This is a genomic window from Streptomyces sp. DT224 (assembly GCF_049844595.1).
In the GTDB taxonomy this organism is placed as follows: domain Bacteria; phylum Actinomycetota; class Actinomycetes; order Streptomycetales; family Streptomycetaceae; genus Streptomyces.
Window position 1 is genome coordinate 229,800 of the sequence record NZ_JBNCLI010000002.1, and the last position, 56,718, is coordinate 286,517.

49 protein-coding genes (2 of these 49 running past the window's edge) are annotated in these 56,718 nt (G+C 71.9%); 29 read left to right on the forward strand and 20 right to left on the reverse strand.

Translation table 11 applies throughout. The features are described 5' to 3' along the window. Positions 1-105, reverse strand: partial view of an SRPBCC family protein gene (locus tag ACLQ2N_RS04760; RefSeq protein WP_018100341.1) — the beginning only. It extends 339 nt beyond the left edge of the window; 105 of the gene's 444 nt are visible here — the first part of the coding sequence; the start codon lies at positions 103-105; its stop codon lies off the left edge, out of view. A gap of 148 nt (positions 106-253) precedes the next feature. On the opposite strand from ACLQ2N_RS04760, the gene ACLQ2N_RS04765 reads away from it, so the two are divergent. Next, on the forward strand, positions 254-1,300 hold the full coding sequence (locus ACLQ2N_RS04765) for an Rv2578c family radical SAM protein (protein ID WP_425809335.1): 1,047 nt from the start codon (positions 254-256) through the stop codon (positions 1,298-1,300). Between the two features lie 117 nt (positions 1,301-1,417). Beyond that, complete coding sequence (locus tag ACLQ2N_RS04770) at positions 1,418-3,001, forward strand: alpha/beta hydrolase (RefSeq protein WP_425809337.1); 1,584 nt, start codon at positions 1,418-1,420, stop codon at positions 2,999-3,001. A gap of 62 nt (positions 3,002-3,063) precedes the next feature. Here ACLQ2N_RS04770 and ACLQ2N_RS04775 read toward each other — a convergent pair whose 3' ends face one another. Further along, positions 3,064-3,636, reverse strand: a complete 573-nt coding sequence (locus tag ACLQ2N_RS04775; protein ID WP_425809339.1) for a HEAT repeat domain-containing protein — start codon at positions 3,634-3,636, stop codon at positions 3,064-3,066. A gap of 341 nt (positions 3,637-3,977) precedes the next feature. On the opposite strand from ACLQ2N_RS04775, the gene ACLQ2N_RS04780 reads away from it, so the two are divergent. The 11 genes from ACLQ2N_RS04780 (at position 3,978) to ACLQ2N_RS04830 (ending at position 18,312) form a co-directional block, all read left to right on the forward strand. Then, positions 3,978-5,759 (forward strand): 3-hydroxyacyl-CoA dehydrogenase family protein, encoded by a 1,782-nt coding sequence (locus tag ACLQ2N_RS04780; RefSeq protein WP_425809341.1) that lies wholly within the window; start codon positions 3,978-3,980, stop codon positions 5,757-5,759. Positions 5,760-5,850: 91 nt separating this feature from the next. Further along, complete coding sequence (locus tag ACLQ2N_RS04785; RefSeq protein WP_425809343.1) at positions 5,851-6,666, forward strand: TetR family transcriptional regulator; 816 nt, start codon at positions 5,851-5,853, stop codon at positions 6,664-6,666. 54 nt (positions 6,667-6,720) lie between these two features. Continuing rightward, on the forward strand, positions 6,721-7,533 hold the full coding sequence (locus ACLQ2N_RS04790) for a GNAT family N-acetyltransferase (RefSeq protein ID WP_425809345.1): 813 nt from the start codon (positions 6,721-6,723) through the stop codon (positions 7,531-7,533). Between the two features lie 387 nt (positions 7,534-7,920). Further along, positions 7,921-9,318 carry a crotonyl-CoA carboxylase/reductase gene (gene ccrA / locus ACLQ2N_RS04795; protein WP_425809347.1) on the forward strand — a complete coding sequence of 466 codons (1,398 nt, stop codon included), beginning with the start codon at positions 7,921-7,923 and terminating at the stop codon, positions 9,316-9,318. Positions 9,319-9,327: 9 nt separating this feature from the next. Then, positions 9,328-11,340 (forward strand): protein meaA, encoded by a 2,013-nt coding sequence (locus ACLQ2N_RS04800; RefSeq protein ID WP_425809349.1) that lies wholly within the window; start codon positions 9,328-9,330, stop codon positions 11,338-11,340. Beyond that, positions 11,337-12,302 (forward strand): HpcH/HpaI aldolase/citrate lyase family protein, encoded by a 966-nt coding sequence (locus ACLQ2N_RS04805; RefSeq protein ID WP_425809351.1) that lies wholly within the window; start codon positions 11,337-11,339, stop codon positions 12,300-12,302. Before ACLQ2N_RS04800 ends, ACLQ2N_RS04805 begins: the two co-directional genes overlap by 4 nt. Before the next feature lies 1 nt (position 12,303). Next, positions 12,304-12,837, forward strand: a complete 534-nt coding sequence (locus tag ACLQ2N_RS04810) for a MaoC family dehydratase (protein ID WP_425809353.1) — start codon at positions 12,304-12,306, stop codon at positions 12,835-12,837. Beyond that, on the forward strand, positions 12,834-14,039 hold the full coding sequence (locus ACLQ2N_RS04815; RefSeq protein ID WP_425809355.1) for an acyl-CoA dehydrogenase family protein: 1,206 nt from the start codon (positions 12,834-12,836) through the stop codon (positions 14,037-14,039). Before ACLQ2N_RS04810 ends, ACLQ2N_RS04815 begins: the two co-directional genes overlap by 4 nt. 181 nt (positions 14,040-14,220) lie before the next feature. Then, positions 14,221-14,868, forward strand: a complete 648-nt coding sequence (locus tag ACLQ2N_RS04820; RefSeq protein ID WP_383304889.1) for a phosphatidylserine decarboxylase — start codon at positions 14,221-14,223, stop codon at positions 14,866-14,868. Continuing rightward, the gene (pssA, locus tag ACLQ2N_RS04825) at positions 14,861-15,709 is read left to right on the forward strand and encodes a CDP-diacylglycerol--serine O-phosphatidyltransferase (protein ID WP_425810205.1); all 849 of its coding nucleotides are present in this window, start codon (positions 14,861-14,863) and stop codon (positions 15,707-15,709) included. Before ACLQ2N_RS04820 ends, pssA begins: the two co-directional genes overlap by 8 nt. A gap of 233 nt (positions 15,710-15,942) precedes the next feature. Next, positions 15,943-18,312 carry a discoidin domain-containing protein gene (locus tag ACLQ2N_RS04830; protein WP_425809357.1) on the forward strand — a complete coding sequence of 790 codons (2,370 nt, stop codon included), beginning with the start codon at positions 15,943-15,945 and terminating at the stop codon, positions 18,310-18,312. 74 nt (positions 18,313-18,386) lie between these two features. Here ACLQ2N_RS04830 and ACLQ2N_RS04835 read toward each other — a convergent pair whose 3' ends face one another. The 6 genes from ACLQ2N_RS04835 to ACLQ2N_RS04860 all read right to left on the reverse strand — a co-directional run bounded on the left by ACLQ2N_RS04835 (position 18,387) and on the right by ACLQ2N_RS04860 (position 24,577). Next, a complete protein-coding gene (locus ACLQ2N_RS04835) occupies positions 18,387-19,637 on the reverse strand; it encodes an ABC transporter substrate-binding protein (RefSeq protein ID WP_425809359.1) in 1,251 nt (416 codons plus the stop codon). Further along, on the reverse strand, positions 19,634-20,725 hold the full coding sequence (locus ACLQ2N_RS04840; protein ID WP_425809361.1) for a branched-chain amino acid ABC transporter permease: 1,092 nt from the start codon (positions 20,723-20,725) through the stop codon (positions 19,634-19,636). Before ACLQ2N_RS04840 ends, ACLQ2N_RS04835 begins: the two co-directional genes overlap by 4 nt. Then, positions 20,718-21,608, reverse strand: a complete 891-nt coding sequence (locus tag ACLQ2N_RS04845; RefSeq protein WP_425809363.1) for a branched-chain amino acid ABC transporter permease — start codon at positions 21,606-21,608, stop codon at positions 20,718-20,720. The genes ACLQ2N_RS04840 and ACLQ2N_RS04845 overlap by 8 nt, the downstream gene beginning before the upstream one ends. Further along, a complete protein-coding gene (locus tag ACLQ2N_RS04850) occupies positions 21,605-22,387 on the reverse strand; it encodes an ABC transporter ATP-binding protein (RefSeq protein ID WP_425809365.1) in 783 nt (260 codons plus the stop codon). The genes ACLQ2N_RS04845 and ACLQ2N_RS04850 overlap by 4 nt, the downstream gene beginning before the upstream one ends. Further along, positions 22,375-23,175, reverse strand: a complete 801-nt coding sequence (locus ACLQ2N_RS04855; protein WP_425809367.1) for an ABC transporter ATP-binding protein — start codon at positions 23,173-23,175, stop codon at positions 22,375-22,377. The genes ACLQ2N_RS04850 and ACLQ2N_RS04855 overlap by 13 nt, the downstream gene beginning before the upstream one ends. A 286-nt stretch (positions 23,176-23,461) precedes the next feature. Next, positions 23,462-24,577: a glycerate kinase gene (locus ACLQ2N_RS04860; RefSeq protein WP_425809369.1), complete on the reverse strand. Its 1,116-nt coding sequence runs from the start codon at positions 24,575-24,577 to the stop codon at positions 23,462-23,464. A gap of 126 nt (positions 24,578-24,703) precedes the next feature. Between ACLQ2N_RS04860 and ACLQ2N_RS04865 the strand changes: the two genes are divergently transcribed. Continuing rightward, complete coding sequence (locus ACLQ2N_RS04865) at positions 24,704-25,195, forward strand: NUDIX domain-containing protein (protein ID WP_425809371.1); 492 nt, start codon at positions 24,704-24,706, stop codon at positions 25,193-25,195. Between the two features lie 17 nt (positions 25,196-25,212). Here ACLQ2N_RS04865 and ACLQ2N_RS04870 read toward each other — a convergent pair whose 3' ends face one another. Then, a complete protein-coding gene (locus ACLQ2N_RS04870; RefSeq protein WP_164398721.1) occupies positions 25,213-25,413 on the reverse strand; it encodes a type II toxin-antitoxin system VapB family antitoxin in 201 nt (66 codons plus the stop codon). 242 nt (positions 25,414-25,655) lie between these two features. Next, the gene (locus ACLQ2N_RS04875) at positions 25,656-26,732 is read right to left on the reverse strand and encodes a LacI family DNA-binding transcriptional regulator (protein ID WP_425809373.1); all 1,077 of its coding nucleotides are present in this window, start codon (positions 26,730-26,732) and stop codon (positions 25,656-25,658) included. Positions 26,733-26,902: 170 nt separating this feature from the next. On the opposite strand from ACLQ2N_RS04875, the gene ACLQ2N_RS04880 reads away from it, so the two are divergent. The 4 genes from ACLQ2N_RS04880 (at position 26,903) to ACLQ2N_RS04895 (ending at position 31,897) form a co-directional block, all read left to right on the forward strand. Then, positions 26,903-28,231 carry an extracellular solute-binding protein gene (locus tag ACLQ2N_RS04880; RefSeq protein ID WP_425809375.1) on the forward strand — a complete coding sequence of 443 codons (1,329 nt, stop codon included), beginning with the start codon at positions 26,903-26,905 and terminating at the stop codon, positions 28,229-28,231. Beyond that, positions 28,228-29,226 (forward strand): carbohydrate ABC transporter permease, encoded by a 999-nt coding sequence (locus ACLQ2N_RS04885; RefSeq protein ID WP_425809377.1) that lies wholly within the window; start codon positions 28,228-28,230, stop codon positions 29,224-29,226. Before ACLQ2N_RS04880 ends, ACLQ2N_RS04885 begins: the two co-directional genes overlap by 4 nt. Further along, entirely contained in the window at positions 29,223-30,071 is an 849-nt protein-coding gene (locus ACLQ2N_RS04890) for a carbohydrate ABC transporter permease (RefSeq protein WP_425809379.1), read from the forward strand. Before ACLQ2N_RS04885 ends, ACLQ2N_RS04890 begins: the two co-directional genes overlap by 4 nt. A 134-nt stretch (positions 30,072-30,205) precedes the next feature. Next, the gene (locus ACLQ2N_RS04895; RefSeq protein ID WP_425809381.1) at positions 30,206-31,897 is read left to right on the forward strand and encodes an alpha-amylase family glycosyl hydrolase; all 1,692 of its coding nucleotides are present in this window, start codon (positions 30,206-30,208) and stop codon (positions 31,895-31,897) included. Between the two features lie 70 nt (positions 31,898-31,967). Here the strand turns inward: ACLQ2N_RS04895 and ACLQ2N_RS04900 are convergent, their stop codons facing one another. After that, the gene (locus ACLQ2N_RS04900) at positions 31,968-32,843 is read right to left on the reverse strand and encodes a carbon-nitrogen hydrolase family protein (RefSeq protein WP_425809383.1); all 876 of its coding nucleotides are present in this window, start codon (positions 32,841-32,843) and stop codon (positions 31,968-31,970) included. A gap of 236 nt (positions 32,844-33,079) precedes the next feature. On the opposite strand from ACLQ2N_RS04900, the gene ACLQ2N_RS04905 reads away from it, so the two are divergent. Both ACLQ2N_RS04905 and hisD (ACLQ2N_RS04910) read left to right on the forward strand, forming a co-directional pair. Next, a complete protein-coding gene (locus tag ACLQ2N_RS04905) occupies positions 33,080-33,991 on the forward strand; it encodes a LysR family transcriptional regulator (RefSeq protein WP_425809384.1) in 912 nt (303 codons plus the stop codon). 89 nt (positions 33,992-34,080) lie between these two features. Further along, positions 34,081-35,442, forward strand: a complete 1,362-nt coding sequence (gene hisD / locus ACLQ2N_RS04910) for a histidinol dehydrogenase (protein WP_425809386.1) — start codon at positions 34,081-34,083, stop codon at positions 35,440-35,442. 79 nt (positions 35,443-35,521) lie between these two features. On the opposite strand, the gene ACLQ2N_RS04915 is transcribed toward hisD (ACLQ2N_RS04910), so the two are convergent. Beyond that, a complete protein-coding gene (locus ACLQ2N_RS04915; protein WP_425809388.1) occupies positions 35,522-36,520 on the reverse strand; it encodes a LacI family DNA-binding transcriptional regulator in 999 nt (332 codons plus the stop codon). Positions 36,521-36,760: 240 nt separating this feature from the next. Here ACLQ2N_RS04915 and ACLQ2N_RS04920 point away from each other — a divergent pair, with 240 nt between their 5' ends. The 7 genes from ACLQ2N_RS04920 to ACLQ2N_RS04950 all read left to right on the forward strand — a co-directional run bounded on the left by ACLQ2N_RS04920 (position 36,761) and on the right by ACLQ2N_RS04950 (position 43,782). After that, the gene (locus ACLQ2N_RS04920) at positions 36,761-37,900 is read left to right on the forward strand and encodes a cupin domain-containing protein (RefSeq protein ID WP_425809390.1); all 1,140 of its coding nucleotides are present in this window, start codon (positions 36,761-36,763) and stop codon (positions 37,898-37,900) included. 5 nt (positions 37,901-37,905) lie between these two features. Continuing rightward, positions 37,906-38,643: an alpha/beta fold hydrolase gene (locus ACLQ2N_RS04925; RefSeq protein WP_425809392.1), complete on the forward strand. Its 738-nt coding sequence runs from the start codon at positions 37,906-37,908 to the stop codon at positions 38,641-38,643. Positions 38,644-38,690: 47 nt separating this feature from the next. Continuing rightward, entirely contained in the window at positions 38,691-40,001 is a 1,311-nt protein-coding gene (gene hisD, locus ACLQ2N_RS04930) for a histidinol dehydrogenase (RefSeq protein ID WP_425809394.1), read from the forward strand. After that, complete coding sequence (locus ACLQ2N_RS04935) at positions 39,998-40,771, forward strand: SDR family NAD(P)-dependent oxidoreductase (RefSeq protein WP_425809396.1); 774 nt, start codon at positions 39,998-40,000, stop codon at positions 40,769-40,771. The genes hisD (ACLQ2N_RS04930) and ACLQ2N_RS04935 overlap by 4 nt, the downstream gene beginning before the upstream one ends. Beyond that, positions 40,768-41,553, forward strand: coding sequence for an HpcH/HpaI aldolase family protein (locus ACLQ2N_RS04940; RefSeq protein WP_425809398.1), 786 nt, complete (start codon positions 40,768-40,770; stop codon positions 41,551-41,553). The genes ACLQ2N_RS04935 and ACLQ2N_RS04940 overlap by 4 nt, the downstream gene beginning before the upstream one ends. A gap of 296 nt (positions 41,554-41,849) precedes the next feature. Continuing rightward, positions 41,850-42,848 carry an ester cyclase gene (locus ACLQ2N_RS04945; protein WP_425809400.1) on the forward strand — a complete coding sequence of 333 codons (999 nt, stop codon included), beginning with the start codon at positions 41,850-41,852 and terminating at the stop codon, positions 42,846-42,848. Between the two features lie 349 nt (positions 42,849-43,197). Continuing rightward, positions 43,198-43,782 (forward strand): TMEM165/GDT1 family protein, encoded by a 585-nt coding sequence (locus tag ACLQ2N_RS04950; protein ID WP_365683646.1) that lies wholly within the window; start codon positions 43,198-43,200, stop codon positions 43,780-43,782. A 68-nt stretch (positions 43,783-43,850) separates the two neighbouring features. Here the strand turns inward: ACLQ2N_RS04950 and ACLQ2N_RS04955 are convergent, their stop codons facing one another. From ACLQ2N_RS04955 to ACLQ2N_RS04985, 7 genes are all read right to left on the reverse strand, one after another. Next, positions 43,851-44,351 (reverse strand): methylated-DNA--[protein]-cysteine S-methyltransferase, encoded by a 501-nt coding sequence (locus ACLQ2N_RS04955; RefSeq protein ID WP_425809402.1) that lies wholly within the window; start codon positions 44,349-44,351, stop codon positions 43,851-43,853. Beyond that, complete coding sequence (locus ACLQ2N_RS04960) at positions 44,348-45,838, reverse strand: AlkA N-terminal domain-containing protein (RefSeq protein WP_425809404.1); 1,491 nt, start codon at positions 45,836-45,838, stop codon at positions 44,348-44,350. The genes ACLQ2N_RS04955 and ACLQ2N_RS04960 overlap by 4 nt, the downstream gene beginning before the upstream one ends. Before the next feature lie 96 nt (positions 45,839-45,934). Beyond that, on the reverse strand, positions 45,935-47,647 hold the full coding sequence (locus ACLQ2N_RS04965) for an aldehyde dehydrogenase family protein (protein ID WP_425809406.1): 1,713 nt from the start codon (positions 47,645-47,647) through the stop codon (positions 45,935-45,937). Then, positions 47,644-48,984, reverse strand: coding sequence for an MFS transporter (locus ACLQ2N_RS04970; protein ID WP_425809408.1), 1,341 nt, complete (start codon positions 48,982-48,984; stop codon positions 47,644-47,646). The genes ACLQ2N_RS04965 and ACLQ2N_RS04970 overlap by 4 nt, the downstream gene beginning before the upstream one ends. A 29-nt stretch (positions 48,985-49,013) precedes the next feature. After that, positions 49,014-49,937: a TauD/TfdA dioxygenase family protein gene (locus tag ACLQ2N_RS04975; protein WP_425809410.1), complete on the reverse strand. Its 924-nt coding sequence runs from the start codon at positions 49,935-49,937 to the stop codon at positions 49,014-49,016. 171 nt (positions 49,938-50,108) lie between these two features. Beyond that, positions 50,109-50,711 carry a TetR/AcrR family transcriptional regulator gene (locus tag ACLQ2N_RS04980; protein WP_425809412.1) on the reverse strand — a complete coding sequence of 201 codons (603 nt, stop codon included), beginning with the start codon at positions 50,709-50,711 and terminating at the stop codon, positions 50,109-50,111. A 62-nt stretch (positions 50,712-50,773) separates the two neighbouring features. Then, complete coding sequence (locus ACLQ2N_RS04985) at positions 50,774-52,294, reverse strand: class I adenylate-forming enzyme family protein (RefSeq protein ID WP_425809414.1); 1,521 nt, start codon at positions 52,292-52,294, stop codon at positions 50,774-50,776. A gap of 73 nt (positions 52,295-52,367) precedes the next feature. Between ACLQ2N_RS04985 and ACLQ2N_RS04990 the strand changes: the two genes are divergently transcribed. Both ACLQ2N_RS04990 and ACLQ2N_RS04995 read left to right on the forward strand, forming a co-directional pair. Then, positions 52,368-52,985, forward strand: a complete 618-nt coding sequence (locus ACLQ2N_RS04990; RefSeq protein WP_425809416.1) for a TetR/AcrR family transcriptional regulator — start codon at positions 52,368-52,370, stop codon at positions 52,983-52,985. Positions 52,986-53,009: 24 nt separating this feature from the next. Further along, the gene (locus ACLQ2N_RS04995) at positions 53,010-54,668 is read left to right on the forward strand and encodes an acyl-CoA dehydrogenase family protein (protein WP_425809418.1); all 1,659 of its coding nucleotides are present in this window, start codon (positions 53,010-53,012) and stop codon (positions 54,666-54,668) included. A gap of 27 nt (positions 54,669-54,695) precedes the next feature. Here ACLQ2N_RS04995 and ACLQ2N_RS05000 read toward each other — a convergent pair whose 3' ends face one another. Beyond that, on the reverse strand, positions 54,696-56,718 hold the 3' portion of the coding sequence (locus tag ACLQ2N_RS05000) for an ATP-binding protein (RefSeq protein ID WP_425809420.1). Its footprint extends 1,184 nt past the window's final position; 2,023 of the gene's 3,207 nt are visible here — the last part of the coding sequence; the start codon falls outside the window, past its right edge; its stop codon occupies positions 54,696-54,698.

The following is a 56,718-nucleotide window of genomic DNA, read 5'->3' on the forward strand; positions in this document are numbered from 1 at the left end:
GGGGAGCACCTTGCCGCGGACGTCCTTGTAGTCGGCCAGCGCGTCGAACACCGCCTCCGCGTCCGCCGCGATGATCCGCTCCGTCGTGGCTTCGACCTGCGCCATGCCTGCTCCTCCAGCACTCGGTTCTTCGGGGTGTGCTGAGCCAATCACCTCGGGTGTCCGGCTCAAAATCCGGGCCGGGACGAAGGGGAAAAAACGATCATGGGAACACGTGTTCTATTCTCGGTCCAGAACTACCGAGGAGGCGTCCATGCGCTGGGACAATCTGGCTGAAGACAACGCCAACCACCCCACGAGCGGTACGGGTGCGCTCTTCGCCGCCGACGCGGTGACCACCCGCACCTTCGACACCCCGGAATTCCGGGGCATCACCTTCCACGAGATCCGGGCCCGCTCGATCGTGAACCGGGTGCCCGGCGCCTCCCGAATGCCGTTCGAGTGGACCGTGAACCCGTACCGGGGCTGCACGCACGCCTGCGTCTACTGCTTCGCCCGCAAGACCCACAGCTATCTCGACCTCGACACCGGGCTCGGCTTCGACTCGCAGATCGTCGTCAAGGTCAACGCCCCGGAGCTGGTCCGCCGCGAGATCGCCTCGCCGCGCTGGCACGGCGCGCACATCGCGATGGGCACCAACGTCGACTGCTACCAGCGGGCGGAGGGCCGCTACCGGCTGATGCCCGGCATCCTGAGCGCCCTGCGCGACCACGCGAACCCCTTCTCGATCCTGACGAAGGGCACGCTGATCCTGCGCGACCTGGAACTGCTGCGGCAGGCCGCCGAGGTCACCGAGGTCGGCGTCTCGGTCTCGGTCGGATTCACCGACCCCGAGCTGTGGCGGACCGTGGAGCCCGGCACGCCCTCGCCCGAGCGCCGCCTCGATGTCGTACGGAGGCTGAGCGAGGCGGGCATCGGCTGCGGGGTGCTGATGGCACCGGTCATCCCGCACCTCGGCGACAGCCCCGAGCAGCTGCGGGAAACCGTCCGCGCGATCGCCGCCGCCGGCGCCACGTCGGTGACCCCGCTCGTCCTGCATCTGCGCCCCGGCGCCCGGGAGTGGTTCATGGAGTGGCTGGGCCACCACCACCCCCATCTCGTACGGCGTTACGAGCGGCTGTACGCGGACGGCGCCTACGCACCGACCTGGTACCAGCGGCGCATCACCCGGTACGTGCACGAGCTGGCGGCCGAGTACGGCATCGGGCCCGCGCACCGGGGGGCGGCCCGCAAACTCCCCCGGCGCGAGCCGCGTCCGCCGCTCGGCGGTTCCGAACCCACCCAGCTGACCCTGCTCTGAGCGGGCGCGCAAACGGGTCATCTCTCACCACAACGGGTCCTTCCGGCGCCGATTGCGGGGAACATGCGGCGGGGGCTGCGTCCCGCGCAGCCGTGTTCCCCCATCCCGGGAGGCCATATGACGAACCGTTCAGTACTGCTGTTCGCCGTCGGGGCGACGGTCGCCGGTCTGGTGACCGCCGCGCCGGCCACGGCGGACACCGCGACCCCGCGTGCCGCACCGCTCGCCTGGAAGGACTGCGGTACGAAGTCCTCCCCGACGCTCCAGTGCGCGACGGTACGCTCGCCGCTCGACCACGACGACCCGGCCGGCCGCCAGGTGACCCTGGCCCTGACGCGCGTGCCGCACACCTCGAAGACCTTCCAGGGCCCGCTGCTGGTGAACCCGGGCGGGCCCGGCGGCAGCGGACTGTCCATGGCCGCCTTCGTCGCCGCCTCGCTGCCGAAGGCGGTCGCCTCGCAGTACGACGTGATCGGTTTCGACCCGCGCGGCGTCGGGAAGAGCCGCCCGGCCCTGGACTGCCTGCCCGGGTACTTCGCCCCGGTCGGGCCCGACCCCGTACCGCAGTCCCTCGGCGGCGAGCGGGTCAACCGCAACCGGGCCCGCGACTTCGCGGCGGCCTGCGGCGAGAAGTACCCGGACCTGCTCCCGTACATGGACACGGTGAGCGCGGCCAAGGACCTGGACCTGATCCGCCGCGCAGCCGGGGCACGGCAGCTCAACTACTTCGGCTACTCCTACGGCACCTACCTCGGGGCGGTCTACGCGAAGCTCTTCCCGGACCGCGTCCGGCGCCTGGTCCTCGACTCGAACGTGGACCCGGAGGGCGTCTGGTACGAGGACAACCTCACCCAGGACTACGCGTTCGACACCCGGCACAAGGCGTTCGCCGCCTGGGTCGCGAAGTACGACGCCACCTACCGTCTGGGCGGTGACCCGGCGGAGGTCGAGGCCGCCTGGTACCGGATGCGGGACGCGGTGAAGAAGCGTCCGGCGGGCAAGAAGGTCGGCGCGGGCGAGCTGGACGACACCTTCCTGCCGGGCGGCTACTACAACGGCTACTGGCCGGTGCTGGCCGAGGCGTTCGCCGCGTACGTCAACGACAAGGACGAGAAGCCGCTCGTCGCGGCGTTCGAACGGTTCGGCGCGGTGGACGCGGAGGGCGACAACGGGTACTCGGTCTACACGGCCGTGCAGTGCCGGGACGCCTCCTGGCCGCGCGACTGGAACACCTGGCGCGGTGACACCTGGCGGGTGCACGCGAAGGCCCCGTTCATGGCCTGGGGCAACACCTGGTACAACGCGCCGTGCGCCGACTGGCCGGTGGAGCCGCTGAACCCGGTGCGGGTGTCCAACCACGCCCTGCCGCCGGCGCTCCTCTTCCAGGCGACGGACGACGCGGCCACCCCGTACGAGGGCGGAGTCACCCTGCACCGCAAGCTGCGCGGCTCCCGTCTGGTGGTCGAGCAGGGCGGCGGCAACCACGGGATCACGCTGAGCGGCAACGCCTGCCTGGACCGCTACCTGACGGACTACCTGGCGAAGGGCACCGTGCCCCGAGCCGGCCGGGGCGCCGCGGACGCGGTCTGCGCGAAGACGCCCGACCCGGAGCCGGAGACCGCCAAGTCGGCGCGCCCGGCGGTACGTCCGGACGCGGACCGGGGCAGCGTGCTGCACGGGCTGCTGGGGTTCCGGGGCTGAACAAGGGGCAACCAGGGTGCCGAGGGGCGCACGCGGAAGGACCGCGTGCGCCCCTTCGCTCATCACACCCCCAGCCGCCCCAGCGCCTCCCGGGCCGCCGCCGCCAGCCGGGGCCGGGGCAGCGCCGCCTCCAGGACCGGGCGGGCGCGGGCGTCCCCCAGGGAGCCCAGGCCCTCCACGCAGGCCAGCGCGACGCGCCAGTGCGGTTCGTCCGGGGTCAGCAGGCCGGACAGGGTCTCGATCAGGGCGGGTACGGATTCCGGGGCCCGGAGCGCGGTGAGCAGGCGGACCGGGTGGAGGGCGTAGGCGGTGCGCAGGGAGTTGGTGGCGAGGGCGGCGGCGGCGCGCGGGGTGCGGGGGTCGGCGAGGCGGGCCAGGGCGTGGGCGGCGCTGACGCAGCGGTCGGGGTCGCGGTGGTTGAGCAGGAGCACCAGGGGCTCGAAGGCACGGGGGTCGCCGGCGCAGCCCAGCCGGAACGCGGCGATCTCGCGCGCCCACAGCGGGCGTTCGTGCTCGACCAGCACCCGGGCCAGTTCCTCGTCGTCCTCGGTGGCGAGCAGGGCGCGGTAGGCCGCCGACTCCCCCGCCTCGTCGGCCAGCCGGTGCGCCAGTGACCGGAACTCCTCGTCATCCATGACCGTCAGCGTAACGACGGGCACGGTGCGTATCGACGGCCCTCGGGAATGTGGTGCGGGCCACAAACGACCGGGGCTGGCGCGCTCGTTACCCACTGGTTAAGCTCAGTTGAGCGGGACATGCTCCCGTCGCTCCGACGGCCTGGTGACGCAGCCGTCCGGAGTGTCGTCGGTTCGGCAGCTGTACGAGACGCGGCCCCGGGACAGGGTCCGTCGTTCCCTTCCGGTCCCGTGCGTGGATCACGCCCGGTGGTCGACCACCACGACAGGCACCTCCCGCGCGCCGTGCGCCGTGTGCGCCGTGCGTTCTCTCAGTCGTCACTCACCCCTGGAGTCCCGTGATGGACACCCCTCTCTCCACCATCGCCGTCGTCGGCCTCGGCACGATGGGCACCGGAATCGCCGAGGTCCTGGCCCGCTCCGGCCGCGAGGTCATCGGCATCGACACCGACGAGGCCGCCGCCCGCCGGGCCGTCGCCTCGCTGCAGGCGTCCACCGCCCGCGCCGTGGAGCGCGGGCGGATCACCGAGGAGGAGCGGCGCGACGCCCTCGCCCGCTTCCGTACGTTCTCCGACCTCCAGGCGGCCGCCGACGCGGAGCTGGTCATCGAGGTCGTGCCGGAGTCGTACGAGATCAAGCAGCAGGTCTTCCGGGAGCTCGACGCGATCGTCTCCCCCGCCACGATCCTCGCGACCGGCACCAACGCCCTGTCGGTGACCCGTCTCGCCGCCGAGTCGCAGCGCCCGGAGCGGGTGCTCGGGCTGCACTTCTTCAACCCGGCGCCGGCGATGAAGCTGGTCGAGGTGGTCTCCTCGGTGCTGACGGCCCCGCCCGCCGTGGAGGCGGTCACCGCGCTGGCCCGGCTGCTGGGCAAGGAGCCGGTGGCCATCGGCGACCGGCCCGGTTTCGTCGCGGACGGCCTGCTGTTCGGCTACCTCAACCAGGCCGCCGCGATGTACGAGGCGAACTACGCCACCCGCGAGGACATCGACGCCGCGATGAAGCTGGGCTGCGGCCTGCCCATGGGTCCGCTGGCGCTGCTGGACCTGATCGGCATCGACACGGCCCGCACGGTCCTGGAGGCGATGTACTCGTCCTCGCACGACCGTCTGCACGCCCCCGCGCCCATCCTGGGCCAGCTCGCCTCCGCCGGTCTGACCGGCCGCAAGGCGGGGCGCGGCTTCTACACCTACGCCGAGCCGGGCAGCCAGACCGTGGTGCCGGACGCGCTGACACCGGCTCCGCGCGGCGAGGCGGCCGCGGGGCGCACCGTGCGGTCGGTGGGCGTCGCGGGCTCCGGGACGATGGCCTCGGGCATCGCGGAGGTCTTCGCCAAGGCGGGTTACGACGTGGTGCTCGCCGCGCGCGGCCAGGAGAAGGCGGACCTCGCCAAGGCGCGGATCGCCACGTCGCTGGACCGGTCGGTCGCCAAGGGGCGGCTGAGCGAGGAGGCCCGGGACGAGGCGCTGGACAGGATCACGGCGGCGGCCTCGCTGGACGCGTTCGCGGAGGTGGACCTGGCCGTGGAGGCGGTCGCCGAGGACCTGCTGGTCAAGCAGGAGCTGTTCGCCACGCTGGACAAGGTGTGCCGGCCGGGCGCGGTGCTGGCCACGACGACCTCCTCGCTGCCGGTCGTGGCGATCGCCCGGGCCACCGGGCGGCCCGAGGACGTCGTCGGGATGCACTTCTTCAACCCGGCGCCCGCGATGAGGCTGGTCGAGGTCGTGCGGACGGTGCTCACCGCCGACGATGTGCACGCCACGGTCCACGAGGTGTGCCGCACGGTCCGCAAGCACCCGGTGGACTGCGGGGACCGGGCGGGCTTCATCGTGAACGCGCTGCTGTTCCCGTACCTCAACAACGCCATCAAGATGGTCGAGGAGCACTACGCGTCCCTCGATGACATCGACGCCGCGATGAGGCTCGGCGGCGGCTACCCGATGGGCCCGTTCGAGCTGCTGGACGTGGTCGGGCTCGATGTCTCGCTGGCCATCGAGAAGGTGCTCCACAACGAGTTCCGCGACCCGGGCCTGGCGCCCGCCCCGCTCCTGGAGCACCTGGTGGCCGCGGGCTGCCTCGGCCGCAAGACGGGGCGCGGATTCCGCGAGTATGCCCGGCGCTGACGCGGGCGCCGGCTGGGGAGGGCTGCTCGGGCCTCCGGGCGGCCCGCCCCCGCAGGCGCGCTCTCCCGCCCCCATGCAGTACGTTCACACCATGTCCCAGCCCGCCAGGTCCACCCGTGTGTCCGCCGCGCCCGACGTCCCGGAGAGTGCCGCAGGCACCCGTGCCGCCGCGCAGCGGCTCAAAATGCGCCGCGAGCTGGCCGCCGCGGCGATGGAACTCTTCGCGACGAAGGGATACGAGGCGACCACGGTCGATGAGATCGCGGGCGCGGCGGGCGTGGCCCGGCGGACCTTCTTCCGCCACTTCCGTTCCAAGGAAGAGGCGATCTTCCCGGACCACGACGACACCCTCGTACGGGCCGAGGCGGTTCTCAACGCGGCCCCCGCGCACGAGCACCCGCTCGACACGGTGTGCCGGGGCATCAAGGAGGTCATGCGGATGTACGCGGCCAAGCCCGCCGTCTCCGTGGCCCGTTACAAGCTGACCCGCGAGGTGCCGACCCTGCGCCAGGCGGAGATCGCCTCGGTGGCCCGCTACGAGCGGCTGTTCACGCGTTATCTGCTGGGCCACTTCGATGAGCGCGACCACCACCCCGGCAACGACGACCCGTTGCTGGCCGAGGTCGCCGCGTCCGCCGTCGTCACCGCGCACAACCATGTGCTGCGCCGCTGGCTGCGGGCGGACGGGCAGGGCGATGTGGAGGCGCAACTCGACCAGGCGTTCGCCATCGTGCGCGACACCTTCGGCACGGGCATCGGCGCGGGCCGCACGGCGGGCACCGAGCCCGCGAAGCCGCCGGCCGCGTCCGTGGAGACCCAGGGCGAGGTGCTGGTCGCGGTGGCGCGTACGGACGCGCCGCTGGACGAAGTCATGCGGACGATCCAGCAGGCCCTCAAGGAGCGCTGAGCCGCCCCGGGAAACCCTGTTGCCGAGGCGGGTCCCCGATGCTGGGGTGTGCGCATGAACGATCAAGTGACATCCGGCCCGGCCCGCCTCCTCGCCCATTTCGACCGGGTGATGCGCGAGCAGGCCCGCCCCGAGTCCCCCGGTGTCCGCGTGGAACGCGCCGGTGACGTCGTACGGCAGGTGGGCGTCGCGCACGCCTGGAACGGGGTGGTGTGGTCCGCGCCGGACCTGGACGCCGCCCGGGCGGACGCGGCGGTCGCGGAGCAGGTGGCGCACTGCGAGCGGACGGGCTGCGAGGAGTTCGAGTGGAAGCTCTACGGCCACGACCGGCCCGCCGACCTGGGGGCACGGCTGCTGGCGGCCGGGTTCGAGGCCGAGGAGCCGGAGACCCTGCTCGTGGCGCGGGTGGCCGAGCTGGCCACGGAGGTGCGGCTGCCGCAGGGCGTCCGGCTGGAAGAGGTGCGGGACGAGGCGGGCGCGGAGCTGATGGCGCGCGCCAATGAACGGGCCTTCGGCCGGGACGGGTCATGGCTGCGCCGACTGGTCCTGGACCGGCTCCGGGAGGACCCGGAGCATTTCGTGGCGCTGGTGGCCATGGCGGGCGACGAGCCGGTCAGCTCCGCCCGGATGGAGTTGTACCCGGGCACGGGGTTCGCGGGGCTGTGGGGGGGTGGCACGGACCCCGCCTGGCGCGGGCGGGGCGTCTACCGGGCGCTGGTGGCCTTCCGGGCGGGCGTGGCGGCGGAGCGGGGCTACGACCACCTCCAGGTCGACGCCACCGAGGACAGCCGTCCGATCCTGGAGCGGCTCGGCTTCACGGCACTGACCACCACGACTCCGTACGTCTACCGCCCCACGCGCACCTGACCATCTATACCGGGGCGAACCAGCGCATACCGCTGCCCGTGTTGCTCATGCGTGGGCGGCGGCTGACAATTGAGGGAAATTACTGGCACCGAGTGCCTTGTCAGCTGTCACGCAGTGCCATACGTTGAAGGCATCCGGGCGGCCGGCGTGCTGGCAACTCACGTACGCCGGCTGTCCCCGCAAGCCACGTGCCTGCGCGCCCGGGCGCCTGCGTCACCAGGCAACCCTTCTGCTCCACAGAGCAAGCAGCCGAGCACCACCCGCCGAACCGACGGCACACCTCCAGACCGTCCCCCTGTTCTCAGGGCCCCTCAGCGTTCCCTCAACGCCCTCCCCAAGCTCTCGGCTTCGCGTGAGCGGGGGAGACCCCATCCGCCGGAGGCACCCGTGAAGGAAATCCTGGACGCGATCCAGTCGCAGACCGAAGCGAAGGGCGGTTCCGCCGCGCCCACCGCCGCCGACTTCGCGGCGCTGCCGATCCCCGAGTCGTACCGCGCGGTCACCGTCCACAAGGACGAGGCCGAGATGTTCGCCGGGGTCGACAGCCGCGACAAGGACCCGCGCACGTCGCTCCACGTGGAGGACGTGCCGGTGCCGGAACTCGGTCCGGGCGAGGCCCTGGTCGCGGTCATGGCCAGCTCGGTGAACTACAACTCCGTCTGGACCTCGATCTTCGAACCGGTCTCCACCTTCGGCTTCCTGGAGCGCTACGGCCGGGTCAGCGAGCTCACCAGGCGCCACGACCTGCCGTACCACGTCATCGGTTCCGACCTGGCGGGCGTCGTCCTGCGCACCGGCCCCGGCGTCAACGCCTGGAAGCCCGGTGACGAGGTCGTCGCGCACTGCCTCTCCGTCGAACTGGAGTCCTCGGACGGCCACAACGACACGATGCTCGACCCGGAGCAGCGGATCTGGGGCTTCGAGACCAACTTCGGCGGTCTCGCCGAGATCGCGCTCGTCAAGTCGAACCAGCTGATGCCGAAACCCGGTCACCTCAGCTGGGAGGAGGCCGCGGCTCCCGGGCTCGTCAACTCCACCGCGTACCGCCAGCTCGTCTCGCGCAACGGCGCCGGCATGAAGCAGGGCGACAACGTGCTGATCTGGGGCGCCAGCGGCGGACTCGGCTCCTACGCCACGCAGTTCGCGCTGGCCGGCGGCGCCAATCCGATCTGTGTCGTCTCCAGCGAGCAGAAGGCGGAGATCTGCCGGAAGATGGGCGCCGAGGCGATCATCGACCGCAACGCCGAGGGCTACAGGTTCTGGCAGGACGAGCAGAACCAGGACCCGCGCGAGTGGAAGCGGTTCGGCAAGCGCATCCGTGAACTGACCGGCGGCGAGGACGTCGACATCGTCTTCGAGCACCCCGGCCGCGAGACGTTCGGCGCGAGCGTCTACGTGACCCGCAAGGGCGGCACCATCGTCACCTGTGCCTCGACCTCGGGCTACAACCACGAGTACGACAACCGCTACCTGTGGATGTCGCTCAAGCGCATCATCGGCTCCCACTTCGCCAACTACCGCGAAGCGTGGGAGGCCAACCGCCTGATCGCCAAGGGCAAGATCCACCCCACGCTCTCCAAGGTCTACTCGCTGGACGAGACCGGCCAGGCCGCCCACGACGTGCACCGCAACGCCCACCAGGGCAAGGTCGGCGTCCTGGCGCTGGCCCCGCGCGAGGGCATGGGCGTGCGCGACGAGGAGATGCGCGAGAAGCACCTGGACGCCATCAACCTGTTCCGTGACGCGTCAGCGGAGCGGACCATCCAGCCCAGCCGGAACGTCTGAGGCCCAGAGATGACCGAACGTCAGAAGGACCGCCCCTGGCTCATGCGGACGTACGCGGGCCACTCCACGGCCGAGGCGTCCAACGAGCTCTACCGGCGCAACCTCGCCAAGGGCCAGACGGGTCTGTCGGTCGCCTTCGACCTGCCGACCCAGACCGGTTACGACCCCGACCACGTCCTGGCGCGCGGCGAGGTCGGCCGGGTCGGTGTGCCCGTGTCGCACCTCGGTGACATGCGCCGGCTCTTCCAGGACATCCCCCTGGAGCAGATGAACACCTCCATGACGATCAACGCCACCGCCATGTGGCTGCTGGCGCTCTACCAGGTCGTCGCGGAGGAGCAGGGCGCCGACCCCGGCAAGCTCCAGGGCACCACGCAGAACGACATCGTCAAGGAGTACCTGTCGCGCGGGACGCACGTCTTCCCGCCCGGGCCCTCGCTGCGGCTGACCACCGACATGATCACGTACACGGTCAACCGCATCCCCAAGTGGAACCCGATCAACATCTGCAGCTACCACCTCCAGGAGGCGGGGGCCACCCCGGTCCAGGAGATCGCGTACGCGATGTCGACGGCCATCGCCGTCCTCGACGCCGTACGCGACTCCGGGCAGGTGCCCGAGGAGAAGTTCGGGGCCGTCGTCGCGCGGATCTCGTTCTTCGTGAACGCGGGCGTCCGCTTCATCGAGGAGATGTGCAAGATGCGCGCCTTCGGCCGCATCTGGGACCGGGTCACCCGCGAGCGCTACGGCATCACCGACGCCAAGCAGCGCCGCTTCCGCTACGGCGTCCAGGTCAACTCCCTCGGCCTGACCGAGGCGCAGCCGGAGAACAACGTCCAGCGCATCGTGCTCGAAATGCTGGCCGTGACCCTCTCCAAGGACGCCCGGGCCCGCGCGGTCCAGCTGCCCGCCTGGAACGAGGCGCTGGGACTCCCCCGGCCCTGGGACCAGCAGTGGTCGCTGCGCATCCAGCAGGTCCTGGCGCACGAGAGCGACCTGCTGGAGTACGAGGACATCTTCGCCGGTTCGCACGTCATCGAGGCCAAGGTGGACGAGCTGGTCGCCGACTCACTGGCCGAGATGGACCGGATCGAGCAGATGGGCGGCGCCATGGCCGCCGTCGAGTCCGGCTACCTCAAGTCCGAGCTGGTCTCCTCGCACGCGGAGCGGCGGGCCCGCATCGAGGCCGGCGACGAGAAGATCGTCGGCGTCAACGTCTACGAGACGACCGAGCCCAACCCGCTCACCGCCGACCTCGACGCGGCGATCATGACGGTCGACCCGGCGAACGAGGCCAAGGTCGTCGCCGCGCTCCACGAGTGGCGCGACAACCGCGACGAGCCCCGGGCCACCGAGGCGCTGGCCGCGCTGAAGAAGGCCGCCGCCGGCACGGAGAACCTGATGGAGGCGACCGTCGAGTGCGCCCGTGCCGGGGTCACCACCGGCGAGTGGTCCTGGGCGCTGCGCGACGTGTTCGGCGAGTTCCGGGCGCCGACCGGGGTGTCGTCCGCCCCGGTCGCGGTCACCGCCGAGGAGGGCTCGCCGCTCGCCCTCGTACGCGGGAAGACCGCGCGGACCGCCGAGGACCTGGGCGTCGGGCGGCTGCGGCTGCTGGTCGGCAAGCCCGGCCTGGACGGGCACTCCAACGGCGCCGAGCAGATCGCGGTGCGGGCCAGGGACGCCGGCTTCGAGGTCGTCTACCAGGGCATCCGTCTGACGCCCGAACAGATCGTCTCGGCGGCCGTCGCCGAGGACGTGCACTGCGTCGGCCTGTCCATCCTGTCCGGCTCGCACGCCGAGCTGGTGCCGGACGTGCTGGCCCGGCTGCGCCGCACCGGGGCCGGCGACATCCCGGTCATCGCCGGCGGCATCATTCCCCCGGCCGACGCCGAGGCCCTGATCAGGGCGGGTGTGGCCGCCGTGTTCACCCCGAAGGACTTCGGCATCACGGAGATCATCGGCCGTATCGTCGACGAGATCCGGAAAGCGAACCAGCTCGACCCTCTGGAGGTCCCCGCATGACCACCCCCGTCAACCGACTGCGCCCGCGCCGCTCCTGCCTGGCCGTGCCCGGCTCGAACCCGCGTTTCCTTGAGAAGGCCCAGGGCCTCCCCGCCGACCAGGTGTTCCTGGACCTGGAGGACGCCTGCGCGCCGCTCGCCAAGGAGGGCGCCCGCCATCACATCGTCGATGCCCTGAACAACGGCGACTGGACGGGCAAGACCCGGGTGGTCCGCGTCAACGACTGGACGACGCACTGGACGTACCGCGACGTCATCACGGTCGTCGAGGGCGCCGGGCCGAACCTGGACTGCATCATGCTCCCGAAGGTGCAGGACGCCCAGCAGGTCGTCGCCCTGGACCTGCTGCTGACCCAGATCGAGAAGACCATGGGCTTCGAGGTCGGCCGCATCGGCATCGAGGCGCAGATCGAGAACGCCAAGGGCCTCGTCAACATCGACGAGATCGGCGCCGCCTCGCCCCGCCTGGAGACGCTGATCTTCGGCCCGGCCGACTTCATGGCGTCGATCAACATGAAGACCCTGGTCGTCGGCCAGCAGCCGCCCGGCTACCCGGCGGACGCGTACCACTACATCCTGATGCGCATCCTGATGGCGGCCCGGACGCACGACCTCCAGGCGATCGACGGCCCCTTCCTGCAGATCCGCGACGTGGACGCCTACCGCGAGGTGGCGGGCCGGGCGGCGGCGCTCGGCTTCGACGGCAAGTGGGTGCTGCACCCCGGCCAGGTCGACGTGGCGAACGAGGTGTTCTCGCCCTCGCAGGAGGACTACGACCATGCCGAGCTGATCCTGGACGCCTACGACTGGTGCACCTCCGAGGAGGGCGGCAAGAAGGGCTCGGCGATGCTCGGAGACGAGATGATCGACGAGGCCAGCCGCAAGATGGCCCTGGTCATCGCGGGCAAGGGCCGGGCGGCCGGCATGCAGCGCACCTCCAAGTTCGAAGCGCCGGAGGTCTGACATGCAGTTCGGGCGCACTTACGAGGAATTCGAGATCGGTGCGGTCTACAAGCACTGGCCCGGAAAGACCGTCACCGAATACGACGACCACCTCTTCTGCCTGCTGACCATGAATCATCACCCGCTGCACATGGACAGCAACTATGCGGAGAGCACGACCGATTTCGGAAAGAACGTCGTCGTCGGCAACTACATCTACTCGCTGCTCCTCGGCATGTCGGTGCCGGACGTCTCCGGAAAGGCCATCGCCAACCTGGAGATCGAGTCGCTGAAGCACGTGGCGCCGACCTTCCACGGCGACACGGTCTACGGCGAGACGACGGTCCTGGCCAAGACGCCGTCGCGGTCCAAGAGCGACCGCGGAATCGTCTACGTGGAGACCAAGGGCTACAAGCAGGACGGCACGCTCGTCTGCGTGTTCCGCCGCAAGGTCATGGTCCCCACCGAGACGTACATCAAGGAGCGGGGCGGGGAACAGCCCGGCCGCCCGGAGCTCAGTCAGCCTTCGCAGAAGAACGTGGAGAAGCAGTCATGACGCGACTCGCCCAGACGGCCGGGCTCACCGAGGTCCAGCAGGAGATCCTTTCGACGGTCAGGGGCTTTGTCGACAAGGAGATCATTCCGGTCGCGACGCAGCTGGAGCATCGCGACGAGTACCCCACCGAGATCGTCGAGGGGCTCAAGGAACTCGGCCTGTTCGGGCTGATGATCCCCGAGGAGTACGGCGGTCTGGGCGAGTCACTGCTCACGTACGCGCTGTGCGTGGAGGAGATCGCCCGGGGCTGGATGAGCGTGTCGGGCATCATCAACACGCACTTCATCGTGGCGTACATGCTCAAGCAGCACGGTACGCAGGAGCAGAAGGACACCTTCCTGCCGCGCATGGCGCTGGGCGAGGTGCGGGGCGCGTTCTCGATGTCGGAGCCGGCGCTCGGCTCGGACGTCTCGGCGATCAGCTCGAAGGGCGTCAGGGACGGCGAGGAATACGTCCTGAACGGCCAGAAGATGTGGTTGACGAACGGCGGTACGGCGTCGCTCGTCGCCGTCCTGTGCCGGAGTGACGAAGGACACCCCGAGGGCACCGCGCCGCACAAGTCGATGACGACGTTCCTGGTGGAGAAGGAGCCGGGCTTCGGCGAGGTCCGGCCCGGGCTCACGATCCCCGGAAAGATCGACAAGATGGGTTACAAGGGGGTCGATACCACCGAGCTCATCATGGACGGACTGCGAATTCCGGCCAATCGGGTGCTGGGGGGCGTCACCGGCCGAGGGTTTTACCAAATGATGGACGGAGTCGAGGTCGGCCGGGTCAATGTGGCCGCCCGTGGCTGCGGCGTCGCGCAGCGTGCTTTCGAACTGGGCGTTTCCTACGCACAGCAGCGCCAGACCTTCGGAAAGCCCATCGCGCAGCACCAGGCGATCCAGTTCAAGCTGGCCGAAATGGCCACCAAAGTCGAGGCCGCCCATGCGATGATGGTAAACGCGGCACGCAAAAAGGACTCCGGGGAGCGAAACGACCTGGAGGCAGGGATGGCGAAGTACCTCGCCTCCGAGTACTGCAAGGAAGTCGTCGAGGACGCCTTCCGTATCCACGGCGGCTACGGCTTCTCCAAGGAGTACGAGATCGAGCGCCTCTACCGCGAGGCGCCGATGCTGCTGATCGGTGAAGGTACCGCCGAGATCCAGAAAATGATCATCGGGCGCCGGCTCCTCGAGGAGTACCGTTTCCAGGGTTGATTGTCCCTTTCGCGGCGATTTGGCCGCGAAGAAGATCACACCCTGTCATCCTCAACCGGTGCCTTCCAGACGTCCGACTCGGCTGCTGGCTTGCCCAGTTGCGGCCAGCAACCGATAACATCGCCGGAAAAGCCGCCGTCCCCCGTTGCCAGCGCGGCTCAATCCGCTACGAAGGTCATCCATGCCCGACAGCCATACCTCTGCCTCACGCGGCCGGGTCCGCATCGCACGCGGAGCTTCGCCGTGGCTCCTGCCGACCGTCGCCACCGCCGCCCTCAGCCTGACCCGCGCCCGCCGGTCCGGTCGCTGGGCGGCCGTGGCCGTGCCCACCACCGCGCTCGCGGCGGGCATGCTCTGGTTCTTCCGGGACCCGGAGCGCGAGATCACCCGGGGGCGCGTCATCTCACCGGCCGACGGAGTGGTGCAGAGCATCATGCCGTGGAAGGACGGGCGCACCCGCGTCGCGATCTTCATGAGCCCGCTGAACGTCCACGTCAACCGCGCGCCGCTGGCCGGCACGGTGACCTCGGTGGAGCACGTGCCCGGTGGCTTCGTGCCGGCGTTCAACAAGGAGAGCGAGAACAACGAGCGCGTTGTCTGGCACTTCGACACCGAACTGGGTGACATCGAGATGGTGCAGATCGCCGGCGCGGTCGCCCGGCGCATCGTCCCCTACATCCCGCAGGGCACGAAGGTGGAGCAGGGTGAGCGCATCGGGCTGATCCGCTTCGGCTCCCGCGTCGACATCTACCTCCCGGAAGGTGTGGACGTCGCGGTCGAGGTCGGCCAGACCACCACCGCGGGGGTGACTCGCATTGACCGTGATTGATCCCGAGACACAGGCCGGCTGGGTCCCGGAGGCCGAGGCGGAGGACGACGCCGACGACATGCCGCTCTCGCTGCGGCTCTCGATAGCGGACACCCTCACCCTCGGTAACGCCACGTGCGGGTTCATGGCGGTGTACTTCACCACCACGGGCATCCTGATCCCGCACCTCACGGGCAGCGACGAGAGCGGCATGGCGCGGCACTCCGCGGCCACCGCCGTGATCCTCATGCTCATGGCAGCGATCTTCGACCTGTTCGACGGGCTCGTGGCCCGCAAGCTGCGTTCCTCACCGATGGGTGCCGAGCTGGACAACCTCTCGGACCTCATCAGCTTCGGGCTCGCCCCGGCGTACTTCGTCCTCGTGTACGGCATGGTCGCGGACGACGCACACCAGCGGGTCTCGGCGCTCGCGGCGATCGTGGTGCTGCTCGCGGTGGTGCTCAGACTCGCGCGGTTCTCGTGCGTGACCTTGAAGGACGGCATGTTCCAGGGCATGCCGAGTCCCTTCGGAGCGCTCACGGTCATCTCGATCGTGCTCCTGGAGCTGCCCTTCGTCCCGACGCTGCTCGCGATCATCGGGGTGGCGTGGCTGATGGTCAGCCGGGTCGAGTACCCGAAGCCGCGGGGCGTCCTCGCGGTGGCGATGCTGGGTTGGATCGTGGCGGCGATGGGGCTTCTGGCGGCCTGGGCGCTGGACGCCCCCGGCGGTCAGCTGCTCCTCCAGACCGGCTGCGCGCTCCAGGTGGTCCTGGGGGCGGTCATCCCGCTCTTCGCGACCGCCCGCCGGGTGAACACCTTCCGCGGCAACCGTCGCGAGGCGCGTGCGGCGCAGCTGCCGTAGCGGACTGCACGAACGACACGAGGGCCCGGATGCCGGAAGGCATCCGGGCCCTCGTGCGTGTCCCGGCGCTTCCCCCTCAAGCCCCCGCACAGCGCACATCCTTCCCATGACAGCGTCGATTATTTGAGCTTGCACGACGAATTCTTGCGCAGCACCGTGGACTTCCTTGCGGCGATGCTCCTAGCCTGTGGGACGTCCGAAGAGCCCCCACGAGCCGCAAGGACGACTTCGACGTGACTTCCCCACCCCGCAGGCCGCTGCTCAGGCGGTCCGTATCCGCTTCCCTCTCGCTGGCACTCGCCGCGTTCGGCACCGCCGCCGCCGTGGTGCTGACCGGCGCACCGGCCGCCCAGGCGGCCGGTATCCCCGCCCCCTCGCCGCTCGCCGTTCCCGGCCGCGGCGCGACCGTCCCGTTCACGGAGCAGGAGGCCGAGTACGCGGCCACCAACGGCACCCTGATCGGCCCGAACCGCCTCTACGGCACGCTGCCCTCCGAGGCGTCGGGCCGGCAGGCGATGACCCTGGACGCGGTCGGTGAGTACGTGGAGTTCACGCTCACCGCCCCCGCCGACGCGATGTCCTTCCGGTACTCGCTGCCGGACAACGCCGCCGGGACGGGCCGGGACGCCTCGATCGACGTACGCGTGAACGGGGCCTCGCCCAAGGCGGTGCCGGTGACCTCCAGGTACGGCTGGTACTACGGGGGGTATCCGTTCAACAACAACCCGGGCGACACCAACCCGCACCACTTCTACGACGAGGCCCGGACCATGTTCGGGTCGACGCTGCCGGCCGGTACGAAGGTCCGGCTCCAGGTGTCGTCCACCGCCGCCTCACCGTCGTTCACCATCGACCTGGCGGACTTCGAGCAGGTGGGCGCGCCCATCGCCAAGCCCTCCGGCGCGCTGGACGTCGTCTCCGACTTCGGGGCCGACCCGACCGGGGCCGCCGACTCCACCGCCAGGATCCAGGCGGCCGTGGACGCGGGCCGGGCGCAGGGCAAGGAGGTGTACATACCGCGAGGCACGTTCCAGGTCCGCGACCACATCATCGTGGACAAGGTGACCCTCCGCGGCGCCGGGCCCTGGTACTCGGTGCTGACCGGGCGCGACCCCGCCAACCGGAGCAAGGCCGTCGGCGTCTACGGCAAGTACGCCGGTGACGGCGGCAGCAGCAACGTCACGCTGAAGGACTTCGCCATCATCGGTGACATCCGGGAGCGGGTGGACAACGACCAGGTGAACGCCATCGGCGGGGCGATGTCCCACTCGACCGTCGACAACGTCTGGATGCAGCACACCAAGTGCGGTGCCTGGATGGACGGCCCGATGGACGACTTCACCATCAAGAACAGCCGCATCCTGGACCAGACCGCCGACGGGGTGAACTTCCACTACGGCGTCACCAACTCGACGGTCACCAACACCTTCGTCCGCAACACCGGTGACGACGGGCTCGCCATGTGGGCGGAGAACGTCCCGAACGTGAAGAACAAGTTCACGTTCAACACGGTGATCCTGCCGATCCTGGCCAACAACATCGTCACGTACGGCGGCAAGGACATCACCCTGTCCGACAACGTCATGGCGGACACCATCACCAACGGCGGCGGCCTGCACATCGCCAACCGCTACCCCGGCGTCAACTCCGGGCAGGGAACGGCCGTCTCGGGCACCACCACGGCTGCCCGCAACACCCTGATCCGGACCGGGAACAGCGACTACAACTGGAACTTCGGGGTCGGCGCGATCTGGTTCAGCGGGCTCAACGAACCGATCAACGGCAACATCGACATCACCGACAGCGAAGTCCTGGACAGCTCCTACGCCGCGATCCACCTCATCGAGGGGGCGTCCAACGGGCTGCACTTCAAGAACATCAGGATCGACGGCGCCGGCACCTACGCGCTCCAGATCCAGGCACCCGGCACGGCCACCTTCGACAACGTCACGGCGACGCACATCGCGCAGTCGAACCCGATCCACAACTGCGTCGGCAGCGGCTTCCGGATCACCCGGGGCTCCGGGAACTCCGGCTGGTACGCCGACCCGCCGGCCTGCACCGGCGTCTGGCCCGCCCCGGTGTGGACGAACGGCGGCGTCCCGGGCGGCGGCACCGACCCGACCGACCCGCCGACCGATCCCACGGACCCGCCGACCGACCCGACCGACCCGCCCGAGGAGACCGGTAACCTCGCCCAGGGCCGCCCGGTCACCGAGTCCGGCCACGCCGACGTGTACGGCGCGTCCCACGCGGTCGACGGCGACGCGAACACGTACTGGGAGAGCACCAACCACGCCTTCCCGCAGACCATCACCGTGGACCTCGGGGCGGCCAAGTCCGTCAAACGGCTCGTCCTGAAGCTGCCGCCGTCGTCCGCCTGGGCGACCCGCACCCAGACCCTGAGCGTGTCGGGCAGCACGGACAACACCACGTACAACTCCCTGAAGGGTTCGGCGGGTTACACCTTCAACCCGTCGAGCGGCAACCAGGCGGAGGTCACCCTGCCGGGCACATCGGCCCGCTATCTGCGGCTGACGTTCACCGCCAACACCGGCTGGCCGGCCGCGCAGCTCTCGGAACTGGAGGCATACACCGGCTGACCGGCCGGAGGGACACCGGCGGGGGGGGGGCGCCCGGCGGGGGCCCCCCCGCCGGGCATTCCTCGCGGAGGGCGTTACTTGACGGTGAAGGTCTTGGCCGCTGCCGCCGCCTCGGCCGGCCTGACCACCTTCAGGCCGCCGGGGACCTTGTCGTCCGGCTTCATGATCACGCTCTCCCGGGTGGAGGGCGCCGCCGGGTCGGTGAAGTCGTGGGAGACCCCGAAGTCGGTGCCGAATCCGGTGATGGTCAGCAGCGCCTTGTCGATGCCCTCGCGGGTGAGGTCCTTCGCCGCGCACGCCTTCTTCAGGGCCTCGCCGTACAGGTCGGCGGCCGTGTAGCCGGCGATGACGCCGTTGTCGAGACCGTCCTTGGGGTAGGCGGCGGCGTACTCCTTCGCGAGTTTCGCCGGGCCGGTGCCCGGGTCGCCGATGGGCAGGGTGGACGCGGCGACGTAGTAGTCCTGCATCAGGGCCGGGCCGGCCTGGGTCTTCAGCAACTGCGGCGCGTACGCGGAGTTGTTGCCGATGACCGGGACCTTGAGGCCGGTGGCGGCGGCGACCCCGACGAGCGAGGCGGCCTGGCGGGGGCCCGCACTGACGACGACGGCCTTGACGCCCGCCTGCTTCAGGGCGGCGACCTGGGCGGTCATGTCGTTGTCGGTGGGCTTGATCTTCTGCTCGACGACGGTGAGACCCGCCTGCTTCGCCGCGTACTTGGAGCCGGCGAGCGCGTTCTCGCCGTAATCCCCCTCGAAGTACACGTGGCCGATCCTGTCGCCCTTCGCGATGCGCTTCTCCGCGAGCAGGTAGTCGATCGCGTTGATCGTCTCCACGTCGTACGTGGCACCGATGACGCGGACGTACGTGCTGCCGAGCAGGTTGGCGGACCACGCCTGCGGGAGGACGAGGCCCTTGTCCTGGCCGTCGATGCGCTGCTCCACGGCCGCGACGAACGGGGAGCCGATGAACTGGACGAAGCCCAGGACCTTCGGTTCCAGCTCGGTGTATCCGGCGACGGCCTTCTGCGGGTCGTAACCGTGGTCGCGCACGGTCAGCTCGATCGTGCGGTCGCAGATGCCGCCGGCCGCGTTGGTCTGCTTCACCCAGAGCTGCTGGGCCTGGGTGACGCTCTTGCCGAGCGAGGCGTAGACGCCGGTCATGTCGGTGAGCGCGCCGAGCGCGATCGTGGAGTCGGTGACGCCCTCGCCGGTCTTCACCCCGGCCTTGGCCTCCGCTTCCCCGTCGGAGGACTTGGCCTTCTCGCTGCACCCCGTGAGGGTGAGGGCGAGGGCCGCGCACACGGCCCCGAGCACACGCAGTTTCATTTCTTCTCCCCTGAGTTCTTCGTCGGGCGTGTCAGGCCGCCGGGCAGGAACAGGACCGCCGCGACCACCGCGGCGCCGTACAGGTAGCGCGACGCCTCGCCCGGAGTCAGGCCGCCCGTGCCGGGGGCCGCGACCAGGGGCAGGGAGTCGCTGTAGTGGGTGAGGAGCTGGGGCAGCAGCGAGACGAAGGCGGCCCCGACGACCGCCCCCGCCACGGTGCCGAGTCCGCCGATGACGATCATGGCGAGGTATTCGAGGGACAGGACCATGCCGAAGTACTCGGGCACCGTCCGCTGGAAGACCAGGGCCAGCAGCACCCCGGCCAGCCCCGCGTACATCGACGACAGGACGAAGACCCCGGCCCGGTAGCGGGCCACCGGGACGCCCATCACACCGGCCGCGATGCGGTGGTCGCGGATGGCGTTCAGCGCCCTCCCCGGCCGCCCGCGCAGCACCCCGCGCGCGAACAGGCCGCTGAGGAGCAGGGCGAGCAGGGCCGCGTACCAGAGTTTCTCGGAGGACTGGAACGGCACCGCGGCCACCAGCGTCTCGGTGTCGTCGAAGGTGAGGCCGAAGAGCGACAGCGGCGGCACCGAGCGGCCGTTGTAACCCCCGGTGAGGGACGAGGCGTTGAACAGGACGTGCTGGCCGATGAAGATCAGCGCCAGGGTCGCGATGCCGAGGTAGGCGCCGCGCAGCCGTCCCGCGATCGGGCTGAACAGTCCGCCGGCGGCCCCGGCGAGGAGGACCGCCAGCACGGCGGCGAGCCAGCTGGGAAGGCCGAGTCCGGTCAGGGCGTGCCCGTTCTCCGTACCGCTCTCCCCCGCCAGCACGCAGTAGCCGTACGCGCCCACGGCGAGGAAGAAGGCGTGGCCCATGGACAGCTGCCCGGTGGCGCCGGTCAGCAGGTTGAGCCCGATCGCGCCGATCGCGGCGGCCATCGCGAAGAGCCCGGCCTGGAGCCAGAAGCGGTCCAGGTAGAAGGGGAGGGCGAGCAGCAGCACCGAACCCGCCGCCCAGACCCAGGTGCGGGGGCGGCGCAGCCGTGCGGTGACGGCGTACGCGAACGGGGTGGCGGTCTCAGACACGGGCCGGCTCCTTCGTGCCGAAGAGTCCGGCGGGGCGCATGAGCAGCACGATCACCATCACCAGATAGGGGGCCAGGTCGCCGATGCCCCGGCCGAGGAACGACAGATCGCTCTGGTAGCCGGTGGCGAGCGCTTCGGTGACACCGACGATCAGTCCGCCGGCCAGGGCGCCCGTCGTGGAGTCGAGGCCGCCGAGGATGGCGGCGGGGAACGCCTTGAGCGCGGCGAGCGAGGTCGCCCGTTCCAGGCCGGGCGTGGGGAAGACGGTGAGGAACAGCGCGGCGACGGCGGCCAGCGCCCCGGCGACCGCCCAGGCGGCGAGCGAGACCCGGCCGAGCCTGATCCCCATCAGCGCGGCCGTCCGGGGGTTCTCGGCGGCGGCGCGCATCGAGACGCCCCAGGAGGTGAAGCGGAAGGCGAGCAGGAAGACGGTGATGAGGAGGGCGGCGGCGACGAACGCGGCGACGCGGGTCTGGGCGAGGGTGACCCCGCCGACGGTGAGGACCCGGTTGCCCCAGGGGTCGCCGAGCGCGAGCACCTCCGTGCCCATGCGCCGGGTGAGTTCGGTGGTCAGCAGGATGTCGACGCCGATGGTGACGATGGCGAGGACGCTGTGGTCGCTGCCCCGGTAGCGGCGCATCACCAGGAATTCGACGGCGGCGCCGACGACGGCCGCGCCCGCGATGCCGGTCGCGAGGGCGGGCCAGAAGCCGATGTCGTCGTGGAGCACGGCGGTGACGTAGCCGCCCGCGAGCAGCAGCGAGGCGTGGGCGAAGTTGACGACCTCGGTGGCCTTGAAGATGACGACGAAGCCGAGCGCGATCAGGGCGTAGACCGAGCCGATGGAGAGGCCGCCGAGGAGGAGTTCGATGAAGGTGGTCACTGCGGTGCCCCCAGATAGGCTTGGACGACGGCCGGGTCGTTCTGGACCTCGGCGGGGGTGCCGCCGGCGATCCTGCGTCCGAAGTCGAGTACGGTCACGGCGTCCGCGAGCCGCATCACCACCCCCATGTCGTGCTCGACCAGCACGATCGAGATACCGAGGCCGTCGCGGACCCCGGCCACGACCGCCGCCGTACGCTGTCGCTCGTCGGCGGTCATGCCGGCGACGGGTTCGTCCAGCAGGAGCACCTGCGGCTCCATGCACAGCGCGCGGCCCAGCTCGACCAGCTTCTGCTGCCCGTACGGGAGTGCGCTCGCCGGACGGTCCAACGCCGTTTCCAGGCCGATGAATTCGGCGATCTCACGGACCCGTTCGCGGTGCGCCCGGGCTTCCCGGGCGGCGGCCGGCAGCCGCAGCCCGGCGGCCAGGAAACCGGCCCGGGTGAGCCGGTGCCGGCCGAGCATGAGGGTGTCGGCGACGGTGGCGTACGGGGGCAGCGCGAGGTTCTGGAAGGTCCGGGCCACCCCGAGCCCGGCGATCCGGTGCGGGGCGAGCCCGGTCAGCTCGGTCTCCCCGAGCCGGACGCTGCCGGAGGACGCCCGGTAGACCCCGGACAGCACGTTGAAGGTGGTCGACTTGCCGGCTCCATTGGGGCCGATGACGGCGTGGACGCTGCCCGGCTCGACGGTGAACGAGACGCCGTCGAGGGCGGTGAGCCCGGCGAAGCGGACGGTGACGTCCTGGACGGTGAGCGGGGCGGGGGCGGTCACGCGGACCACCTGCTCAGGGTGCGTACGGTGGTGCCCGCCGCCCGGTCCGCGTCGGCGGCGGCCTCCTCGTCCACGACGCCCAGGTAGCGGCGGCGCACCTCGTCGGAGGCGGCCAGTTCGCCGGCGGGCCCGTGCAGGGTGACCTCGCCGACCTCCAGGACGTACGCCGTGGTGGCGAGGCGCAGGGCGATCGACGCGTTCTGCTCCACGAGCAGGACGGACGTGCCGGAGGCGTTGATCTCGCGCACCGTGTCGGCGATGCGCTGCGCCATCAGGGGCGCGAGGCCGAGCGAGGGTTCGTCCAGCAGGAGCAGCCGGGGCCGCGCCATCAGGGCGCGGCCCATGGCCAGCATCTGCTGCTCGCCGCCGGACAGCAGCCCGGCGCTCTGGTGGGCGCGGCGGGCGAGCACGGGGAACAGCTCGTGCACGCGGTCCAGCGCCTGGGCCGCCGCCTTGCGGCCTCCGTCGGCGCCGAGGGCTCCGGCGCGCAGGTTGTCGGCCACCGTCATACGGGCGAAGACCTGTCGGCCCTCGGGTACGTGGACGATCCCGGCGGCCACCACCCGGTCGGGCCGCAGCCCGTCCAGGGGGCGCCCGTCGAACCGGATGGTGCCGGCGCCGGTGCCGCCGTGGAAACCGAGGGTCCGTGAGACGGCCCGCAGCAGGGTGGTCTTGCCGGCGCCGTTTCCGCCGAGTACGGCGGTGATCGTGCCGGCCGGGACGTCGAGGTCGATGCCGCGCAGTGAGCGTACGGGGCCGTAGGCGGCGGAGAGTGCGCGGATCTCGAGCGTGGGCATGGGGGTCCTCCTCCTTCCGCGGTTCCTGTGTTGCCACAGGTCAGCAGGGGGAGGAGGGGGGCGTCCATGGAGGCGGGGGGATGCGGGGCGGGTGCCCCGGGTGGGCGGGGGTGGGGTTGTGCGGGCGCACAGGGCGGGGCGCGCCCGCGGCGGGCCCTGTCCCCTGCCCGCCCCTTCCCGAAACCGGGGGGCTCCGCCCCCGGGCCCCCGCTCCTCAATCGCCGGAGGGGCTGAAAAACAGCCTCGCCGGCGATTGAGGCGCGGGGTCTAGGGGCGGAGCCCCGGTTCAGGCCAGGAAGTCGCGCGCGATCGACTCCGCGACCCGCTCCAGCAACGGCCCCGCCTGGGCCATGCACACCGCCGGATCCGGCTCCAGCTCCGTCAGGGCGTACGCCCGCCGGATCCCGGCCCGGCCCAGCGCCTCCGGCGCAAGCGCGAGGCGGCCGCACACCGCGACGACCTCGACCCCCGCCGCCCGCGCCGCCGCCGCGACGCCCGCCGGAGCCTTGCCGTGGAGGGTCTGGGCGTCGAGGGAGCCCTCGCCGGTGATGACGAACGTCGCCCGGTCCAGCGCGGGCGCGAAGCCGAGGACGTCGAGCATGACCTCGATCCCGGGGCGGAAGCGCGCGCCGAGTGCGACGAGCGCCCCGTAGCCGATGCCGCCGGCCGCCCCGGCGCCGGGAAGCTCCGCCTGCGCGGGGCCGAGGAGTGAGGCGTAGTGGGCGAGCGCCGCGTCGAGCGTCGCGATGTCCGCCTCGGTCGCGCCCTTCTGGCGGCCGTAGACCTCCGGCGCGCCCTTCGGGCCGGTCAGCGGGTTGTCGACGTCGCTGGCGAGGATGAGGTCGATGCCGGCGAACCGCGGGTCGAGCCCGGACAGGTCCGCCTCGGCGAGGTCCGCGAGGCCGCCGCCGCCCGGCCCGACGGGCTTGCCGTCCGCGTCGAGGAAGCGGGCGCCGAGCGCGGCGAGCATGCCCGCGCCGCCGTCCGTGGTGGCGCTGCCGCCGACGCCGAACACGACGGTCCGGGCCCCGGCTTCGACGGCGGCGAGCAGAAGCTCTCCGGAGCCGTACGTGGTGGCCGTGAGGGGCGCGAAGACCCCCTCGGGCAGGTGCTGGAGGCCGGACGCCTCGGCCATCTCGACCACCGCGGTGGTCCCGCGCACCGCGTACGCGGCGGTGACGGGGTCGCCCAGGGGCCCGGTCACCCGCGCCTCGCGGCGCTCGAAGCCGGCGGCCACCGCCGCCGCCACCGTGCCGTCGCCGCCGTCGGCGACCGGCAGGGTCTCCACCCGTACGCCGGGGACGACGCGCCGCAGCCCGGCCGTCACCCGCTCCGCGACCTGCACGGCCGTGAGCGAGCCCTTGAACTTGTCCGCCGCGACGAGCACGCGTGCGGTCTCCATCACTGCTCCGTCCGTCACCATGATTCCCTTTGCATTCGAACAGGCAGTCGCGCCGTCCCGACCCTATCCGCCGTACCCCCTCCCTGCCCATGGTCTGATCGATCAAAGTGGGCCTACGCTGACCGTATGACGACCACTGACTACGCTACGTATATCGCCGGTCTTCCCAAGGTCCTCGTGGGAGCCGCCTGCATCTTCCGGGACGCGAGCGGCCGGGTACTGCTGGTGGAGCCGAGCTACCGGGAGGGGTGGACGCTGCCCGGCGGGACGGTCGAGTCGGCCGACGGGGAGGGCCCGCGCCAGGGCGCGCGCCGCGAGTCGCTGGAGGAGATCGGGCTCGACATCGAGCCGGGCCGGCTCCTCGTCGTGGACTGGACGCGCGGCAGCGACCGGCCGCCGATCGTGGCGTACGTGTACGACGGCGGGGTCCTGGACGAGGCGCAGCTGAAGGCGATCCGGCTCCAGGAGTCGGAGCTGCTGTCGTGGAAGCTGGTCGAGCCGGCGGAGATCGGCCAGTACTTGACCGGTGCGCGCGCCGGGCGGATGCACGCGGCGCTGAAGGCCCTGGAGTCCTGCGCGGGCGCCGTGGAGCTGGAGGACGGCCGCCCCGTGGGCTGAGGGCCCGGGGTGCTCCGTCAGCCCTGGGTGTCCGGCGGCCTGGTCTCGTCCTCGCGCCTGGTCTCGTCGCGCGCCGCGACCCGGGCCTCGGTGCGGTGTCCGCGCGCGATGTAGTCGCGTACGACGAGTTCGACCGCGTCCTGCGGATTGCCGACCCCCGCGAGCACCATCACTTCGACCACGAGTTCCGCGTCGAGACTGATCGCCACCTTCGCCATGGCGCGACGGTAGCACCGCACCCGGGGGGCCGGATACGGTCCCGGCCGCGACGCTCCACGCCACCTGCGCCCCGTACGACACCGTCGCCGCCGACTACGCCGCGATCCTCGCGGACGAGTCGGCGGCGAAACACCTGGACCGGGCGATGCTCAGCGCCTTCGCCGCGTACGTGCGCGGTGACGGCGGGGGGCCTGATCTCGCTGGGCGCCGTCGCCGGTACGTTCCCGCGCATGACGGTACGTCACGCGCGGTCCGGTCGAACGGCGTCCCCGGCATCGCCCCGGCCCGGGAGGGGCGCCGGCCCCGTGCTGCCACGCGGGACGAGTTCCACCGGCAGGACCACTTGTCGTTCCCGGTACGCCTCGGGGTCATGGATCAGGCCATGGGCCAGCTCAGCCGCCGCCTCACCCAGTCGACGGGCGGGTTGGGCCATCGTGGACAGCCCCCATGCCTCGGCCATCGCGTGCCCGTCGAAACCGAGGATCGACATCCCCTGCGGTACCGGGACGTTGACCCCACGCAGAATCGCCAGGAGCCTGAAGGCGATGTCATCCGTCTCGGCGAAGATCGCCGTAGGAGGCTCCGTGAGACTCAGGAGCCGCCCCACCGCCGCGTCCAGGTTGGGCCCCTGCCAGTGCGCGACCTCGCGGACGAGGTCCTCGTCCGGGTCGATGCCCGCCTCCGCCAGCGCGGTGCGGTACCCGTCGAGCCGGGCTCTGCTGCTCCAGGCGAAGCCCGAAGCGTCCGCGGGCTCCAGGTAGGCGATGCGCCGGTGGCCGAGGTTGAGCAGGTAGCGGGTACCGCGCTGAGCGGCCTCCGCGTCGTTCACGTAGACACCGGCCCTGCCCTCTTGGTGCTGACTGACGAAGGCCAGCGGCATGCCCAGGTCGTCCAGCCGTGCCCGCTCCTCCGGTGAGAGCGCGAAGCTGACGACGAGCAGGGCGTCGGCGTTGCGGCGGGCCGGCAACCGGTCGAAGAACTGGGCACGCTGCTCGGCGGTGGTGACGCTGTAGACCAGCATGTCCAGGCCGGCCGCGTTGAGCGCGGGCGCCAGGCCGGAGAGTGCGGCGCCCAGGAACCAGGAATCGAGGTTCGGGACGAGCACCGCGACCCGGCCCGTGCGTCCCGTCACCAGGCTGGACGCACTGCGCGAGATCGCGAACGACAGCTCGCGCGCAGCCTGCTCCACACGTACCCGGGTCTGCGGCGACACCGTCGACAGCCCGCGCAGCGTGCGCGAGACGGTAGAGGGCGACACTCCGGCCCGCTGAGCGACATCCGCCAACGTGGCGCCCTTTTCAACGACTTCACCAGCCATGCGCGAGACGGTAACACACTGATTCGCCCGTCCGACCGTCACATCGTGACAGCGCTGCCAAAGGAGGCTTTCCGCCAGGAAAGAGGGCTGTAACCGTTGACATGCCGACTGATGGGTACCTACGTTGCTAGCGCTGTCATTCGGCAGTCCCAGAGGGGAGGAACACGTCCATGTCCCTGCGTCGCAGAGCTCTGCTGACGGGCGCCGCCACCGCGGCCGCAGCAGGTCTGCTGTCCGGATGCGGAGGGAAAGACCTCGACGACCTGCTCGCGCAGGCTGCGGCCGTTCCCAAGAAGCCCGCCCGACTGACCTGGTGGGTTTCCGAGATTCCCTCGCGCCGGGGATCCGTCGTCGCCGACCTGATCATCCGCGCCTTCGAACGACGGCACTCCCACATCCGCGTAGCGAAGATCAACGCGCTGTCCACCTCCGACGGCAATCGCAGCGCCATCGCCACTCAGCTCGCGGGCGGCTCCCCCCAGCCCGATGTGTACCTGGGCGACACCACGTGGCCCGTGCAGTTCGGGCACTCCTCGCTGGCGCTGCCGGTGGAGACACTGCTCCCGCGCGACTTCTGGGACGCCTACCCGGCCGCCCTGCGCAGCAGTTCCTCGTACCGGGGCAGCGTCTACGCCGTGCCGTTCTTCACCGACAGCACCTACCTCTACTACCGCAAGGACCTGCTCGCCAAGCACGGGCTGCGCGTCCCCCGCAGCTGGGAGGAGTTGCTGCGCACCTCCCGCGTGGTGCAGCAGAGCGGTGACACGCAGGCCGGGTTCCTGTGGCAGGCGGCGGTGACCGAGTCCCTGACGGCCAACGTGACCGAGTTCCTCGCCGACGCGGGCGCCACCGTCCTGGACCAGCAGGGACGGGCGGCCCTGGGCGACGCGGCGGCCGAGCGGGCGTTCTCGCTCATGGCCGAGTTCACCGCCCGCCGGGTGACCCCCCGTACCGTGGCCACCTATCAGGAATCGGACTCACAGGCCGCCTTCGTCGACGGACGCGGCCTGTTCCTGCGCAACTGGTCCTACGCCTGGGTCAACGCGAGCAACCCCACCGCTTCCCGCGTCTCCGGGAAGATCGGGGTCGTTCCGCGCCCGGGCTTCGAGGGCACCGGCCGGCACGGCGTTTCCTGCGCCGGCGGCTGGAGCAACTTCGTCAACCCCAGCTCCCAGGCGCTGGGCGCCGCGATGGAGTTCGCCCGGTTCTGTGCCGGGGAGGAAGTGCAGCGCCTGCTCGCCCGGGAGGCCGGTGTCATCCCCGCGATGACCTCGGTGCTCGGAGGCCGCGAGGCGCGCGCGGCCGGGGATCCGACCGTGCTGCGCGCCGCCGAACTGCGGCTCGTCTCCCGGCCCGTGCAGACCCCCTACTACCCGCAGGTCAGCAAGGCGCTGTACACCCCGGCGAACGCGGTCGTGCGCGGCGATCTCTCCCCCGCCGCAGGTGTCCGCGCCGCACGCGAAGGGCTGCGTACGGCCCTGGAAGGAAAGGCGCTGTGAGTTCCGCTCTGCAGGCGAAGACGGCCGTTGTGCCGTCCAAGGACGAGGGTCGCGGCACGCGCGGCGGGGCCTCGCGACCGACCGGGCGGAACAGGCCCCCGGGGACCGCCGCCCGGCTTCGGGCCCGCACCGGGTGGATCTTCGCCTCCCCCGCCCTCCTGGTCGTGGCGGCGGTGACGGTGTTCCCCGTCCTCTTCTCCCTGGTGCTGTCGTTCTGCGAGGTCCGGCTCGAATACGGCGGACTGCGCCTCGGCTCGCCCACCCTCGCCCATTACACCTCGCTGCTGACGCACGCCGAGTGGTACCGGGCGCTGGCCTTCACCGTGGGCTTCACCGTCGTCTCGGTCTTCGTCGAGCTGGTGCTCGGCACACTCGTCGCGCTCGTCCTGGAGCGGCTCGGCGCCGCCCGCGGCTGGATCCTCGCGCTGCTCCTGCTTCCCTGGGCCCTGATCAACGTGGTGGCCGCACAGCTGTGGGCCTATCTGTTCAACGGCACCTACGGGGCCGTGAGCTGGCTCTTCGAGCAGGTGCTGGGCACCCAGCCGGACATTCTCGGGCGGCCGGTGCCCGCGATGGCGGCGATGGTGGCGGTCGACGTGTGGAAGACGACCCCGTTCGTCGCCATCGTCGTGCTCGCCGGCCTGATGCTCATCCCGGGTGACGTGTACGAGGCCGCCGAGATCGACGGCGCGGGCACCTGGACCACGTTCTGGAAGGTCACGCTGCCACAGCTGCGGCCCATCGTCGCCATCGCGGTGCTCTTCCGCATCCTGCAGGCGTTCGGGATCTTCGACCTGCCGTTCGTGCTGACCCAGGGTGGTCCGGGCACAGCCACCCAGTCGGTGGCGATCCTCGGCTACCGCATCCTCTTCCAGAACCTCGACTTCGGCGGTGGCGCCGCGGTCGCGGTCACCACCGCAGCCATCGTCCTGGGCTGCTGCCTGCTCTTCCTGCGTGTATTCCGCGCCCAAGTCGACGAGGAGGGCCGGGCATGAGCCGCCACGTCCCGCGCACAGGCATGCGCCGTTACGTCAACATCGTCAACCTCGGTGGACTCCTGATCGCCGTGTGCGCCACGCTGCCGCTCATCTGGATGGCGACGGCGTCCCTGAAGGGGCCGGGCGAGATCAGCGCGACACCGCCCTCGCTGATCCCCCATCACCCGACCCTCAGCAACTACGAAACCGCATTCTCCCGCAACGGGATCGGCCACTACTTCTTCAACAGTGTCGTCGTGGCCTGTCTGTCCACCGTGCTGATCCTGTCCCTGGCGTTCTTCGCCGGCTACGCCCTCGCCAGGCTTCCGCTTCGCGGGCGGGGGGCGATCATGACGGCGCTGCTGATGCTGTCGGTGTTCCCGCCGATCGCCCTGCTCGTGCCACTCTTCCTGATGGAGCGCCAGGTCGGCCTCCTCAACAGCTATCCGGGCTTGATCATCCCGTACGTGGCACTGAACCTGCCGTTCGCGATCTGGATCATGCGCAACTACCTCACCGGCATTCCACGCGAGCTGGAGGAGGCCGCCGTCGTCGACGGCGCCGGGCCGCTGCGCACCGCGGTGACGGTGATCCTCCCCCTGGCGCGGCCCGGTCTGTTCACGGCCGGCGTGTTCTCCTTCACCGCGACCTGGTCGGAGTTCCTGCTCGCGCTGACATTCAACGGCTCCGACGACCGCCGCACCGTCTCGGTCGGCATCGCGCTGTTCACCAGCCAGTACCAGGTCCCGTACGGGGTGATCTTCGCCGGTGCGATGGTGGCGACCGTACCGATCGCCCTCCTGGTGCTGATCTTCCGCCGCTCGGTCGTCTCCGGCATGACCACGGGGGCCGTGAAGGGCTGATCCGCCACGCGCCACGTCCCGCGGCACATCCGTGACAGCGGCCGGCCCTATCCCCCTGTGCCCACCGCTCGTCTCCCTTCCGCTCCGCACCGTTGTCCACCCCCACCCTGGGCCCATGCCCGAGAGGTTCACAGATGCCCCACCCCGACGTATCCGCCCCCGCCTCCGACGACGCGGACTGGTGGCGGCAGGCCGTCATCTACCAGGTCTACCCCCGCAGCTTCGCCGACTCCGACGGCGACGGGATCGGCGACATCCCCGGCGTCACCTCGCGGCTGCACCACCTCGCCGACCTCGGGGTGGACGCCCTCTGGCTGAGCCCCTTCTACCCCTCGCAGCTCGCCGACGGCGGCTACGACGTCGCTGACTACCGCGACGTCGATCCCCGGCTCGGCACCCTGGACGACTTCGACGCGATGATCCGCGAGGCCGACCGGCTCGGCCTGAAGGTCATGGTCGACATCGTCCCCAACCACTCCTCCGACCAGCACGTGTGGTTCCAGGAGGCCCTCGCCGCCGCGCCCGGGTCAGCCGCGCGCGAGCGCTATGTCTTCCGTGACGGCCGCGGACCCGACGGTGAGCTGCCGCCCACCGACTGGCCGTCCAGCTTCGGCGGCCCCGCCTGGACCCGCGTGCCGGACGGCCAGTGGTACCTGCACCTGTACGCGCCGCAGCAGCCCGACTTCAACTGGGACCACCCCGAGGTCCGCGAGGACTTCCACACCACCCTGCGGTTCTGGTCGGACCGGGGCGTCGCCGGATTCCGGGTCGATGTCGCCCACGGCCTCGCCAAGGATCTGAGCGCGCCGCTGCGCGACCTCGGCGAGCACCTCAGCTACCAGCCCGGGGCTCTTCCCCTGGACGGCAGCCACCCGCTGTGGGACCGGGACGCGGTTCACGAGATCTACCGCGGCTGGCGGCAGGTCTTCAACGCCTACGACCCGCCGCGCTTCGCCGTCGCCGAGGCATGGGTGCGCTCGGCGCGACGCACCGCTTACGCCTCCGCGGACGGGCTGGGCCAGGCGTTCAACTTCGACTTCCTCTATGCCGGCCTCGACGCCGCCGAGATGCGCGAGGTGATCGGCTCCGCGCTCGCCGACGCCGAGAGGGCAGGGGCGACCAGCACCTGGGTGCTCTCCAACCACGACGTCGTACGCCACGTCTCGCGTTACGCCCTGCCCGCCGGCAGCACCAAGCACGATGTCGAGGATTGGCTGCTCAGTGACGGCCGGACGCCGGCACCGGACATGGCGACGGGAGTCCGCAAGGCGCGCGCCGCCGCGCTGCTGATGCTGGCCCTGCCGGGCTCCGCCTACGTGTACCAGGGCGAGGAGCTGGGCCTGCCCGAGGTCGCCGATCTGGCGCGCGCGGATCTCCAGGACCCCATGTGGGTACGCAGCGGCGGACGTGTCAAGGGCCGCGACGGATGCCGGGTGCCGCTCCCCTGGACCCGTGAGGGCTCGAGCTTCGGGTTCGGCCCGGGGGGCTCGTGGCTGCCGCAGCCGGCCGGCTGGGGTGCCTACGCGGCCGAGGAGCAGCGCGGCGACAAGGAGTCGTTCCTGGAGCTGTACCGGGCGGCCCTGCGGCTGCGCCGCGCTCTGGTCACGGACGAGACGCTGGAGTGGGCCTGCTCGCAGGAGCGGACGGCTCAAGGCATGCTGCACTTCACCCGCACCGGTGGCTGGCACACCGTCAGCAACCTCGGTGACGCTCCCGTCCCGCTGCCCGAGGGCGAGGTCCTGCTCGCCTCCGGCCCGCTGTCCGGCGACGCGCTGCCCCCGTGGACCACCGTGTGGCTCCGGTCCGGGGAACCGTCGGAGAACTGAAAGAACAGGAGGGCCCCGCGCGGGGCCCTCCTGCGGTCGCCTTGCACCGCTCGGCCGGAGAGCCGGCGGCTCAGCCTTCCGCGCCGCGCCGCCAGCTCTCCGGATCGATCCGTCCCGCGTACAGGGGGAGAGCGATCGGCGACCGGCCGGCCTCGAACGGATCCCACACCCGGGTGAGACCCGCGGTTCCCCGCGTGCGCACCCGGCGGGCCTCACCGAGATCGAGTACGTCCGTCAGGACCTCCTCCGGGCCCGGCCCTGCCTCGGCGCGCACGTTCCCCTCGGGATCCACGACGACGCTGCGCCCGACACCGTCCGGAGCCGCCGCGTTGAGGCTGGCCATGAACACCTGGTTCACGATCGAGTTCGCCTGGGCGAGGACGACTTCCTGAGCTCGGTCCACGGTGGGCGTACGCACCAGGTTGAGTACGAGGTCGGCGCCCTGCCACGCCAGGTGGCGGGTGACCTCGGGGAACCATGCGTCGTAGCAGATCGTCAGGCCCACGCGCCCGTGGCCCGCCATGTCGAAGACCACGAAAGCGCCGCCGGACGCGGTCGTCTCGTACGGCCGCCACGGAAAGATCTTGCGGTACTCCGCGACTCGTTCGCCCGTGGGCGCGTAGACGGGTGCCGTGTTGTAGATCCGCCCGTCCGCGCCTTGCTCGTACACGCTGCCCGGAACCAGCCAGATGCCCAGTTCGCGTGCGAGGGCGGCCAGTGCGGTGCCACGCGGCCCGTCCAGGGGCTCGGCCGCCGCGTGCATCACGGTCTCGGGGTCCTCGCCCGGCCGGTGACCGCACAGGTGCAGTTCCGGGTAGGCGAGCAGCCGCACACCGGGGTGCGCCGCGACCACGCGGCGTACGTCCGTGGCGAACGCGCCCGGATCATCCGCGGCATGGTGCAGGGCGGCCGTCTGTACGAGCCCGATCGACAGGGGGGTGGTCATCGCTGGGTCAGCCTTCCGCGCTGAGTGGGATCCGGGGGACACGGTCGAGCCAATCACCGCGTCGGCCACGGGACAAGCCCCCTCATCCCAGCGGTATCCACAGGAAGAACCAGGACCTCGATGACGGCTTCACCTGCCCCCGCGCCGCCCTCCCCCCGAAGGCACCGTGGTAGAACGAGGTCGTCGCGGCCGTGCGACTCGGACGCGGTCCACCGACTCGACAGGACAGGCATCGGATGACCCTCAACCAGCTGAGGGCCTTCGTCGAGGCGGAGCGGCTCGGGTCGTTCACCGCGGCGGCGCGGGCCATGGACATCGCCCAGGCGTCGGCCTCCGAACTGGTGCGCCGGCTCGAAACGGAGCTGGACGCCGAACTGTTCGCGCGCGGCAGCCGGACCCTGACCCTGACCTCGGCCGGCCAGGAGCTCCTGCCGTTCGCCCAGCAGGCGGTGGAGGCCGCCGAGAGCGGCACCCGGGCGGTGCGTTCGCTCGGTTCGCTGGGCGGCGGGACCGCCACGCTCGGCGTGCTCCGCAACGCGGACTACTACCTGCTCTCCGACCTCGTCCGGCTGTTTCACGCCCGCTATCCGTCCGTCCGGGTGCGGCTGGTGGGCCAGAACTCGGCCGAGACCGCGTCGGCCGTGGCCGCGGGACGCATCGAGGCGGGTCTCGTCGTGCTGCCGATCGATGACGAAGGGCTGGTGGTGAGGCCTCTCCTTCGCGACGAGGTCCTCTACGTCAGCGCGAGCGAGGAGCGCACCCGCACGCCGGTGACCATGGAGGCTTTCGCCGGAGCGCCCCTGGTGCTCTACGACGCTCATTACGGGTGGCAGGATCCCACCCGGCGTCAGCTGGCGGAGCGGGCCCAGCTCGCAGGCCTCCGCATCGATCCGCTGATCGAACTCGAACACGTCGAGGCAGCTTTGAAGCTCACCGCCGCGGGGGTGGGGGACACGATCGCCAGTCGGGCGGTGGTCGCCGGCCCGGCGTTTCCGCCCGGTCTGCGCACGGCCCCCTTCGCGCCCCCGCTCTTCGACACCATCGCCCTCGTCAGGCGGCAGGGGCATCCTCTGTCCAGGGCCACCAGAGAGCTCGTCAGGATCGCCGAGGACACCCTGCGCGAGCTGCGGACCGACCTCGGTCTGTGACCTGCCCCCTCAAGGACAGGAAAACCCTGTGGTTGTGACAGGATCAGACCCTCTAGTCCTGTGGCAGCGTGCCGTCTAGCGTTCCTGCCATGCAGATCACGCACGCCGAAGCACAGGCACTTCCCCCTTTCCAGTGGCTCAAGAAGCCGGCCGTGGACGGTCCTCCCGCCCAGCGCGACCCCAAGGTGGTCGAGCGCGTCTCCCAGATGCTGACGGAGATCGAGAGCAGGGGCATGGACGCGGTGCGCGCCTACGCCGAGGAGCTGGACGGCTGGTCGGGCGACCCGGAGATCGGTGCCGCCGAACTGAAGAAGTCGGGCGACGCCCTTCCGCCGGACGTCCGCACCGCTCTGGAGATGGGTTACGAACGCACCCACCGATTCGCCGCCGCGCAGCGCGAGCACCTGACGGACTTCGAGATCGAGGTCGCTCCCGGTGTGGCCGGCGGCCAGCGCTACGTACCCGTGTCGCGGGTCGGCGCGTACCTTCCGGCCGGCCGTTTCCCCCTCCTCGCCAGCGCCTTCATGACGGTGAACGTGGCGAAGACCGCCGGCGTCCCCACAGTCCTGGCGTGTACACCTCCCTCCGGTGAGCACGGGGCGCACCCCGCCGTGCTGTACGGCGCCTACCTGTCCCGCGCCGACCGCGTGTTCGCCCTCGGCGGCGTCCAGGCGCTCGGCGCCCTGGCCTTCGGCCTGCTCGGCGAGGCTCCGGTCGACATGCTGGTCGGCGCGGGCAACGCGTTCGTCACCGAGGCCAAGCGGCAGCTGTTCGGCCGGGTCGGCATCGACCTGCTGGCCGGCCCCTCCGAGGTCGCCGTCATCGCCGACGACAGCGCCGACCCGGTCTGGGTGGCGGCGGACCTGCTGGGCCAGGCCGAGCACGGCCCCAACTCGCCCGCGGCCCTGATCACCACGTCCGAGCGGCAGGGGCGGGCCGTCATCGCGGAGATGGAGCGCCAGCTGGCGACCCTGGCCACGCGCGACATCGCGGGACCGGCCTGGCGCGACTTCGGCTCCGTCATGGTGGTGGCCGACCGGGCCGACGCGGTGGCCGTCGCCGACGTCATCGCTCCCGAGCACCTGGAGGTGCAGACCGAGGACGACGACTACTACCTGGAGAACCTCTCCAACTACGGCTCGCTGTTCATCGGCTCGTGGTCGACGGTCGCCTACTCGGACAAGGGCATCGCAGGCACCAACCACGTGCTGCCCACCGGCAAGACCGCCCGCTACAACGCGGGGCTCTCCGTCTCCCGGTTCCTGAAGCCGCTGACCTACCAGCGCGCGTCGAAGGAGGGGACCGCGTCCCTGGCCCCCGCCGTCGAACGCATCTCGGCGTTCGAGGGACTGGCGGCCCACGGCGCCACCGCGACGCTCCGCATCGACCGGATCGGCCGGACCTCCGGCGCGTTCGACGGCCTCCCGGCCGCTCTGCGCGACCAGCTCTGACCTCTCGCGTGCCGCCGCGCCACGGGTGCGGCGGCACGCAGGCGGTCATCCGCGGCCGGCCCGTCGGAGGCGCGGCGGCTCAGCGGGCGCGGGCGTGGGTGGCCCGGCGGACGAACTCCGTCGGCAGAACCACGCGTTCGCCGGCGGGGTCCACGTCCTTGGCGATCCGGCGGACCAGCAGGTGGGCCGCCTGCCGCGACAGCTCCCGCAGATCGTGCCGGACGGTGGTCAGCCGGAACACCTCCCAGGCGGCCATCGGAAGGTCGTCGAAGCCGATCACGGTGAGGTCGTCGGGCACGCTGACGCCCGCCGCCATGGCAGCGTTCAGGACCCCGATGGCGACGACGTCGTTGCCGCAGAACACCGCCGTCGGCGGCCGGCCGGCCGCGAGGAGCGCGGGCAGCGCCCGGTATCCGGTCTCGTACTCGAACGCTCCGCGCACGACCCGTTCCTCCGGCAGCCCCACCCCCGCCTCGGCGAGGGCCAGACGAAAGCCCAGTTCCCGCTCGCGGCCCGTCGTGGTGTTCGGAGCACCGAAGACGCCGGCGATGCGCCGATGCCCCAGGGCGAGGAGCTCCCGGGCGACGAGCCGCCCGCCGCCCTCGTTGTCGACGACGGAGGCGAAGTCGCCGGCCCGGCCGGTGTCCCGGTTGAGGAAGACATAGGGCATGCCCCGGCGCTCCAACTGGTCCGGCAGGCGGGATTCGGTGGTGGCGGTGGCGAGGACGACGCCGTCCATCGACTGATCGAGGAGCTTCTCCTCGGCGACCGCCTCGTCGGAGCGCTCGGTGATCAGCATCATCCGGTAGCCGAGGCTCCCCAGCTCATCGTGAAGCGGGGCGATGACGTGCGGGTAGAACGGGTTGGTCAGGTCGGTGACGATCACGCCGACCCGCCGCGTAGCACGTGTCGACAGGGTGCGTCCGGCCTCGCTCGGTACGTAGTCGAGGGCCTCGGCGGCCCGTCTGACCTTCTCCCGGGTGGCCGGGGAAACCCGGGGATCATCGCGCAGGGCGCGGGAGACCGTCGGCTGCGAGACACCGGCCAGCCTGGCCACGTCGTGACTGGTGATCCCCATGGGCGCTCTCCTCGTCGCAATCGGCGCCGGTCCGAGGGCGCACGCCTTATCAGTATACGTATGTCATGCCCGTGTCCGGGGCGCCCGCCGTCCGCTGCGGAAACACGCCACCAGACCCTGCCCGCCGGGCAGCATCTGGGCACAGGCGCAAGAAAAAAATGAATCACCCTTCCCTCTTGACATCCCACCGCCCGCCACATGTCATAGGTATGCATACGTATACACAAGCGAGGAGCGGCCATGCCCGAGACCGTTGTCACCCCCAGCGAGCTGGCACGCCGTACCGTGCGTCGCAGCGACTTCGTCTCCTGCAACCAGGCATTCATCGACTGCCGCACGCCCGGGTCGGACCGCAAGGAGAACTACGCGATGATCGGGCCGGGGGTCTCCCAGGCAGCTGGTCAGCACGTGAACCTCCGGCTGCCGCACGGCTACAACATCGGCGCCGCCGCGATGCCGCACGGCATCACCAACAACCTGCACCTGCACTACACGGCCGAGGTCTTCGTCTGCACCGAGGGCGAGTACCTGCTGCGCTGGGGCGCCGACGGCACCGAGGGCGAACTCCTGCTCAGGGCCGGCGACATCGCCTCCATCCCGACCTGGATCTTCCGTGGGTTCACCAACACGGGCCCGGACAACGGCTGGATGTTCACCGTGCTCGGCATGGACGACACCGGCGGCATCATCTGGGGCCCTTCGGTGCTGCGGGAGGCGCGGAAGCACGGCCTGTACCTCACCGCGGACAACACACTCGTCGACGCCGTGGCGGGCGACACCGTGCCGCCGGAGTCCGAGCTCGTCACACCCCTGGCGCAGGAGCACCTCGACCGGCTGCGCAGCTACACCCCGGACGAGATGAAGCGCCGGATCGCCGCAGCGGACGAGCTGGTCTTCTCCGACCGTCCGTTCCTCGACAGCACGCTGCCCGGTGGAGGTGCCCGACTGAGCTGCGTCATCGGCTACGGCATGACCGAGGACCCGCACCAGGAGCCGCGCGTCTTCAACCCCCACGGGCACAACGTCGCCTGGCTGCGCGCCGAACCCGGACAGGGCGTCTCGGCGCACCGCCAGCACGAGACCCAGACCCTGATCGTGAAGGACGGCCTGTGGGAGGTCACCCTCAACCGCACCGATTCCCTCTCGGTGCGCCTCGGTCCCCGCGACATGATCTCCGTGCCGCAGGACGCCTGGCGCTCCGTGCGCAACGTCGGTGACGAGCGGGGCGACCTACTGGTGGTCAACTCCGGTGACGGCCGTGTCCGCCTGGAATGGGACGAGGAAGTGATCAAGAGCGCCGCGGACGCGGGTCTGGGCATCGACCACAACGGGTACGTCGCCCCGTACGCGCTGCTGCCCCGTTCCGCGCGCTCCCGGTGACCCGCGTGCCGAACGAGGACACCGCGGGCCCTCTGCCTCTCGTCGTGGTCCCGGGCATGCTGTGCAACGCGGACCTGTGGAGCGAGGTGGCCTTTCCCGGCGGCCATGACGTCCACCATGTCGCCCTGCGCCGGCCGGACGTCGGCGCGCTCGCCGAGGACGTACTGGCAGCCGTGAAGGGCCCGTTCGTGCTCGTCGGGCTCAGCCTGGGCGCCATCGTCGGGTTCGAGGTGCTTCGCCGGGCGCCCGGACGCGTCGCCGGCCTGTGCGTCATGGCGACGAACGCGGCGGCACCGCGCCCCGAGCAGTACACCGCCTGGCAGGAGTTGGACGAGCTGATCTCGGCCGGCCGGTTCCCGGACGCCGTCGAACGGACGCTGCCGGACATGTTCCCCGACCGGAGTCCCACCCCCGAGGGGGCGCGCCGCTACCGCGAGATGGCGCGCTCCGTGGGCGCCGACGCGGCCCGGGCCCAGCTCGCCGCACAGGCGACCCGCTCGGACGCGGCCGAGGTGCTGCGGGCGACCCGCTGCCCCAGCGTCGTCCTGGGCGGGGCGCGCGACACCCTCTGCCCGCCGGCCTTCCACCGCCGCGTCGCCGACGCCGTGCCCGGAGCCCGTCTGACGCTGCTGCCCGACGCGGGGCACCTGCTGCCCTGGCAGCAGCCCGGCGCGGTGACGGCCGCACTGCGTGACCTGGTGGCGGCCGCCTCCGTCGCGGGGGCCTCCGCCACCTCCCTCTGAACACCGTCCGACCTGTCTCCCCCACCCCCACCCGGAAGAGAGCCGTCATGCCCCGACACCTCAAGTCCCCCGTCGCCGCCGCTCAGGTGACCCGGGCCCGAGCGGACGTCAGCGACCGCGTCGCCGCCATCCTCGACGACATCCGTGCGCACGGCGACGAAGCGGTCCGCCGGTACTCAGAGCAGTTCGACGACTGGAGCCCCGCGGAGTTCCGCCTGAACCCGGACGAGATCCGGCGGATCGTGTCCCAGGTGCCCGACACCGTCCTGGACGACATCCGCTTCGTTCAGCAGCAGGTCCGCACGTTCGCCCGGGCCCAGCGGGACGCGCTCGCCGACGTCGAGATCGAGACGCTGCCGGGTGTCCGGCTCGGTCACCGCCACGTCCCCGTCTCCGGGGCCGGTGCCTACGTGCCCGGCGGCCGCTACCCGCTGACCGCCTCCGCGCACATGACCGTGGTGACCGCCAAGGTGGCGGGCGTACCGCGCGTCGCGGCGTGCACCCCTCCCATCCGCGGGGAGATCCCCGCCGCGACGGTCGCGGCGATGCACATGGCCGGCGCCGACGAGATCTATCTGCTGGGCGGGGTCCAGGCCGTCGCGGCGCTCGCCCTCGGGACCGAGACCATCAACCGCGTCCCGATGCTCGCGGGTCCGGGCAACGCCTACGTGGCCGAGGCCAAGCGGCAGTTGTTCGGCGAGGTGGGCATCGACCTGTTCGCCGGTCCGACCGAGATCCTGGTGATCGCCGACGACCACGCGGACCCGTTCGTGGTGGCCGTCGACCTGCTGTCGCAGGCGGAGCACGGCCCCGATTCCCCGGCCGTCCTCGTCACCACGTCCGAGGAGCTGGGCCGCGAGGTCGAGCGGCACATCGAGCGTCTGCTGCCCGGCATGCCCACCCGCGACTTCGCCGCGCCGGCCTGGCGCGACCACGGTGAGATCGTCGTCGCCGACACCCTCGACGACGCCTTCGAGATCGCCGACTCCTACGCGAGCGAGCACGTGGAGGTGCTGACCGAGGAGCCGCGCCAGGCACTGGAGAAGATGCGGGACTACGGTGCGCTCTTCCTGGGCGAGGGCACCTGCGTCTCCTACGGCGACAAGGTCATCGGCACCAACCACGTTCTGCCCACTCGTGGCGCCGCCCGCTACACCGGCGGGCTGTGGGTCGGCAAGTACCTCAAGACGGTGACGTACCAGGAGGTCACCGACACCGCGTCCTCCGCGCTGCTCGGCGAGGTGTGCGGCCGGGCCGCCCGGGTCGAGCTCTTCGAGGGGCACGCGCGCTCCGGTGACGTCCGGGCCGCCAAGTACGGCAAGGGCACGCTGCCGTGGAACGAGGGGAACGTCGCATGACGGGGCGCCCCTCTCCGCTGGAGGGCCGCACCGCCCTCGTCACCGGCGGCGGCAGCGGCCTGGGCCGGGCCGTGACCGGGTCGCTGCTCGCCGACGGAGCACGGGTGGTGATCACCGGCCGCGACGAGACGGTACTCAAGGAGACCGCGGCGCGCTTCGGGCCGCGCGTCACCCACCGCGTCTGCGACGTCTCCCGCCCGGACGACGTCGACGGACTCGCCCGGAGCCTGGCCGACGAGGAGATCTCGGTCCTGGTCAACAACGCCGGCATCGCCGGCCCGGTGGCCCCCCTCACCGAGATCGATCCGCGCGACTGGGACGAGGTCTTCGACGTGAACGTGCGCGGGGTGTTCCTGATGTGCCGGGCCTTCCTGCCCGCCATGACCGCGCGGGGCGCCGGCGACATCATCAACATCGCCTCGGTGTCCGGCAAGCGCCCGCTGCCGCGGCGCACACCGTACTGCGCGTCGAAGATGGCGGTCATCGGCCTCACCACGACCCTGGCCGGCGAGGTCGGCCCCCTGGGCGTGACCGTCAACTCCCTGTCTCCCGGTCCGGTGTCCGGGCCGCGGATGGAGCGCAACTTCCGGCTGGAGGCCGAGCGCACCGGCACCACGTACGCACAGGCCGAGCAGGCGTTCGTGGGACGGTCCGCCCTGGGCCGCATGGTCACCGAGGACGAGGTGGGCGAGGCGGTCAGCGCGATGCTGCGCATGCGCGGTCTGTGCGGGGCCGATATCGACCTCTCCGCGGGGATGGTGGCCCGATGACGGCACCCACCCCGGCACGGCGCAGCCTGAAGCAGCGTCTGGCGGCCGGCGAGCGGTTGCGGGGCGCCCTGCTGCGGCTCCCCTCGGAGACGCTCGTGGAGATGGCGGGGGTCGCGGGCCTGGACTACGTGGCCATCGACTGCGAGCACGGGCCCGCCGACACAGCCCTGCTCCAGCAGCATCTGACAGCCGCGGCGGCACACGGGCTCGACGTCCTGGTCCGCGTGGGCTCGGACGAGCCGGCGTTCGCCCTGCGCTGTCTCGACCTCGGTGCCGCCGGGCTGATCCACCCGCACGTGGACGGCCCGCAGGACGCCCGCAGGGCTGTCTCCGTCAGCCACTATCCGCCCTGGGGGGAGCGAGGCTTCGCCACCTACAGCCGAGCCGGTCGCTTCGGTACGGTCACGGCCGCCGACCATGTGGCGGCGTCCCGCGAGACCCTGGTCGTGGCGATGATAGAGACGCGGCGCGCCTGCGACGCCGCCGACGCCATTGCCGCCACCGAAGGGGTGGACGCGGTCCTGGTGGGCCCCGCCGACCTCGCCGTCGACTGCGGCTTCCCGGAGCCCGCGACGGTCGACGGCCTGATCGCCCGGGTCCATGAGGCCGCCCGGGCCGAAAAATGCGCGGTGATGACGATCGTGCCGGGCCTCGAGGCCGGGGCGGCCGCCGAAAGCCGTGGGGCCCAGTTGATCCTGTTCAACATGACCCACGTCCTGATGGACGCCTTCCGCTCGCTCGCCGCGCCGCGGGCGACAGGGGCTGCGAAAGACTTCACCTGACAGTCCCGACAGCCCGCGAGGGGGCCGCCGCCCGGGAACCGGGCCCCGTCGCGACTCTTCGAAGCCACCAAAAGTTCATACGTATGCATGACTTTTCCCGCGTCATCGGAGCGGCCGTGTACGCCACTCCCGCCGCCGCCCCACTTCGCCCGACCCGGACGAGTGGAGCGACACACCACGAGCCATAAAGCTCACGGCGGCCGGGAGCCGGACCCCAGCCGCCCTGGACGCGTCCTGGCCGATTACTCTCCTGACATCCCTCTACATACGCATTCACGCACTGGAACGGAAGCACCATGACCCTGGACCCCGTCGCATACCTCCCCTACAAGGACCCGGACGACTTCATCCGTGAGGTCACCGACCGCATCTGGGTCGACCGCGACATCGCGCACATCGTCGACAACTACGAACCCGACTCCATCGTGCACACCAGCCTCGGCACCGTCGTCGGCCGTGACGGGGTCATCGAAGGCAGCACGATCCGCATGGGCAGCGCCCCGGGCCACATCGGCCAGGCCGAGGACGTGGTGTGGGAGGCGCGCGGGGACGACGCGTTCCTCAGCAGCCACCTGGTCTTCTCCGCCGACGAGCACCTGGTCGACGGCCGCAACATCCGCATCCGCAAGCGCACGGTGGCCAACTGCCTGTACCGGCGCGGCCGGATGGTCGAGGAATGGGTCGTACGCGACGACCTGGCCGACTGCCTGCAGAGCGGCCAGGACCCGGACGAGGCGGCCGCCAAGCTGACCTTCCAGGGGTACAGCGGCTCCATGCTGGAGGAACCGCCGCGGGACGTCCTGCTGGAGGGCGTCAGCGGCGCCCGCCCGGACGAGTTCCGCCCGGAGTGCGAGATGGTCCTGCGGTTCATCGACGAGGTCTGGACGCAGCGCCAGCTCAACAAGGTCCACGACTACATGGACCGCGACCTGTTCCTCCACACGATCGGCGACCGGACGGTCATCCGTCCCGAGCGTTACCAGAGCGACCTGCTCGCCATGGTCGGCCCCTTCCCCGACGCCCGGTTCGCCGTCCGCGACATCCAGACGAACCACTCCCCGCGATACGCCGGACTGCGCGTGGCCGTCCTGTGGACGATGCACGGCACCTACCGCGGCGTCCCCGCCTTCGGCCCGCTCACCGGCCGGCCGGTGACGGTGCTGGGCGTCTCGCAGTTCCTGATCCAGGAGGGCCGCATCGTCAAGGAGGTGCGCGTCTACGACGAGATCTCGCTGCGGGCGCAGATCAACGCCGCTCGTGGGGACGGCCCCGAGGTGGACGCCAACATCTACTGACGCTCCGCGCATGGGCCTCCGTCCCGCGGCGGCGCTCCACGCCGCGTGCGGACGGGGCCCGCACGGCCACGGCCGCGTACAGGACCCGCGACGCTCCCCCGCGGACATGCGGTAACATGAACGGCTGCGAAGGGGAGTAGCCCCGCAAACCGGTCGTCGACACACTGGAGCCTCGCGGCTCCCGGTGGCCGGGCTCGTGGATCATCACGGGTGGGCGAGACCTTCGGTCAGGTATGACACGCCCACGCCCTGTGGGCGGTGCCGTCATGCCGGGCCGAGTGGTCCTCCGAAACGCCGACCGGCACTTCGCGGAGACCCGGGGCCCGGCTCGTACAGAAAGCCACCCGGAATGCATCTCGACCCCCTGGCGATCATCACCGCTTTCGGGCTGATCTTCCTCGCCGAACTCCCGGACAAGACGATGTTCGCGTCGCTCGCCATGGGCACGCGCATGCGCCCGCTCTACGTCTGGTTCGGCACCTCGTCCGCGTTCATCGTGCACGTCGCCATCGCGGTCGGTGCGGGCGGGCTGCTCGGTCTGCTGCCCGACTGGATCGTCAAGCTGGTCTCGGCCCTGCTCTTCGCCTTCGGCGCGTTCATGCTGCTGCGTGGCGGCGGGGACGACGAGGACGACGAGACGGGCCCGAAGACGGTGACCGGGTTCTGGCCGGTGTACTCGACGGCCTTCATGGCGGTGTTCATCAGCGAGTGGGGCGACCTCACGCAGATCACGACCGCCAACCTGGCCGCGAGCAACGGCACCTGGTCCACCGCGATCGGTTCCGCCGCCGCCCTGATGTCCGTGTCGGCGCTGGCGCTGCTCGCGGGCCGGTTCATCGCGAAGCGCGTACCGCTGAAGACCGTGCAGCGCATCGGCGGGCTGTGCATGCTGGGCCTGGCGATCTGGACGGTGACCGAGATCTTCACCGGCTGAGCCACGGGAAGTGCCGGACGGCGATGGGCCCCGCACGCGGGTGTGCGGGGCCCATCGCCGTACCCGCGTCAGAACAGCGCCGGGGTGCTCGCCTGCGTACCGTTCTCGAACGCCAGCAGGCGCTGTTTGCGGTCCAGCCCGCCGCCGTAACCCGTGAGGCCGCCCGAGGCCCCGATCACCCGGTGGCAGGGCACGATGATGCCGACCGGGTTCTTCCCGTTGGCCAGGCCCACCGCCCGGGAGGCCCCGGGCTTGCCCAGGTTCTCGGCGAGTTCGCCGTACGAGCGGGTCTCGCCGTACGGGATGAGCCGCAGCTGCTCCCAGACGCCGCGCTGGAACGGGGTGCCGTCCAGGTGCAACGGCAGGTCGAAGTCGCGCAGCTCGCCGGCGAAGTAGGCGTCGAGCTGGCGGATCGCCTCGGTGAAGGGGCGGGGGTCCGGCGTCCCGAAGGTCTCCTCGGGGGGCCGGTGGCGCTGGCCGGTCATGTAGAGGCCGGCGAGGACGCCGTCGGTGGCGACGAGGGTCAGCGGGCCGTAGGGGCTGTCGGTGACGGTGTGCTGCCGGGTCACGGGGCACTTCCTTCCGTGTCCGGGAGGTGGTTGATGGGGTGGTCGTCGACGGTCCAGAGGTACTGGACGGCGTACGCCCGCCAGGGGCGCCAGCCGGCCGCGCGGGCGGTGAGGGCGGCCGGCGTGGAGGGCAGCCCGAGGTGCTGGGCGGACCTGCGGATGCCGAGGTCGGTCGGGAGGAAGGCGTCCGGGTCGCCGAGGGCGCGCATCGCGATGACCTCGACGGTCCAGGGGCCGAACCCGGGCAGCGCGGCCAGTTCGGTGCGGGCCCGCTCCCAGTCGGAGTCGGGGCCGAGGCGCAGCGAGCCGTCCGCCAGGGCCTGGACGAGGGTGGTGAGCGTGCGGCGGCGGCTGCGCGGGAGGGCCAGCCGCTCGGGGTCGAGTCCGGCCAGCGCCTCCGGGTCCGGGAAGAGGTGGGTGAGCCCGCCCTCGGGGTCGTCCACCGGGGTGCCGTGCGCGGTGACCAGGCGGGCGGCGTGGGTGCGGGCGGCGGCGGTGGAGACCTGCTGGCCGAGCACGGCGCGGACGGCGAACTCGGCGCCGTCGACGGCCCTCGGCACCCGGCGGCCCGGTGCCGCGTCGACCAGCGGGGCGAGCAGGGGGTCGGTGCACAGCTGCTCGTCGACGGCGACCGGGTCGGCGTCCAGGTCGAGGAGCCAGCGGCACCGGCTGATGGCGAGGGTCAGGTCGCGCGGGTCGGTGAGGGAGAGCCGGCAGGCGATGTGGCCGGGGCGCGGGGTGAGGGCGACGATGCCGTGGCCGTGCGGCAGGGCGAGGGTGCGGCGGTACGCGCCGTCGCGCCACTCCTCGACGCCGGGGACGGCGGTCGCGGCGAGGTGGCCGAAGAGGTTGCTGGGGTTGAGCGGGGCGCGGTACGGCAGGCGCAGCGTGATGACGCCCGGGGTGACGGGTGTGGGCGCGGTGCGGGCGGCGCGGGCGCGCAGTTCGCCGGGGGCGAGGGCGAAGACCTCCCGGACGGTGTCGTTGAAGGTGCGTACGGAGGAGAACCCGGCGGCGAAGGCGACCTCGGCCATGGGCAGGGCGGTCGTCTCGATGAGCACGCGGGCGGTCTGGGCGCGCTGGGCGCGGGCCAGGGCGAGCGGTCCCGCGCCCAGCTCGGCGAGCAGCTGGCGTTCGATCTGGCGGGGCGAGTAGCCGAGGCGGGCGGCGAGGCCGGGTACGCCTTCGCGGTCGACCACGCCGTCGCGGATGAGCCGGATCGCGCGGGCCACCGAGTCGGCGCGGGCGTTCCACTCCGGGGAGCCGGGGCTGGTGTCGGGGCGGCACCGCTTGCAGGCCCGGAACCCGGCCTGCTGGCAGGCGGCCGCGCTGGGGTAGAACGTCATGTTCTCGGCCTTGGGCGGCACGACGGGGCAGCTCGGGCGGCAGTAGATCCGGGTGGTCAGGACGGCGGTGAAGAACCACCCGTCGAAGCGGGCGTCCTTGGACCGGACCGCCCGGACGCAGCGCTCGGTGTCGGTGTGCATGGTTCAAGGATGGGCCACCGGCGGGGGCGGGGGCTGGCGGAAATCCGACATGGGCGTGGGGCTGCCTGGGACTGCCCGGCGCCCATGTCCTTTGGATCAGCCGAGGAGCGCCGAGGCGAAGATCCCCGGAAGCCGGGTCGCCTTCGGGTCGGCCGTGTACGCGGTGAGCCGTTCCATGGTCGTACGGCCGGTGCGGTTGGTGACGTAGTACGGGGGGCGCGGGGACAGGGACGGGGAGCCGGTGAACAGGCCGCGCGGGGCGGGGGCGAAGGGGGCGCGCACGACGGTCTTCTCGACGTGCTCCAGCATGAACGCGTTGTGCACGAAGCCGACGCCGCTGCCGATGTCCTGGCGGCTGTGCCCGGGGAAGGCGCCCCAGGGGGTGTACCCGAGCAGGAAGCCGAAGGCCGACCAGCAGTTGACGCCGAGCGTGCCGTAGCGGAGGCCGGCGACCGCCTCCTCGACCGCCCGGCGGTGGGCGCGTTCGGTGCGGGGGTGGACGAGCAGGGTCGCGCCGAGGGTGCCGGGGAGCCGGTCGTTGGCGAACTCCGTGGCCGCGCGCAGGAAGGCGGGGGCGTCGGCGCCCGGCAGGCGTACGACTCCGAGGGCGCTGGCGAACACCTCGATGTCGAGCATCGGGTCGCCCTCGTCGGTGATGTCCGGGACCAGGAGGCGGCAGGCGCCCTCGCCGTGGGTCTCGGCGTCCGGGTGGGCGCGGACGACCGCGTCGAGGCGGTCGGCGGCGCCGGGGTAGTAGTCGGCGCGGGGCGGCAGTTCGCGCAGCACCCGGCGGATCTCGGCGAGCAGCCGCTCGGTGCCGTCCCACGCGCGGGGGACGACGAGGATCTGGCTGGCGACGCAGTTGTGGCCGGAGTTGTTCATCTTGCTGGTGACGATGTGCTCGGCCTGGAAGCGGAAGTCCGCCGCGCTCCACGGCCCCGGGGCCACGATGCAGGGGCTGACGCCGCCGAGTTCGCTGGTGAACGGCTTGTCGTTGAGCGGGGTGTCCTCGCTCCTGCGCCGCTCGGCCTGTTCGTCGGTGCCCCAGACGATCGCGTCGTGGGTGCGTTCGCTGCCGGTGACGTGGATGGTGCCGACGCCGTCGTGGGTGGTGAGGTAGGCACCGGTCTCGGCACCGCCGTCCACGAAGCGCACCCAGCCCTGCTCGATGAACTCGGCGAACACCTTCTCGAAGTGCGGGCGCAGGTAGGCGTTGACGGGGTTCATCTTGGCGAGGACGACCTCGCCCTCCGCGTACAGCTTGTGCAGGATGTCCAGCGGGGTGATCGCGGGGACGTTGCCCGCGCCCAGGACCAGGGCGACGGCCGGGCGTCCCGGGCGGCCCCGGTACTCCCCCGCGGCGTCGGCCAGCGCCTGCGCCCGGGTGGTCCCGGGGAGGGTCCAGACCTCGGCGGTGAACCCGCTCAGCAGGAGGCGGTCGGAGCCGGTGGCCGGGAAGACGTCGACGAGTACGCGGCCCTCCCGTTCGCGGACGGCCTTGCGGTCGACCGGGTCCTGTCCGGCGGCGAGCCTGCGCAGCACGTGGAGGTAGGCGCTCACCGTCTGGGCCAGCGCCCAGGGGGCGGTGACCCAGTCCTCGGCGGCCCAGGCCGAGTCGGCGGCGTACCCCTTCGCGGCGGCGGCGTCGGCGACCATGGCGGGCGCGGCCTCGGCGATGCGCGGGAGCATGCGCTCCAGGAGGCGGACGCGCTCGGTGAGCGGGGTGGCGGTCCAGGTGCCGGCCCGGTCGCGCAGGCCGGCGACGGCGAGGTCGAGCGAGCTGGTGTCGAGTGCGGGGGCGGCGCTCACGGGCGGGCTCCTTGGGTGGGTCCGGTGGGGGAAGTGTCAGCGGTCGGGCGGGCGGCGTCGCGTGCCGGGTCGATGAGCCAGAAGGATGCCGCAGCCCCCAGGACGAGGAGAAGACCGGAGAGCACGACGGCGTTCTGGTAGCCGCCGGTCCCCTGGGCGTCCACGAGGGCGCCCACGACGGCCGGGGCGGCCAGTCCGGCCATGGTGACCAGCGCGTTCATGACGCCCAGCGCGCCGCCCGCCCTGTTCGGCGGGGCGAGTTCGCTGACGGTGGTCGCCGCTACGGCCGCGTACGAACCGCCGAACCCGAAGCCGAGGGCGATCAGCACCGTCTTGGCCGTGGCGCCGTCCGCGAGCGGGACCGCCAGGCAGCACAGGGCGCCGAGCGCGAGCAGCGTGCCGCCGACCCAGCCCCGGGCGCGGCGGCTGCCGACGCCGCGCCGCATCAGCCGCCCGGTGACACCGGCCTGGGCGAGCAGGACGACGGCGCCGATGGTCCAGGGCGCGACGACGACGGTGCCCGCTTCGCCGGCGGTGTAGCCGAGGGCGTTGCGCAGGTAGGACGGCAGCCAGACCAGCATGAGGGCGACGGTCCAGTAGCTGGTGAAGTAGGCGAAGGTGGCGCCGATCCAGGTGCGGCTGGTGAGGATCGCGCGGTACGGGACCCGGGCGGCGGGCTCCTCTTCGCGTACGGGCTTACGGTCGGTCCCGACGCGGTGTCCGCCGTCGGCGCCGAACGCTTTCCAGACAGCGGCCCACACCAGGCCCACGCCCGCCAGCACCCACAGGGCGGTGCGCCAGCCGTGGTGCTGGATGACCCAGGACAGGCCGGGCGCGGAGGTGATCACCCCGAGCGTGACGCCCAGGGTGATCAGGGCGCCGGGCAGGTTGCGCCGGTCGTTGGGGAACCAGGCGAGGGTGGCCTGCTGCGCCACGGGGAAGGCCGGCCCCTCGGCCGCGCCGAGGAAGACCCGGGAGGCGACGAGGACGGCGAGGCCGCCGCCGATCGCGGCGGGCACCTGGGCCACGGACCAGAGCAGCGCCATGAGCAGCAGCAGGACCTTCGGCGAGACCCGGTCGGCGGCCAGGCCGACGAGGACGGCCGCGACCGAGAAGAGCAGGAAGAACGCGCCGTTGACGAGGCCGAACTGAGTGGCGCTCAGATGCAGGTCCGCGCGGATCTCGTCGGCGGCGAGGCCGAGCACGGACTTGTCGGCGAAGTTGACCATCATGAAGACCACGAGGAGCACGGTCACCGTCCAGGCCCGGTTACGGGTGCCGACGGGTGCCACCGCTTCGGTGGGGTGCTGGGGCCGTTCGATCGGTGCCGCGGTCATGGGATCTCCCGGGAAGAGGGGCGGAGGGGTCAGGAGAGCGGTACGCCGGCGATGGCGATGCGCTCCATGACCCGGCGCTGCGGGAAGTAGTCGTTGATCGCGTAGTGCTGGGTGGCGATGTTGTCCCAGATGGCGATCGAGTCGGCCTCCCAGTGGAAGCGGACCTGGTACTCGGGGATGCGGGCCTGGAGCACCAGGATGTCGAGCAGTTCGCGGCTCTCGGCGTCGGACAGGCCGTTGATGCGGGTGGTGAAAGGCTCGTTGACGTACAGGGTCCTGCGGCCGCTGCGCGGGTGGCGGACGACGACGGGGTGCTCGACCTGCGGCCAGGACTTACGGAACTCGGCCTTCTGCTCGTCGTTCATGAGCGCGCCCCAGCTGGGGGCCCAGTCGTGCACGGCGGTGAGCTCGGCGATGCGGGCCTTGAGGTCGTCGGGCAGGTTGTCGTAGGCGGCGGCCATGTCCGCCCACATCGTGTCGCCGCCCGCCCCCGGCACCTCCACGGCGCGCAGCACGGAGCCGAGCGCCGGGTTGACCATGAACGAGTGGTCGCTGTGCCAGATGTTCTTGTTGCCGGCGGCCTTGGCGTCCTTGGCGAGGCGCGAGACACCGGCCGTGCCGGTCTTGGGGAAGAACGGGTTCGGCTCGGGCGGACCCCAGACGCCGGACAGGGCGAGCTGGTGCTCGGCGGTGAAGCCGGTCTGCTTGCGGAAGAAGATCACCTTCCACTCCAGCAGGGCCTGGCGCAGTTCCTCGGCGAGTTCTCCGGTGATCGGGCGGGTCAGGTCGACACCGCCGAGCACGGCACCGAAGTGCGGGGTGAGCGGACTGATCTCGACCTGCCGGTACGTGGCCGGCTCGGCGCCGGGAGCGAGGCGTTCGAGGGTCCGGCTCCCGTAGTGCATGAGCGGCTTGTCCAGGACCGGCCTGGGGTTCGTGACAGCGGTCTGCATGGGTGTCCTCCCGACGGCGGGCCAATTACGTAACCAGCAGTATCGATATGAGGTTGCGGCGGGGCAAGGGGTGCGGCGCATTGATTTCCCGGGGATTTTTTCGGTCCATTCGGTGACCGTTCCGGGCATGCCGAAGCGCCCGGCGGCGGGGCCGGGACAAGGCGCACGCGGTTACGCCGGGGCGGCGACCGCCCGGCCGATCAGGTCCACCACGGAATCCACCAACTCCTGATCCGGCAGGCGCTGTTCACCGACCATGCGGAAGAGCAGGGGCGCGGCGACGAGCGTCGCGGCGGCGGCGATGTCGACGTCGGCCCGGACGTCGCCACGCGCCACCCCGCGCTCCAGGAGGTGCCGGGTCTCGCTCATCACGCGGGCCGTGTAGTCGCGGTACGCGCCCGGCTCGGCGCCCGCCTCCGACGCGGAGCCGATCACGCCGGCGAGCAGCCGCGCGACGCCCGGCTGCCGGTACGCCTCCATGCGCGCCGTCAGCACGGCACGCAGCTCGGCCCGGAAGTCGCCCATGTCGGGGACGGTGAGCGGGCCGATCCGGGTCTCGGCGGCGGCGAGGACGAGGTCCTGCTTGGTGGCCCAACGCCGGTACATGGCCGGCTTGCTGACGCCGGCCCGGGCCGCCACCGCGTCCATGGTCAGCGCGCCCATGCCGTCCTCCGTCACCAGCGCGACGACGGCGTCCAGCACGGCCCGGGTGACGCGCTCCTCGCGGGGTCTGCCGGGGCCCCGCCGCGCCTTGGTCACCTGTTCGTCGGCCATGTGCCGACCCTACGCGGACCGGCCCCGCCGTTCGCCGCAGGGGTGCGGGGCCGGTCCGGCGCTCAGCGGGTCAGCTCGTCCCGTAGGACGTGCTTGGTGATCTTCCCGGACGGCGTGCGGGGCAGGCCGGGGCGCAGGACGAGCTCGCGGGGCACCTTGTAGCGGGCGATCCGGGTCTCCAGCCAGGCGCGGACGCCCTCCAGGTCGAGCGAGGCGCCCTCGCGCGGGACGACCACGGCGACCACCGTCTCGCCCCACTGGGGGTGGGGCCGGCCGACGACGGCGACGTCCAGGACGTCGGGGTGGCCGCGCAGGGCGCCCTCCACCTCCTGCGAGGCGACGTTCTCGCCGCCGGTGATGATCACGTCCTTCATCCGGTCCACGACCGTGACGAACCCGTCCTCGTCGACCCGGCCCAGGTCCCCGCTGCGGTACCAGTCGCCCGCGAACACCTCGGCGGTGGCCTTCTCGTCGTCCAGGTAGCCCACCATGCGGGTGTCGGAGCGCAGCCAGATCTCGCCGGTCTCCCCCGCCCCCGCGTCGGCGCCGTCCTGGCGCACGACCCGCAGCTCGACCCCGGGCATACCGCCCCTGCCGATCGCACCGGCCTTGGCGACCTGCTCGGCGGGCGGGAGCGAGGCGCCGACGGGGCCCGTCTCGCTCATCCCGTACACCTGGTGGAAGTCCTCGGAGCCGTACGCCTTCATCAGGCGGCGGGCGGTGTCCGCGTCGAGCGGTCCCGCGCCGTAGATCCAGGCCCGCACGGACGAGAGGTCGTACGAGGCGAAGTCGGGGACCGCCCGGGTCGGCGCGATCAGCGCGATCGGGGCGGCGAACATCGCGGTGACGCGTTCGCGCTGGATGGTCTCCAGCATGCCCCGGGGTTCGTACTCGCGCTGGAGCACCACGGTGCCGCGCGTCAGCAGCGTGCCCATCACCCAGTTGTTGAGCGGGGAGGCGTGCCAGACGGGCATGCAGATCAGGAACCGCTCGTCGCGCCGGAGCGGGATGGCGGCGGCGGTGTAGGCGGCCGTCAGGGTGATCGTGCGGTGGGTGTGGACGCAGCCCTTCGGGGTGCCGGAGGTGCCCGAGGTGTACAGGATCTGGGCGACCTCGCCGTCCGTCCCCGGCTCCTCGGCGAACGGCTCGGCGGCCGCGATCCGGGCCTCGAACGCGTCGGCGGGCAGGGTGTCCGGCTCGGCGTCGGGGTGGCTGACCAGCCAGGTCACCTCGGCGCCGGCGGCGGTGGCGCGCTCGCCGATCTCCGCGTCGACCACAGCGATCCGGGCCCCGCAGTGGGTCAGCTGGCGGGCCACCTCGGCGGTCTGGAGCTTGTGGTTGACGGGGACCAGGGTGGCACCCGCGTACCAGGCGCCGAACGCGGCGAACAGGAAGGCCGGGGTGTTGTACGTCATCACGGCCAGCCGGTCGCCCGGCCGGAGACCGGCCTCCCGCAGCACGGTCGCGGCACGGCGGGCCGCGTCGGCGAATGCCCGGTAGGACCACCGCTGCTCACGGTAGACGACCGCTTCGTGGTCGCCGGCCGAGCGGACGGCGCTGTCCAGCAGGGTACTGAGGTGCATCACGTTCTCCTGACGAGCCGGACCGTGCGAACGGGCCATGGCGGGAAACTCTGAATGATGGTTCACTTCTTTCATGGCCTACCGCAAGACCCCAGCCGAAATCAGTCGGCTCGAAGCAGCCAGGGAGCATCTGATCGCCGCCGCCACCTCGGTGGTCACGGAGGTCGGCTGGTCGCAGGCGTCGGTCACCGCCGTCGCCGACTCGGCCGGCATCGCGGCCGGCTCCGTCTACCAGCACTTCGCCTCCAAGGCGGCCCTGGCCGTCGAGGTGTTCCGGCGCGCCGCCGGCCGCGAGGTGGAGGTGCTGGGCACGGTGCTTCACGAGCCGGGAACACCGGTCGAGCGGCTGGCCCGGGGCGTCGAGGTCTTCGCCCGCCGCGCCCTGGAGAACCGGGGCCTGGCCTACGCGCTGCTCGCCGCCCCGGCCGATCCGGCGGTCGGCGCCGAACGCCTCGACTACCGCCGCCGCTACCGCGCCCTGTTCGCCGAGGTCGTCCACGAGGGCATCGAGGAGGGCCTGCTGCCCCCGCAGAACGGCGAGATCACCGCCGCCGCGCTCACCGGCGCGGTCGGCGAGGTCCTGGTCGATCCGCTCGGCGCCGGCGACGGCGAGACCACCGAGGCGCTGCTCACCGAACTCGTCGCCATGGCCCTGCGCTGCGCGGGCGCGCCGCCCGCCCAGCAGCCCTGACACCCCTTCCACCAGGAGGTTACCGTGCCCGAAACCGCCGCGCCCCGCTCCCACCCCACCGCCGCGACCCACGAAGTGACCAACCAGGCCCCGCCGTTGACCGGGCACGACGTGGCCGACGACGCGGTGCTCCTGGAGGGCCTGCGCCGCGAGGGCGCCGAGTGGCACACCGAGGAGCTGCACCGGCTCGGCCGCCTCGCCGGCAGCGCGCAGGCCCAGGAGTGGGCCGAGCAGGCCAACGTCAACGAGCCCGTGCTGCGCACCCACGACCGCTACGGCCACCGCGTGGACGAGGTGGACTTCCACCCCGCCTACCACCACCTGATGAACGCCTCGGTGGGCGCGGGCCTGGCCGGCGCCGCCTGGGCCGACGAGCGCCCCGGCGCCCATGTGGCGCGCGCGGCCGGCTTCATGGTGATGTCGACGCTGGAGGCGGGCCACCTGTGCCCGGTCTCCATGACGTACGCCGTGGTCCCGGCCCTGCGGCACGCCCCCGACCTGGCGAAGACCTACGAGCCGCTGCTGACCAGCAGGGTGTACGAGGCCGGGCTGCGCGCCCCCGCCGAGAAGCCGGGGCTGCTCGCGGGGATGGGCATGACGGAGAAGCAGGGCGGCACCGATGTGCGCGCCAACTCCACCGCGGCCACCGAGGCGGGCGACGGGACCTGGCGGCTGCGCGGGCACAAGTGGTTCACCAGCGCTCCGATGAACGACCTCTTCCTGGTCCTCGCCCAGGCGCCGGGCGGGCTCTCCTGCTTCCTGGTGCCGCGCGTCCTGCCGGACGGGAGCCGCAACACCTTCCGCATCCAGCGGCTCAAGGACAAGCTGGGCAACCGGTCCAACGCCAGCAGCGAGCCCGAGTTCGACGACACGGTCGCCTGGCTCGTCGGCCCCGAGGGCAAGGGCGTGCGCACCATCATCGACATGGTGACGATGACCCGCCTGGACTGCGTCATCGGCTCGGCCGCCGGCATCCGCGCCGCGCTCGCCCAGGCCGCCCACCATGTGCGCCACCGCTCGGTGTTCGGCGCCAAGCTGATCGACCAGCCGCTGATGCGCAATGTGATCGGCGACCTCGCGGTCGAGTCCGAGGCGGCGACCACGCTCGGGCTGCGCCTCGCCGGTGCCGCGGACCGGGCCCAGCGGGGCGACACCGGGGAGCGGGCATTCCTGCGGCTGGCCACGGCGGTGTCCAAGTACTGGGTGTGCAAGCGCCAGCCGGTCGCGGTCGCGGAGGCGCTGGAATGCCTCGGCGGCAACGGCTACGTCGAGGACTCGGGCATGCCGCGCATGTACCGGGAGGCGCCGCTCAACGGCATCTGGGAGGGCTCGGGCAATGTGAACGCGCTGGACCTGCTGCGCGCCCTGGCCCGGGAGCCGGAGTCGCTGGACGCCTTCCGCGCCGAGGTCGAGGCCGCCTCGGGGGCGGACCGCCGGCTGCACGCGGCCTGGCAGGAGCTGCGCGGCGAGCTGGTCCTCACCGAGGACGCCCCGCTGCGGGCCCGCCGGCTCATCGAGCGCGCGGCGCTGGTGCTCCAGGGCTCGCTGCTCGTCCGGCACGCGCCGGCGGCGGTCGCCGACGCGTTCTGCGCCTCGCGGCTGGCCGGGGACCGGGGCCTCGCCTTCGGCACCCTGGCGCCGGGCACCGACTTCGCGGGGCTGCTGGAGCGGCTGCCCGCGTAAGTACTCCGTGACGGAGCCGGACCGCCCTCAGTGGGCGTCCGGCTCCGTTTCCATGAGCGCCCGCACCTCGGCCGCGTGGACCGCGCCCGCCGGGTAGGGCAGGGCCCGCGCCAGGTCGTCGGCACGTGTCAGCGCCTCGCGGGCCGCGCCGGCGTCGCCGAGCCGGTGCAGGGCGAGGGCGAGAACCGTCCGCGCGTCCGCCTCCGCGATGCGCTCGCCCGTCCGGGCGGCGCGGGCCACCTCGTCGGCCGCCAGCCGGCGCGCCGGTTCCGGGCGGTTGCTGCGCAGCTCCGCCCAGGCCGCGAGCACCGGCGCGTCCGCCTCGTGGCCCTCCAGGGCGCGCCGGGCGTGGCCCGGAAGCCCGTCGCGCAGGGCGAGTTCGGCGCGGGCCGCCCGGACCTCGCGGCCCGCCTGCCGGTCGAACAGACCGGGTGACGCCTGCGCCCGGTCCAGCAGGGCCGCGGCGCCGGCCCGGTCCCCTGTGCGCATACGGACCAGGGCGAGTGCCGCCTGGGTGTACGGAAGGCACCAGGCGCCGTCCTGCTCGGCGCCCGCCACGGCAGCCTCGGCCAGAGCACGAGCGGTGTCGAACTCCCGCAGCAGCAGCCATAGTTCGGCCAGGTTGGCCCGCTCGAAGGCCGCCCCCGCGGGATCACCGGACTGCTCGGCGAGATCGAGCGCCCGCTGCCCGTGGGCCACGGCCTCGCGCAGCCGGCCGCCCCGCCGCTCGTTCTCGCGCAGGGTCGAGAGCACCGAACCGAGCAGGGTCGGATCGCCGTACGCCTCGGCAGGTGCCAACGCCAGGTCGGCCGCCTCACGGGCCTCGTCCAGCCGGCCGCTCAGCCCGAGCACGCTGGCCCGCTGCGAGTGCGCCCGGGCCCGCAGCCCCTCCCCCGGCCTGCCGTTCACCCGGCGCGCGGCCACGAGGGCCTGCTGGGAGGCGGCGTGCGCGTCCTCGTACCGCCCCTGGATGCGGCACAGCACGGCCAGGGCGAGGAAGTGGCCGGAGGCTGCTTCCGGCGGGGTGTCCGCGGTGACCGGGTGCGCGGCCAGCACGCGCCGGCCGGCATCGGGGCGGCCGGTGCGCCCGAGGGTGTCGGCGAGCCAGGCCGCCGCGAGCACGATGTCCTCGTGGTCGCCGCGCCGGACGAACTCGTCCAGGGCGAGGCGCAGCACCTCGGCGGCCTGGGCGAAGTTGCCCATGCGGCGAAGGACCTGGCTGTGGGCGAGGCGGGCGCGGGCGGCGTCCACGTCGAGCCGGGCGACCAGGTCGCGGTAGTAGCGGTCGGCGGTGTCGTTGGCGAAGAGGGCGGCGGCCCGGGCGGCGGCCCGTCGCAGGTACTCGGCGGCGCGCGGATCGTCGGCGCGGGTGAAGTGCGAGGCGAGGGTGTCCACGGCGTCGGGGCGGCGGCGGAGAACCGCCTGCGCGAAGGCGCCGTGCAGCTGTCGGCGGCGGAGCGCGGACAGCTTCTCGTAGCAGGTGAGGCGGACCAGCGGGTGGCGGAAGGTCAGCCCCGCCTCGTGCTGTCCGCCGACCACGATGTCGCGCTCCTCGATCAGCGAGGCGGCCATGGCGCGCTCCAGCGCGTCGGTGGCGGCTCCCCCGGTGACGGCGGGGTCCAGCCCGTGGGCGGCGACGTCGAGCAGCTCCGACAACGATGTCTCGGGTCCGGCCACGGACAGCGCCTCGACGATTCTCCGCGTGTCCTGGTCGAGTCGGCCCAGCCGCTCCGCGACCAGCTGCCGCACCCCGTCGGGGGCCCCGGTCCCGGCGCCCTCGGCCAGCCCGTGGGCGAGTTCCACGGCGAACAGGGGGTTGCCCAGGGACAGTTCCCAGACGCGGTCCGTGGCACCCGAGACCTGTCCGGGGGTCAGCTCCACCGTGTCGCGTACGACGGCGAGGCACGCCTCCTGATCCAGCCGCGGCACCTCTTCGCGAGCGGCGAGCCCTTGGCGGACCAGGGAGGACAGGCCCGTACGGCGCGGGTCGCCGTCGGGTATCTCCTCCTCGCGGTACGTCACGAGGAAGCGCCAGCCGCCGGACTGCGCC

Excerpts from the sequence above, each read along its gene's own strand:
- ACLQ2N_RS04765 (WP_425809335.1), top strand. The coding sequence starts at position 254 with ATGCGCTGGGACAATCTGGCTGAAGACAACGCCAACCACCCCACGAGC.
- ACLQ2N_RS04770 (WP_425809337.1), top strand. The coding sequence starts at position 1,418 with ATGACGAACCGTTCAGTACTGCTGTTCGCCGTCGGGGCGACGGTCGCC.
- ACLQ2N_RS04775 (WP_425809339.1), bottom strand. The coding sequence starts at position 3,636 with ATGGATGACGAGGAGTTCCGGTCACTGGCGCACCGGCTGGCCGACGAG.
- ACLQ2N_RS04780 (WP_425809341.1), top strand. The coding sequence starts at position 3,978 with ATGGACACCCCTCTCTCCACCATCGCCGTCGTCGGCCTCGGCACGATG.
- ACLQ2N_RS04785 (WP_425809343.1), top strand. The coding sequence starts at position 5,851 with ATGTCCCAGCCCGCCAGGTCCACCCGTGTGTCCGCCGCGCCCGACGTC.
- ACLQ2N_RS04790 (WP_425809345.1), top strand. The coding sequence starts at position 6,721 with ATGAACGATCAAGTGACATCCGGCCCGGCCCGCCTCCTCGCCCATTTC.
- ACLQ2N_RS04800 (WP_425809349.1), top strand. The coding sequence starts at position 9,328 with ATGACCGAACGTCAGAAGGACCGCCCCTGGCTCATGCGGACGTACGCG.
- ACLQ2N_RS04805 (WP_425809351.1), top strand. The coding sequence starts at position 11,337 with ATGACCACCCCCGTCAACCGACTGCGCCCGCGCCGCTCCTGCCTGGCC.
- ACLQ2N_RS04810 (WP_425809353.1), top strand. The coding sequence starts at position 12,304 with ATGCAGTTCGGGCGCACTTACGAGGAATTCGAGATCGGTGCGGTCTAC.
- ACLQ2N_RS04815 (WP_425809355.1), top strand. The coding sequence starts at position 12,834 with ATGACGCGACTCGCCCAGACGGCCGGGCTCACCGAGGTCCAGCAGGAG.
- ACLQ2N_RS04820 (WP_383304889.1), top strand. The coding sequence starts at position 14,221 with ATGCCCGACAGCCATACCTCTGCCTCACGCGGCCGGGTCCGCATCGCA.
- ACLQ2N_RS04835 (WP_425809359.1), bottom strand. The coding sequence starts at position 19,637 with ATGAAACTGCGTGTGCTCGGGGCCGTGTGCGCGGCCCTCGCCCTCACC.
- ACLQ2N_RS04855 (WP_425809367.1), bottom strand. The coding sequence starts at position 23,175 with ATGCCCACGCTCGAGATCCGCGCACTCTCCGCCGCCTACGGCCCCGTA.
- ACLQ2N_RS04860 (WP_425809369.1), bottom strand. The coding sequence starts at position 24,577 with ATGGAGACCGCACGCGTGCTCGTCGCGGCGGACAAGTTCAAGGGCTCG.
- ACLQ2N_RS04865 (WP_425809371.1), top strand. The coding sequence starts at position 24,704 with ATGACGACCACTGACTACGCTACGTATATCGCCGGTCTTCCCAAGGTC.
- ACLQ2N_RS04870 (WP_164398721.1), bottom strand. The coding sequence starts at position 25,413 with ATGGCGAAGGTGGCGATCAGTCTCGACGCGGAACTCGTGGTCGAAGTG.
- ACLQ2N_RS04875 (WP_425809373.1), bottom strand. The coding sequence starts at position 26,732 with ATGGCTGGTGAAGTCGTTGAAAAGGGCGCCACGTTGGCGGATGTCGCT.
- ACLQ2N_RS04880 (WP_425809375.1), top strand. The coding sequence starts at position 26,903 with ATGTCCCTGCGTCGCAGAGCTCTGCTGACGGGCGCCGCCACCGCGGCC.
- ACLQ2N_RS04890 (WP_425809379.1), top strand. The coding sequence starts at position 29,223 with ATGAGCCGCCACGTCCCGCGCACAGGCATGCGCCGTTACGTCAACATC.
- ACLQ2N_RS04895 (WP_425809381.1), top strand. The coding sequence starts at position 30,206 with ATGCCCCACCCCGACGTATCCGCCCCCGCCTCCGACGACGCGGACTGG.
- ACLQ2N_RS04900 (WP_425809383.1), bottom strand. The coding sequence starts at position 32,843 with ATGACCACCCCCCTGTCGATCGGGCTCGTACAGACGGCCGCCCTGCAC.
- ACLQ2N_RS04905 (WP_425809384.1), top strand. The coding sequence starts at position 33,080 with ATGACCCTCAACCAGCTGAGGGCCTTCGTCGAGGCGGAGCGGCTCGGG.
- hisD (WP_425809386.1), top strand. The coding sequence starts at position 34,081 with ATGCAGATCACGCACGCCGAAGCACAGGCACTTCCCCCTTTCCAGTGG.
- ACLQ2N_RS04915 (WP_425809388.1), bottom strand. The coding sequence starts at position 36,520 with ATGGGGATCACCAGTCACGACGTGGCCAGGCTGGCCGGTGTCTCGCAG.
- ACLQ2N_RS04920 (WP_425809390.1), top strand. The coding sequence starts at position 36,761 with ATGCCCGAGACCGTTGTCACCCCCAGCGAGCTGGCACGCCGTACCGTG.
- hisD (WP_425809394.1), top strand. The coding sequence starts at position 38,691 with ATGCCCCGACACCTCAAGTCCCCCGTCGCCGCCGCTCAGGTGACCCGG.
- ACLQ2N_RS04935 (WP_425809396.1), top strand. The coding sequence starts at position 39,998 with ATGACGGGGCGCCCCTCTCCGCTGGAGGGCCGCACCGCCCTCGTCACC.
- ACLQ2N_RS04940 (WP_425809398.1), top strand. The coding sequence starts at position 40,768 with ATGACGGCACCCACCCCGGCACGGCGCAGCCTGAAGCAGCGTCTGGCG.
- ACLQ2N_RS04945 (WP_425809400.1), top strand. The coding sequence starts at position 41,850 with ATGACCCTGGACCCCGTCGCATACCTCCCCTACAAGGACCCGGACGAC.
- ACLQ2N_RS04950 (WP_365683646.1), top strand. The coding sequence starts at position 43,198 with ATGCATCTCGACCCCCTGGCGATCATCACCGCTTTCGGGCTGATCTTC.
- ACLQ2N_RS04960 (WP_425809404.1), bottom strand. The coding sequence starts at position 45,838 with ATGCACACCGACACCGAGCGCTGCGTCCGGGCGGTCCGGTCCAAGGAC.
- ACLQ2N_RS04970 (WP_425809408.1), bottom strand. The coding sequence starts at position 48,984 with ATGACCGCGGCACCGATCGAACGGCCCCAGCACCCCACCGAAGCGGTG.
- ACLQ2N_RS04975 (WP_425809410.1), bottom strand. The coding sequence starts at position 49,937 with ATGCAGACCGCTGTCACGAACCCCAGGCCGGTCCTGGACAAGCCGCTC.
- ACLQ2N_RS04980 (WP_425809412.1), bottom strand. The coding sequence starts at position 50,711 with ATGGCCGACGAACAGGTGACCAAGGCGCGGCGGGGCCCCGGCAGACCC.
- ACLQ2N_RS04985 (WP_425809414.1), bottom strand. The coding sequence starts at position 52,294 with ATGCACCTCAGTACCCTGCTGGACAGCGCCGTCCGCTCGGCCGGCGAC.
- ACLQ2N_RS04990 (WP_425809416.1), top strand. The coding sequence starts at position 52,368 with ATGGCCTACCGCAAGACCCCAGCCGAAATCAGTCGGCTCGAAGCAGCC.